This window comes from Mycobacterium sp. 852014-52144_SCH5372336 (genome assembly GCF_001665615.1).
Taxonomy (GTDB): Bacteria; Actinomycetota; Actinomycetes; order Mycobacteriales; family Mycobacteriaceae; genus Mycobacterium; species Mycobacterium neumannii_A.
The window spans coordinates 1-57,245 of the sequence record NZ_LZSW01000062.1 but is presented as its reverse complement, the minus strand read 5'-3'; the positions used below and the strand labels follow the sequence as shown (position 1 = coordinate 57,245).

The following is a 57,245-nucleotide window of genomic DNA, read 5'->3' as shown; positions in this document are numbered from 1 at the left end:
AGCTGAACGCGCCTGGGTTGCCGAAGTACCAGCCGATCGCGCCAGCCCCGTGCCTGCGGTGGATCTCGGTGAGCCGGGCGGCGATGTCGGTCATCGCCTCGTCCCAGCTGACGGGTTCGAAGCCGCCTTCGGATGTGGGAGCACCACCCGCTTGCGGGAGACCGCTTGCGCGAAGACCGTCAGCGCGAGCGCGTCGCCGCAGTGGCGTGGTGACCCGGTCGGGGTCGTTGACCACCTCGGTGAAGGCGATGCCCTTCTGGCAGGCGAATCCCGACGAGACGGGATGATCCTTGTCGGGGCGCAGTTCGATCAGCCGACCGTCCTCGACGGTCGCGATCATGCCGCACAGCGGTTCGCAGATCCGGCAGAACGTCGGATGATGTTCGCGCGTCATCTTTCAGCGCGAGCGCTCATCGACGTCACATCAGGGGCCTACTGCTGTGCGCGCGGGATGGCGCCCGTCGGGGCTTCTTCGTCGACGGTGTTGTGCCGGGCCGTCGTGGCATCCGGGAAGGCGCTGCCCGACTGGGTGTTCGAGCCTTCGAGGTCGGCACGGATGGCTTCCTGCGCCTTGGGCGGCAGGGTGTGCATGATCTCGCGCACCCGGGCCTGCCTGCGGTAGACGGCTTGGCGCTCCGGCATACCGGGCGTCGCCTGGATCTGCGGCGGCACACCCTCGATCTCCTCGACACCGCCGTCGTGGTGACCGGCGTCGATCATGGCCTGCTCTTCGGCCATCGTCGACTCGTCCTTCTCCTCGGACATACCGATCGGGCCGATACGGCGACCGTTGAGGAACTGCCGCACGACGGGCTCGTCGCTGGTCAGCAGCACCTCGCGCGGGCCGAACATCACCAGGTGCTTGCGGAACAGCATGCCCATGTTGTCGGGCACGGTGCGGGCGATGTTGATGTTGTGCGTCACGATGAGGATCGTGCAGTCGATCTGCGCGTTGATGTCGATCAGCAGCTGGGAAAGGTAGGCGGTACGAACAGGGTCCAGACCCGAGTCCGGCTCGTCGCAGAGGATGATCTGCGGATCGAGCACCAGGGAGCGGGCCAGCCCGGCACGCTTGCGCATACCACCGGAGATCTCGCCGGGGAACTTGTTCTCGTCGCCGGCCAGACCGACCAGCTCGAGCTTCTCCATGACGATCTGGCGGATTTCGCTTTCCTTCTTCTTGGTGTGCTCACGCAAGGGGAAAGCGGTGTTGTCGTAGAGGCTCATCGAGCCGAACAGCGCGCCGTCCTGGAACATCACGCCGAACAGGGTGCGGATCTCGTAGAGCTCCTTGGCGGTGCACTGGATCACGTCGGTGCCGTCGACGATGATGCTGCCGCGCTCCGGGCGGAGCAACCCGATCAGCGACTTCAAGAACACGGACTTGCCCGTACCGGAGGGGCCGAGCAGAACGCTCACCTCACCGGGCGGCAAGTCGAATGTGACGTCCTCCCAGATTCGCTGGGGGCCGAAGGACTTGGTCAGTCCCTCAATCTGGATGCCAATGCCCACGCGAGATCCTTCCGCCAATCATCGTCACGCCACAGGCTTCACCGCTTGTGGCTTGAGTCACTGTAGCCTACCGCTTCCGGCCACAACACGAGTCTGGTGTCGATTGTGACCCACCGAAAAAACGACTGTGGGGCCGACCCGTTTGCTGGATCGACCCCACAGTTGTGGTAGTGCCGGCGAGCCGGCGCGGTGTTACTTGACGGTGACCGTCGCGCCCGCGGCCTCGAGCTTGGCCTTGGCGTCGTCGGCGGCGGCCTTGTCGACCTTCTCGAGCAGCGGCTTGGGAGCGCCGTCGACGAGGTCCTTGGCCTCCTTGAGACCCAGGCCGGAGACGATCTCGCGGACGACCTTGATGACGCCGATCTTCTTGTCGCCGGCACCCTCGAGGATGACGTCGAACTCAGACTGCTCCTCGGCGGCCTCAGCGGGGGCGCCACCGGCGGCGGGGCCGGCAGCCGCGACGGCGACCGGGGCAGCGGCGGTGACCTCGAAGGTCTCCTCGAACTTCTTGACGAACTCGGAGAGCTCCAGCAGCGTCAGTTCCTTGAACGCGTCGAGCAGCTCGTCGGTGGACAGCTTGGCCATGAGTGGTCCTTTCTGATTCTTACTTCTGGTTGCGATTTGTGGAGTCCTGGGGCGTCAGCGCCAGGGGCGGCTCCACAAATCGCGGGTTGGGGTGGGTTAAGCGGCTTCTTCGCCGGCCTTCTTCTCTTGCAGAGCGGCGGCCAGCCGGGCGACCTGCGACGCCGGAGCGTTGAACAGGCCGGCGGCCTTGGACAGATTCGCCTTCATCGCGCCGGCCAGCTTGGCCAGCAGCACCTCGCGCGACTCAAGATCGGCGATGCGCTCGACCTCGGACACGCTCAGCGGGCGGCCGTCCATATAGCCGCCCTTGATGACGAGGGCCTTATTGTCCTTGGCGAACTTCTTGATCGCCTTGGCGGCGTCGACGGCCTCGCCCTTGACGAACGCGATCGCGGTGGGACCGACGAACAACTCGTCGAGCCCCTCGATGCCCGCCTCCGCCGCGGCACGCTTGACCAGCGTGTTCTTGGCGACTGTGTAGGTGGCGGAATCACCGAGCGAACGGCGCAGGTCCTTGAGGTTGGCCACCGTCAGCCCGCGGTACTCGGTGACGAGCGTCGCCGAAGCCTCCTTGAACTGCTCGGCGATGTCGGCAACCGCGGTGGCCTTGTCAGCCTTGGCCATGCATGCCTCCTCGTGGATGGGAACCGTGGGCCGAGTGAGGGTTGCGGGGCCGAAAAACGACGAACGCCCCGACGCAGACAGGTCGGGGCGCACAAAGCTGTAGCCTCGTCCTCCTGCGTGGGCCGCCCGGGTGATCCGGGACCTTCAACCGATTGCTCGAGCTATGTGCTCTTCGCGCGAGCGCTCATCGGTGACCGACGGTCTTCGGTGGAACGCCGTTAAGAATAGCCGACCGCCCCCTCATCAGCCAAAACGCACCTCCCCCATCTCCGCGAGCGTGCGCGTTTGCCCACGACACGCCGCGATTTTTCAGCCGCTTGCGCACGTTCACCCGGTCGCCAGCGTGCACAAACCGCCTAAACCCCGGCGACCGCAGCGACCGCCAGCCCGAACACCACCACAAGGAGGCCCACCCGCCGCCAGTGCAGCCGGTCCCACTGGCGCGCCAGCCCGCGGTCGGCGTCGGCGCCGCCAGACCAGCGCCCGATGCGGTTGTTGATCGGCACCATCAGCGCCACGGTCGCCGCCACCGCCAAGGCCATGGTCAGCGCCGCGGTGATGAACAGCCAGTCCACCCGCAACAGCACGGCCGCCACGATCAACACCACCAGCGCCGCTGCGTACCAGAACGGCATCACCTTGCCCAGCACCCGCCCGCTGTCGCTACGGGCCTGCGCGAAGGCCCCGTCGGGCAGCCGCCCCAGGACGGGGTTCAGGAACACCGCGACCGCGAGCTCGACGCCGACCAACGGTCCGACGATCAGCAGGGCCAGCACTCCAATGATTGCTTCCATCCCTCGACCGTGCCCGTTACGCTGCCACAAAACAAGGTACTGCCAAATTTGTCAGCTCAGGAGGAGTCATGGCGGTCTCCAAGAAGGGCGTCAACGAATGCCCGATCGACACCGCGCTGACGGTCATCGACGGGCGGTGGAAGGGCACCATCCTGTGGCGACTTCAGGACGGTCCGATGCGCACCGCGGAATTGCGGCGCAGCATCCCCGACATCACCGAGCGCATGCTCATCCGCCATCTGCACGAGTTGGTCGCCGACGGCATCATCGACCGCCACGATGCCCGCACCGTGCCGCCGTGCGTGCACTACTCGATCTCGGAATATGGCATGACGCTTGCCCCGGTGCTGCAGAGCCTGTGCGACTGGGGCCGAAACCACATGGACCGCAGGCACTCCCGGCAGACACGAAAGCGCACGCAACCGGCTTAGTCAGCCATCTCCCGTCTGCTGCCGCAGCAAGGCCGCCGCCCCGACCAGGCCTGCGTCGCTGCCGAGTTCGGCGGGCACCACCTCGATGCCGCGGATGAAGTCCAGCCCGGCGTAGGAGGCGAGTGCTTCCCGGACGGGGTCGAACAGCAGCGCACCGGCCTTGGCCACGCCACCGCCGATCGCGACCCGGTCCAGGTCGCAGACCGCGCCGACCGACGCGATCATCGCGCCCACCGCGATTGCGCCACGGCGAAACGCGCTCAGCGCCAGGGGGTCTCCTGCGTTTGCGGCGTCGGCCAGTTCCTTGGCGTCGGCATCGGCGGGCGCATCCCACCCCTGCTCCCGTGCCCACTGCGCCATGCGAGGGCCTCCGGCGATGGTCTCGACGCAGCCGCGCCCGCCACACGTGCACGGCGCGCCGTCCGGATCGACGACGATGTGGCCGACGTGGCCCGCGTTTCCGGTCCGGCCGTCGTAGGGAGCGCCGTCGAGCACCAGTCCGCCGCCGACACCGGTCGAAACCACCATGCCGAGCAGGAAGTCGGCGCCGCGACCCGCACCACGCCAGTGCTCCCCCATCGCCATGCACAAACCATCGCCGGCGAGTCGCACCGGCGTGTCGACCGCTGAAGCCACCCGCGAGACGATCGGAAACCGTTGCCACGAGCCGATATTGATCGGGCTGACGGTGCCCGCCGACAAGTCGATCGGTCCCGCCGAGGCGATCCCGACACCGCGGATCCGTCCACCGGCGGTGGCCAACGCTTCGGTGATCAACGAATCCACCGCGGCCCAGATCGTTTCCGCATCATCGTCCGGCGTCGGTGATTCGACCCTGTGCACCAGCGTGCCCGCACCGTCGACGAGACCGACGGCGATCTTTGTGCCGCCGATATCGAGGGCGAGAGCGAGATCGGCCATCAGTGCCGGTGGGTGTTGTCGGGTTGACGGGGATCGCCGGGATGCTCGTAGCCGGGGGCGAGTTCGACGGCCGCCGCACACCGGGCGTCCAGCCACAGCCGGAATGCCCGGCGACGCGCGGCGGCACGCAGATGCGCGGCCGCCTCCGCTGTATTGCTGAAGCGCAACGGGTTTCGCTCCTGGTACGACGCCACCTGGTCATCGGAGATGTCGATGCTCGCCGTCATCTCGGCGAACAACGCGCGGGCCAGCGGGTCGGCCAGCACCGAAGCCGCCACGCTGCCGATCTCCAACCGCACGGTCATGTCCGGCAGCACCTCGCCCTCGGGCGGCGCGTCAACGACGTTCAATCCGCGCGCCGCGCCCTCGGTCGCCACGACGCGCTCGGCTACCAAGAGCTGGGTCAGCCAACGCCGCAGCTGCCGACCTTCGCTGGTGCCGGGACGCGGCAGCGAGGAGGCGATTCGCGAAGCCCGTAGCGAGGCTTCGCGCGCGTCCACCTCGTCGAGAGACACCGGCACGCCGTCCACCGTCGCCGCGACGCCCGCCCATGCCGATTCGCTCACCGCACCGTCACCTTCACCGCGGGTGAATAGACGAGCTGTCCGGCGGCGGCCAATCGGATCAGTGCCCACCATTCGCCCGGTTCGACCCATTCCGGCGGTGCGACGTCGAAGCTGATCTCGGTCGTGCCCCGAGCGGTCAGCTCGACACCGGATGCCGCCGGTCCCAACCATTCCCACGTGCCCCACGGGCTGATCAGGTGTGCTTCGACCGCCACGTCCGCGCATGCATCGGTACCGACCCTGACCCCGATACGGGCCGTCTCACCGGCCACCACCTCGACCGGCCCCGGCCCGGCGACGAGCCGCAGCAGGGTGTCATCCGGCGGCGCGTCGACCGCGACGACGCATACGTCCTCGACCACCTGACGCCACGACGGCGGAATCGAGACATGCGCACCCGTCAACGCGAGTTCGGCGCGTATCGGATACAGCCCGGGTGACACCACATTCGGCGGGGTCACCTGCACGGTGGTGTCGATGTATTCGCCCGGAGGCAGCATGAACGGCAGCACGCCGGGTTCTGCGTTCCAGCCCTCTGGACACAGCAGCCGCACCCGACCGTGCAGAACCTCGTCGTAGCAATCGCTGGCCACGGTGAGACGAAGCTGCACTGAAGAATCCGACGCCATGATGTGCTGCGGGTGCAGGTGCGCGACGGCCGGCAGCCCGCCAAGCGCTGCCGGACCGCGGTTGTGCAGCCAGTACCTGGCATAGAGCGGTTGGGCCTGCTCCGCCTCCGGCGCGAGGACGGCATGGTCGGCATGCAGAACCTGCGGCAGATTGAACCGGGCCAGCACGGTGGCGACCTCGAAACCGTGCAACGACAGCCCGTCCGGCGTCACCTCCTGCACGCGGGGTTGCTCGAGCAGATCCACCCGGACCGCGGCGGACACCCGACGCAGCCCCGAGGTGACCGTGACTTCGTTTGTGCCGCCAGTGGTTTCGACCAGCCGCATCGCGACTCCGTCAGATGGGTGGACCGGCCGCGCGCTACCGCTTGCCAGCGGGTTGCCTGCGGCCTTCAGCGCACCGAGCCGCACCGAGCCCGCCGGCTGAATCTCCAACAACGAACCCGACGGGGGCAGGCCACCCACCGCCCCCCACTTCTCCGTCACCGCGAGAAGCGGGTTCGAGAACTCGGCGCTGCGAGCGAAGACGCCTGCCCGGCGCCAGTCGCCGTCCCCCGAGACCAGCGCGTAGTCGAACGTGTGCGTCCAGTGCTGTAACTGGAAGTTTGACCCGTCCGGCGCCGTGCGGCGCGGCGGATCGATCCACGTGCCCGAGGGCCAACCGGTACACGACCGCATCAGGGAAAGATTCAGTGTGCCATCCGATTCGACGGCAAACCCGGGCACACCGCGGTTCAGCACCGCCACCGTACGGTCCTCGAACGCTTCCATATCGGCAGGCGCCGATTGCTCGACGACGATCTCGAAGTCGGCCAAGTCGTCGACCACACCCGCCACCACATCGTCCAGAGCCGGGCCCGCGAGAACCAGCACCGGTAGTGCCCGCACATCGCGCAGGTCCGCGCTCGGCACCCACGCCTCCGCCAGCCGGACGGCCGCAGGCACCCAGACCCTGGCCGCACCGGTCGCATCGAGCTGTCGCTTCACCTCCTCGCGGTACACCGAATCAACGGCTTCGAGAACGGTTGCAGTGAACGGGTTTTCGCAGGGACCGCCGAGTGCGATCCGCACATCCGGAAGGTTCGAGTCGACGGCGAGATCACCGTAGCGCGGCCTGTCTGAGCCGCTGCACGTCGCGGTGACACCGCCGCGCGCAAGCGCAACCATCAGCGGTCGCGCCGTCGCGGAATCGTTTTCGGTCGGCGTGATCACCTCGGCAACCGAGACCGCCCAACACCCCTCGCCGACCCGGACCCGCACCGTCGACGACAGCCCGAACCAGCCGTATGCCGGGTTGTCCAGCGTCCACGGATGCGTCGCGGCGTCGACCGACATTTCGCGGTCATGTTCGTGCAGCAGCGCGAACCCGCGTCCGATCACCGCGTCACCGACCTCGCTGACCGGCATCGCACCGGGCACCGGGCACGACCAGCGCAGCCGCAACAGCCGGTCGGCGCCGGTGAATTCGTTGATCGTGGTCCGGCAGTCGACGCGCGCCACACCGTGCCACAGCGTGAGAACCTGCGTGTAGCGCAGCACATCGGCGACGGCGCCCTCGATCACCAGCCGCTCCCCGAGCGCTCCGCGATAGGCATGCACCGTCGCAGGCGATGACGACGAGCACACCACCGGGCCCGTGGGCAGGAGGTGCCACGGCCCCTCACCCGCCTCGGGATGCGCCGGGTACTCGTCGTACACCGCCAACTCGTTGCCGACCTCACCGTCAGCGATCACCGACCGGCCCGAACCACATTCGACCAACGACTCGACCGCGCCGCCTCGTGACGGATCGACCCGCAACCGGTAATGGTCGTTGCCGATCTCGTTTCCGCTCACCGGTTCCCACGCCGCTGCCGCGCCATCGCCGTCCAGGAGCCGGTAGGACTGCCACCCCAGTGACGGCACATCGCGGGCGAGCCAGCTGACCGTCCGCCCGCCGTGTTCGACGTGAGCGGGCATCTCCTCACCCGCAGAATCGACGACACGCACAGCTTCGACCGCCTTCGGGATGTGAGCGGTGACGACGTCGGTGCGCCTGTGCGCGAGGGGATTCCATACGACGACCGGTTCGTCGACCGCCCCCGACAGCACAGCCAGCGCATGGTCACGGGCGGCCCTTCCCAGCTCCCATGCGTCTCGCCAGCTCGTCAGCAGGTCGAGGTACACCTGGTCGGATTCCGAGCCGGTGATCGCATCGTGGTGCGCGCCGTATGCCAATTGCACCCACGCCTTGGCCAAGGCCGCCTGAGGGTACGTGGCACCGCCGAGAAGCCCGGCGAACACCGCGAACTTCTCGGCGTCGAGCACGACGTCTTCGGCAGCCCGGTTAGCCTGCTTGGTGTCGATGTAGGAGACGTCTTTGCCGGTGTAGATCGGGTTCATGTCCCGGGTCTGCGGTGACGCCTCGACACCGCGCTCGGCCAGTTCGGCGCGGACCGCGGCGAAGAACTGGCTGGGTATCGCGCAGATGAACCGCGGCCAGGTGTAGCGGGCGTTCCAATCTCGATGAATATCGGTGACCCACTTGTTCGGTGGCGTGTAGTCGGTGCCGACGGGCAGGAGCACGTTGCGAGTCAGCGCCACCTTCTTCAACGACGTGAACAGTTGGTAGGTCTCGGCTTCGGCGTCCGCCAGCGTCGGCGCCGAATCCATCCACCAACCGGCCGCGTAGTGAGCAGGCATGTAATGCGTCAGCAACCCGCGACCGGACGGGGAGAGCCAGTCGAATTCACTGCTGAACTGCATGCGCTGTGGGTCGCCGCCGCCGGCCATCGGGCCCCACTGATGGTGCGGGCCGCGGGCCCATGAACTCGACGTCAGCCCCGCATCGGCGGCCATCCCCGGAAACTGCGGGTCGTGGCCGAACGCGTCGAGTTGCCAGGCCGTCGCCGGGTCGGCTCCGAGTACGTCGCGCTGAAACCCGATGCCGTGCACGAAGTTCCGGATGGTTGTCTCGGGACTGGTGAGGTTGGTGTTCGGCTCGTTGTACGTTCCGCCCATGATCTCGACGCGGCCCTCGGCGATGAAACGGCGCAGATCGTCGCGATCCTCGGGGTGGGTGTCCCAGAACGGTTTGAGGTAGTCGACCTCGGCCAGCACGAACTTGTATTCCGGTTCCCTGCGGGCCATTTCGAGATGAGCGCTGACCAGATCGAAGCCGTTGGTCTGGCGGCACCGGCCCGGCGGGTCCTCGCTCCACACACTGGTGTAGGCGGCCTGCGTGTTCCACCACACCGGGTCGTAATGAAAGTGGCTGATCATGTACATCGTCCAGCCGGGTTCGGCGACGGTGAAGACGAACGGCGTGATGCCGTCGCCCGTGACGACCCGCGCCGGCCGCTGCTCACCGGGGACCGGGTCGGTGACGGTGACCGCCACCTCGACGGTGCCGTCGCCGACCGCCGCTCGCGCGTGGCCCGCCAGCCCGTCGCCGTCGACGCGCACCTCGCCGGCCCCATCGGTGTAGATCACCCGCACGATCTGCGACGGCGCGTCCGCGGGCCCGACGAACAGATCCGTCGACTCCGCCGAAGTGACCCGCACAACCAAACCCTACGGCGGTTTCGGTCGACGGTCGGTGCAGCTGAGAAATCAGGCGCGGGTGATGTCGACGACGAGAGCGCGGTGGTCCGAGATCGGAAGCGAAGGCGCGCAGCACCGCTGCACCCGCAGGCCACTGTCGTCGGTGACGATGTGGTCGAGTTGACGGTCGGGCTCATCGGCCGGGAACGTGACCGCCGAGGCGAGCGGTCGCAGGCGGGTCCAGCGATGAATCGTTTGCGGCACCATGTTCAGATCGCCCATCAGCACTCGCGGCGACGGGAAGCCGCGCATGTCACGCAGAAGATGGCGCAGCTGCATCCGATTCCACCCCGGCACGAACGACAGATGGGTGTTGGCGACGGTCAGCGGCCCCAGCGGAGTGTTCAACTGGCCGACGACCGCCGCGCGCGGCTCCTCGTTGACGACCTTCACCCGGTTCGGTCCCGGCAGATACATCGGAAACGGCACCGGAATCCGCGGCAGCCGCAGCACCTGCCACGACTCGGCGGGAAACCGCGACAGCAGCGCGATGCCGTAGGCGGCGGTCCCCGGTTGTTCGTCGCCGGTGGCCGCCATCCACGTGGCACCGGGTGTGCCGGAGATCGCCGCCACGAACCGGTGGCTCACCGCACCCATCGCTTCGGCGGCGACCGCGGTCAGGTCGGCCATCCCCGAGCGCGGCTGGTCGAGGTCGACCTCCTGCAGGGCCAGAATGTCGGCGTCGAGTTCCCGGACGGCCTCCACGAGGCGGTCTCGGTGAACGAGCCCGTCGTGCACACTGCGCCCGTGCAAGATGTTGAAGGTGGCCATCCGCATCTGCATGGGTACTAGCTACCCACAATGGCTGCTAGCCCATCAGTCGGCCCCAGGAGAGTAGTGCCCCAGAGAAACGATGATCTGCGCGACGCGCTCAAACGCGCGGCGTCGGCGTTGCGCGCCCAGGGTCCCGATTTCGCTCTCGGCGGCAGCTACGCGCTGTGGGTGTTCGGTGGTCCAGAACCCGTGCACGACGTGGATTTCGTGGTCGCCGAGCCCGACACCGAGAAGGCCGCGGCGACGCTGGAGGAGGCGGGTTTCCGGGTCGAGCGCACTCCTGAGGACTGGTTGTTCAAGGCGTGCGTCGAGGACGACTTCGTCATCGACGTGCTGCACCGGCTCAACGGCGTTCCGGTCGACAAGGAAACGATCCTGGCGGCCGAGGAGTACGACGTGCTCGCGATCCGGATGCGCGTGCTGGCGCCCACCGAGGTCATGCGCGAGAAGCTGAACTCCCTCAACGAACACCATTGCGACTTCGCCGCACTGCTTCCGGCGGTGCGTGCGGTCCGCGAACAACTGGACTGGGAGCAACTTCGCGCCGAGACCGCCGACAACCCGTTCGCGTCAGCATTCCTGATGCTGGCCGACCGCCTCGAGCTCACCGGCTGACGCTTCGTCGCAGCCGCTTCGAGACCACCTCCACGGCCTGTATCACCTCCGGCGGTGAGAGCACCCGGAAATCGCATCCGACCGTCGCGAAGTAGAGCACCATACGTTCGGGGTCGTCGGCACCGGCCGTGACGACGCATGCGTGCGGACCGTCGGGTTCGATCGTCGCCGATGACGGTGAGAAATGCTGGGCGACAACATCTTCCGGGGCGTCGAAGTGGACGCGCGCGACGTAACGGTACGGTGAGCTGCTGATCGACCGCCGCACGTACGTCGCCGCGTCGGGCGCCTCGCGGGGCACGAAGGTGCCGCCTTGGGCGCGCACGTCGTTCATCCGGTCCAGGCGCAGACTGCGCCAGTCCTGCTTGTCGCGGTCGAAGGCCAGCAGGTACCAGCGCCGGCCGGTGGTGACCAGCTGATAGGGCTCGAGCCGGCGCTGGGTCGCGTTGCCGCGGATGTCGACGTAGCCGGCGGCCACGTGCTCGTGGTCGCGGCAGGCCCGCGCGAGGGTCATCAGAACGTCGGGTTCGACCGGTGTATCGGAGGTCGGGGCCATCAGCGTGACGGTCGATTCGTGCACCGCGGCCACCTGCGACCGCAGCTTGGACGGCATCACCTGATCGAGCTTGCTCAGTGCCCGCAGCGCCGATTCGCCGACGCCCGCCACCGTTCCACCCGCGGCCAGGCGAAGGCATACGGCCATCGCGACGGCCTCGTCGGGGTCGAGCAGCAACGGCGGCAACGCCGCACCGGCGCCGAGTTGATAGCCGCCGCCGTGGCCCTTGCTGGCGTGGACGGGGTACCCGAGGTCGCGTAACCGTTCGATGTCGCGACGCACACTGCGAGTGGTGACCCCCAACCGCTCAGCGAGGCCCTCACCAGTCCACACCCGCCGCGACTGCAGCAGGCCCAGCAGCTGCAGTATCCGGCTCGTCGTCTCCGACACAGCCGAAGAGTGTCACAGATTGAGGACTGTTTCTGTCCGCTGATCGCAACGGCTTGCAAATTCCGTGCCCCGCGCCGGTAGCACACGAATCGCTGGAGATTTAGGACCGGAACTGTCCTATAGTTCTGCCACGCTATCGACATGAGTACGACAGCGAGGATCACCGACGAGTTGGCCGAGCAGACCGACTTCCACTGGACCAACTTCCTGCGCCCCCGGTTCCAGGGGCTCACCGACGACGAGTACTTCTGGCAACCGGTTCCGGACTGCTGGACCGTCCACCCGGACGGATCGATCGACTTCGACTATCCCGAACCGGCCCCGGCACCGTTCACGACGATCGCCTGGCGCCTCGCGCACGTCATCGTCGGCGTGTTCGCGATGCGCAATCACAGCCACTTCGGCGCCCCGTACGCCGACTACCAGTCCTGGCGGTACGCCACCGACGCCGCGACGGCGCTGCGACAGCTCGACGAGCAGTACCAAACCTGGATCGGCGGGGTGCGCGGGTTGTCCGACGAGGAGCTGAACCGACCGTGCGGGCCCGCAGAGGGCCCCTACGCCGACCATCCGCTCATTGCGCTCGTCCTACACATCAATCGCGAGTTCATCCACCACGGCGCCGAAATCGCTTGCCTCCGAGACCTGTACGCCCACACCAACCCGAAGGGAAACTGAAGATGCCCGCTATGCCCCCACCTGTCGCCGACGAGCGTCAGGGTCTGCGCGAGTACGTGGCCGCCCAGCAGTACGCCTTCCGCGCCGTGGCGTTCGGCTTGACCGACGAACAAGCGCGGTCGACACCGTCGGTCAGCGCGCTGTCGATCGGCGGCTTGATCAAACACGTCACCAACTGCCAACGCGGCTGGATGCAGCGGGTCGCGGCCGCTCCCGAGCTGACCGAGAGCGACCGACGGCCGATGGAGGACCAGCAGGCCGACTACCAGAGCGAGTTCATCATGGGCGAGGACGAAACCCTCGCCGGCATCCTGACCAGGTTCGACGAGCAGAACGCCGAGACACTCCGGTTGATCGAGACCGCCGACCTGAACGCAGCGGTGCCGATCCCGCCGCATGTGCCCTGGTTTCCCAAGGACGTGTCGGCATGGTCGGTGCGCTGGGTGATCTTGCACATGATCGAGGAGCTGGCCAGGCACGCCGGTCAGGCCGACATCATCCGCGAAACCATCGACGGTGCAACGCTTTACGAGCTGCTCGCCGGCCTTGAAGACTGGGAACCGACGCCGTGGCTGACGCCGTGGGGCAAGGAACCGGTCGCCGGGTAGGTGTAGAAAGCTGAGCATGCAGGTTCGTAGCGGCACCGCGGTATGCGGGGACGTCGGCATCTTCTACGAGGATCTCGGCGACCCCGCGGATCCGCCGGTGCTGCTGATCATGGGTGTCGGGGCGCAGTTGCCGATGTGGCCGGACGGGTTCTGCGCGCGGTTGATCGACCAGGGCTACCGGGTGATTCGCTTCGACCACCGCGACACCGGCTTGTCGACGAAGCTGGACGGACAACGCGCCGACGGGTCGGTGTATCCGCGGGTGCTGCGGTATCTGCTGGGCCGCGCCAGTCCGGTGCCGTACACGCTGGTCGACCTGGCCGACGACGCGCGCGGGCTGCTCGACCATCTCGGCATCGACTGCGCGCACGTCGTCGGGGCGTCCATGGGCGGGATGATCGCGCAGGTGCTGGCGGGCCGCCATCCCGAGCGGGTGGCATCGCTGGGACTGGTGATGACGAGCGCGGGGACGCCGTTCTCGTCGCTACCCGCTCTGCGGGTGATCCGGCTGGCGTTCGGCGCGCCCGCCCGCGACGCACCACTCGAGCAGCGCCTGGCCCACGAGGTCCGCAACGTATCAATCATCAACGGGCCCAACTTCTTACCGCCCGCCGAGCAGCTACACCGCCGGGTGCGGGAGCTGCGCGAGCGCAGCGACTACCCGCAGGGCATGCTGCGTCAGTTCGATGCAATCCTCGGCACCGGCAGCCTGCTGCGCTACACCCGTCGCATCACCGCACCGACCGTCGTCATCCACGGCACGAAGGACCCGCTGGTGCGACCGCGCAACGGCCGCACCGTCGCACGGGCCGTCGACGGCGCGCGTTACGTCGTCGTCGATGGAATGGGGCACGACCTACCCGAACCGGTGTGGGGTCCCGTCGTGGGAGCGCTGAGGGAGAACTTCGCCGGACCTACCGCAGCACCTGACTGACGGCGTGCTCGACGACCGCGTCCAGATCGGTCCCCAGCCTGCCCGCCAGCCACTGTTGCGCCAGCTCGGCCATCGCACCGGTGTACATCGCCGCGCCGACCTGGGCGGCGACCGAGTCGGTATCGGGCTGTAACCGCCAGCCCTCGGTGAGCACGCCTTCGCGCAACAAGTCCTGTGTCGCCGCACGCCGGGCCGCCAGCACCGGATTCGACCGCGCATCGGTGAACAGCACCCGGCCGCGGCGCGGGTCCTGGGAGCTGAAGCCGAGTACCGCGGCGATCCCGGCCCGGGTCCTGGCCCGCAGCGATTCGCCTGCCTGCGACATGGCCCCTTCGATCGCTTCGGCCAGTTGGGCGCTCACCTGGTCGTAGACAGCGCCGAGCAGGTCGTCGGTATCGGCGAAGCTCTCGTAGAAATACCGTGTGTTCAGCCCACATTCGCGGCACACCGACCGCACCGACACGGCAGCCTCGCCGCCATCGCCGAACAGCCGGAAGGCGGCGTCGATCAGCTGCGCTCGGCGCTCGGCGCGGCGGTCCGTCAGCGGCACGCCCGCCCATCGGGTCGGACTGGACACGACCCCAGCGTAGGCGGCATCACGTCCACTCTGGTCACATACGTGACCAAAATGTATTCTGGCTACAGCCGTGACCAGAGTTTTGGAACCGAGGAGCCGACGTGATTCTGCTGCCGCACCAGTTCATCGGAGAAGCGCTCAACCAGCGCTTCGACAAGGACATCCGGCGCAATTACTTCCGCGGTATGGAGTTCGCCGCGCCGGTGGGCGATCCGGGCTGGTTCGGCCCCGGCAGCGCGGTCTGGCACGTGCACTCGCACATGCAGGCGCTGATCTTCGGCCTGCAGTGCGCGGCGTTCATGGAGCGGCTGGATCCCTCGATCTACTGGATGGGCATGCACCACTCACGGCTGGTCAAGCGCGACCCGAAAACGGGGGTCGCCGTTCCCGAGATCGACCCCAAGGGCGCGGTGGTACGTCTCGGCCACTCGATCGCATTCTTCATCGGCACCGCCTACGGGTCGACCGAGACCGCCGAACGTCTGGCGAAGGCCGTCCGTTCGATGCACCACACCATCAAGGGCACCCGCCCCGACGGCGCCCGCTACGACGCCGACGACCCGGACTGGTTGCGCTGGAACTACGCCACCGTGGTGTGGGGCCTGGCCACCGCGCATGAGCTTTACCATCCGAACCCGTTGCGCGGCAAGAAGATCGACCGTTACTACCGCGAGTTCGTGCGGGTCGGCCATGCGTTGGGCGGTACCAACCTGCCCGAGACGAAGGCCGAGGTCGCCGACTGTCTCGAGTCCTATTTACCGCGGTTGGCCGTCACGCACGGCACGGCGCTCGCCACGGGGCCGGGCTTGCCGCTGGCGCAGAGCGCGATCAACTGGGCCATCCGCGACACGATGCCGCGCTGGGCCAAGCAGTTGATCCAGCACAAGGATCCGCACATCCTCGAGCGCACCGCGCGCCGGGCGACCGTTTGGTCGGTGATCAACGGGCTGCATATCGCGCAGGGCCCGATACCGGAGTTCCGCCAGGCGCAGGCCAGGGTGGCCTCGGGCACCGATGTGCCGCACACGCTGCCGACATACCGGCTGGGCGACGACGAGATCCGCACGCGCGACGAGGTCGAGCGCAGTTTCGCCGAGGCATGAATCAGCCGCGAAATGGCATTTCAGCAGGAAAAGTGCGAGTAGCGGCCTGCTGGAATGCAATTTCGGCGCAACAGGGACCCCGCAACAGGGGCCCGTAGAAGGCCGACTGTGAGCCGGTGCACAGGTTTTTACGGGCCACCGCGGATTTTGAGACACTGGCCGTTATGAGTGCCACGCGAAAGACGCAGCACCGCGACGTAGCCAAGCTCGACAGGGTCCCCCTGCCGATCGAGGCGGCCCGCGTCGGTGCCACGGGTTGGCAGATCACCCGTACCGGCGCGCGGGTCGTTTCGAAGATCGCCGGCCGCGGTTCGCTGCAACAGAAGATCATCAAGCAGGTCCCGCAGGCGTTCGCCGACCTGGGGCCCACCTACGTCAAGTTCGGCCAGATCATCGCGTCGAGTCCCGGCGCGTTCGGCGAGCCGCTGTCCAAGGAGTTCCGCAGCCTGCTCGACCGGGTTCCGCCCGCGGACCCCGAAGAGGTGCACAAGCTGTTCGTCGAGGACCTCGGCGACGAACCCGCGAACCTGTTCAAGAGCTTCGACGAGAAGCCGTTCGCGTCCGCGTCGATCGCCCAGGTGCACTACGCGACGCTGCACAGCGGTGAAGAGGTCGTCGTCAAGATCCAGCGCCCCGGCATCCGCAGGCGGGTCGCCGCGGATCTGCAGATCCTCAAGCGCGGCGCTCGGCTGGTCGAGTTCGCCAAACTGGGTCAGCGCCTGAGCGCTCAAGACGTCGTCGCAGACTTCGCCGACAACCTGGCCGAGGAACTCGACTTCCGGCTGGAGGCGCAGTCGATGGACGCGTGGGTCGCGCATATGCACGCCTCCCCACTGGGCCGCAACATCCGTGTGCCACAGGTCTATTGGGATCTCACCAGTGAGCGCGTGCTGACGATGGAGCGCATCCAGGGCACCCGTATCGACGATGTGAAGACCATCCGGCAGAAGGGCTTCGACGGCACCGAACTGGTCAAGGCGCTGCTGTTCAGCGTCTTCGAAGGCGGCCTGCGCCACGGGCTGTTCCACGGCGACCTGCATGCGGGCAACCTCTACGTCGACGACGACGGCAAGATCGTGTTCTTCGACTTCGGGATCATGGGCCGGGTCGACCCGCGCACCCGCTGGCTGCTGCGCGAACTCGTGTACGCGCTGCTGGTGAAGAAGGACCACGCCGCAGCGGGCAAGATCGTCGTGTTGATGGGCGCAGTCGGCACCATGAAGCCGGAGGCCGAGGCGGCCAAGGACCTCGAGAAGTTCGCGACACCGTTGACCATGTCGACGTTGGCCGACATGAGCTACGCCGAGATCGGCAAGCAACTGTCGACCCTCGCCGAGGCATATGACGTCAAGCTGCCGCGCGAACTGGTGCTGATCGGCAAGCAGTTCCTCTACGTCGAGCGCTACATGAAGCTGCTCGCACCGAAGTGGCAGATGATGTCGGATCCCCAGCTGACCGGCTACTTCGCCAACTTCATGGTCGAGGTCAGCAGGGAGCACGACACGGAACTCGACAGCGAGGTCCGCGGCTGAATGCAGGTCCGAACCGGATTCGCCAAGTCCGGCGATCTCGACATCTACTACGAGGACATGGGCGATCCGAACGACCCGGCGGTCCTGCTCATCATGGGACTCGGCGCGCAGCTTCTGATGTGGCGCAAGGATTTCTGTGAGCGGCTCATCAACCAGGGCCTGCGGGTCATCCGGTTCGACAATCGAGATGTCGGCCTCTCCACGAAACTCCGGGGGCTGCGCACCGACACCCCGCTGGTGCCGCGGATGCTGCGCTCGCTGCTCGGGATGAAAAGCCCGGCCGCATACACACTCGAAGACATGGCCGATGACGCGGCCGCCCTGCTGGACCATCTCGAGATCGAGCGCGCCCACATCGTCGGCGCGTCGATGGGCGGGATGATCGCCCAGGTGTTCGCCGCCCGGCACAAACCGCGCACCCGGTCGTTGGCGATCATCTTCTCGAGCAACAACCAAACGCTGCTGCCGCCACCGGGTCCGCGGCAGCTGATCGCGATCTTGCAGCGGCCCAAGGCCAACACCCGCGAGGCGATCATCGAGAACGCCGTCAGGGTCACCAAGATCATCGGCAGCCCGGGCTTCCCCGCCTCCGAGGAGCGGCTGCGCGCCGACGCGATCGCGGACTACAACCGCTGCTATCACCCCGCCGGGATCGGCCGGCAGTTCTCGGCGATCCTGGGCAGCGGCAGCCTGTTGCGCTACGACCGCGAGATCACGGCTCCCACGGTGGTGCTGCACGGCAAGGCCGACAAGCTGATGCGCCCGTCAGGAGGACGCGCGATCGCCAAAGCCATCGCAAACGCCCGGCTGGTGCTGTTCGACGGTATGGGTCACGAACTGCCCGAGCCGCTGTGGGACGACATCATCGGCGAGCTCAAAACCGTTTTCGCCGCGAATATTTGACGTCGGCGCAAGCGTTCCTCGGGTGGCCAGCAGGCAGGGCTGCGCGTACATTCGTCCCGAGTGCTTCCGGGCTTGAACTGTCACAGGCGACGCGAGCTCTGATTCCGCCCAGAAAGGCACACCAGTGGCTGCAACACGCAACTTGACGCCGCACTTCGCCGACGTGCAGGCGCACTACGACCTCTCCGACGAGTTCTTCCGGCTCTGGCTGGATCCATCCCAGACCTACAGCTGCGCCTACTTCGAGCGCGACGACATGACGCTCGAGGAGGCTCAGCGCGCCAAGGTCGATCTCGCGTTGGGCAAATTGCGCCTCGAACCGGGGATGACGCTGCTCGACGTCGGCTGCGGTTGGGGTTCGACGATGATGAGGGCCGTCGAGAAGTACGACGTCAACGTCGTCGGCCTCACCTTGAGCGAGAACCAGCACGCCCACGTCGAGAAGGTCTTCGCCGGATCCGACAGCCCCAGGTCCAAGCGGGTGTTGCTTCAGGGCTGGGAACAGTTCGACGAGCCCGTGGACCGAATCGTGTCGATCGGCGCGTTCGAGCACTTCGGCAGGGACCGCTGGAACGACTTCTTCACCATGGCCCACCGCGTGCTGCCCGACGACGGGGCGATGCTGCTGCACACCATCACCGCGCTCACGCTTCCGCAGATGGCAGAGCAAGGTATGCCGCTGACGTTCTCGGTGGCCCGGTTCGTGAAGTTCATCCTCACCGAGATCTTCCCGGGCGGATACCTGCCGACGATCGAGCTGGTCGCCGAGCACGCCGAGAAGGCGGGATTCGAGTTGACCCGGCGACAGAGCCTGCAGCCGCACTACGCGCGCACGCTCGACTGCTGGTCAGCGGCGCTGGAGACGCACAGGGACGAGGCGATCGCCATCCAGTCCCAAGAGGTCTACGACCGTTACATCCACTACCTGACCGGCTGTGCACACGGCTTCCGCGTCGGATACATCGACGTCAACCAGTTCACGCTCCAGAAATAGCCACCGCCTCCCACAAATTGCCGCCGAAGTGGCGGCACGCCGAATTAGGGTTCGGCAACGGCCGACGATAGGGTGTCGACCAGATCATCACGTGACGACGTGCAGGTCCGCGTCACGTCATTGGGAAAGGCCAAGCAGGGGAAATATGTCTGACAACTCAACCGGCACGAAGGATATGCGGCCTCATTTCGAGGACATCCAGGCGCATTACGACCTGTCGGACGACTTCTTCGGCGTGTTCCAGGACCCGACGCGCAAATACAGCTGCGCATACTTCACCGGCCCGAACGTCACGCTGTCGGAGGCGCAGATCGCCAACGTCGACCAGCACCTCGACAAGCTCGACCTCAAGCCGGGGATGACCCTGCTCGAGGTGGGCTGCGGGTGGGGCCTGACGTTGCAGCGTGCGATGGAGAAGTACGACGTCAACGTGATCGGGCTGACCCTGTCGAAGAACCAGCAGGCCTACTGCAACCAGCTGCTGAGCAAGCTGGACACCGAGCGCACCTACGACGTCCGTCTCGAGGGCTGGGAGCAGTTCCACTCTCCCGTCGACCGCATCGTCTCCATCGAGGCGTTCGAGCACTTCGGCTTCGAGCGCTACGACGACTTCTTCAAGACGTGTTTCGACATCCTGCCCGACGACGGCCGGATGACCATCCAGAGCAGCGTCGGCTATCACCCGTACGACCTGGCCGCACGCGGTAAGAAGCTGACCTTCGAGATGGCCCGCTTCATCAAGTTCATGATCACCGAGATCTTTCCCGGCGGCCGCCTGCCGACGACGCAGATGATGGTGGAGCACGGCGAAAAGGCGGGCTTCCAGGTGCCCGAGCCGCTGTCGTTGCGTAACCACTACATCAAGACGCTGGGCATCTGGGCCGACCGCCTCGAGCGCAACAAGGACACCGCGATCGCGGCCGCCGGCGAGGAGAACTACGACCGGTACATGCGCTATCTCAAGGGCTGCCAGTGGTACTTCATCGACGAGGGCATCGACGTCAGCCTGGTCACGTACCTGAAGCCCGGCGCTGCCGCGTAGGGACAGAACGTAGGGAAAACCCGGATTCGCTCGGCGTGACGAATCGCTACTGTTCGACGCATGATGGGGAGCGGAGAGTCCGCGTGCTACCTGGCGGAGTGGTACCTGCCCGAGATCACTGAGCAATCCGTCGAGGACCTCGTGACGCGCCTCGATGCCGCGGCGGCCGTCGCAACGGGCGAGGGCGCTCCAGTCGAACTGCTGATCACGCTCGCCGTTCCCAGCGACGAGGTGCTCTACGGCGTCTTCGGCGCCGCCTCCCGAGAGATCGTCTCCCGGACCTGCCTGGCGGCGGGTGCACCGCATCAACGGCTTTCCGCTCAGGTCGGCACACGCATACGCCACCACTGCCGGTGACGTTGCCGACGCGTCCTTCCCGTTCTAAGCCGACGATTAAGCACACGTCTTAGCTGCATGTTTCTGGGCCTTCCCACCTACGGCCACGCGTCCGGGGGCTATTCTCGATTTGCTGTCGATGAGGGGTGTGGTCATTGGTGTCCGGCGTGATCGAGCGTCCGGCGGAATTTCGGGCGGTGCGCGATTTCTTGCGGTCCGTCGAGAGTGGTCCCTGCGCGCTGGTCATCGAGGGTGATGCGGGAGCCGGCAAGACCACCCTGTGGCTGGCGGGTATCTCGGCGGCACGCGAATGCGCCTTCCGGGTGCTGACGGCGCGAGCCGGCCAAGCCGAGACTGCTCTCGCGTACGCGGTCGTCGCCGACCTGCTCGGTGACATACCGACTGAGGTCTTCGCCGACTTGCCCGACGTGCAGCGCCTTGCCATCGATCGAGTGCTGCTGCGGGCCGACGATGATGGTCCGCCGACGGACCAGGGTGCTGTCGCGGCCGCCTTCACCACGGTCATCGAGCGACTCTGCGTCGATGGGCCAGTGCTGGTGGCACTCGACGACGTGCAATGGCTCGACCCGTCCAGTCAGGCGGTGGTGGATTTCGCCGCGAGGCGGTCCAGCGGATGCGTGGGTATGCTGCTCACCGGCCGCACCGAGCATGCGGGCCCCGGCGCGGCGAGTTGGTTGCAGCTACATCCATCCGACATCCGCCGGGTTCACGTTGGCCCCCTTAGCCTCGGCGGATTACACGCGCTCATCTCGACCCGCCTGGGTCGATCCTTCCCTCGCCCGACCATGGTCCGGATCGCCGAGATCTCCGGCGGCAACCCGTTCTACGCTCTCGAGTTGGCGCGCGCAATCGACGCTGGCGGTTCCCAGTCGGTGTTGCCCGCGACGCTTGCGGAATTGATGCGCAGGCGAATCGGTCGACTACGGCCCGAAGCCCAGGCCCTGCTGCTGGCCGCCGCTTGTGAAGCCGCCCCGACTGTTGGCCTGCTGGCGCGTGTCACGAACAGCACAGTCGATCGCACCGCCGAACTTCTCGCCGAAGCCAGGGACAAGGGCATCCTGACCATCAGCGGTGACGCCGTGGCGTTCTCGCACCCGCTGTTGGCGCGCAGCGTCTACACGGACGCCAAACCCAATGAGCGTCGGGCCATGCACCGGTCGCTGGCCGAGGCGGTGCTCCTCGACGAGTCGAGAGCCAGACATATGGCACTGGCCGCCGCCAGCGCCGACCCGGCCACCTTGGAGGCGCTCGACATCGCCGCCGATACTGCGGTTGCACGCGGTGCGCCCGCCGCGGCCGGCGAATTACTCGAGTTGGCAATCGGTCTCGGCGGCGATACACCAACGCGGCGGATTCGCGCGGCCGACCACTACCTGCACGCCGGTGATCTGGAGCGCACCCGTGGGCTGCTGGAAGGATTGACCGAGCGCATTCCGCGTGGCGTGCACCGGGCGATGGCGCTGAACTTGTTGGCCAGCATGCGGATTCAACACAACAACTTCACCGACGCCGTTGTCCACTTGGAACAGGCGCTCAACCATGACGAGGGTGACCGCGAGGTCCGCGTCCGCACCTTGTTGCTCCTGGCATATGCGCGGCTGAATGCCGGTGAGTTCGGGGCCGCCCTGCAGAGCGCTGAACGCGCGGCCGCCTACGCGGAAGACGTTGGGATTGCAGATCTCACGAGCCAGGTTCTGGCCGTGAGAAACAACATTGCGTGCATGTGCGGTCGCGGCGTCGACTGGGCTGGCATGCGTCGGGCATTGGCACTTCAGGACCCCAACAGCGAGGCGCCGATCGCCTTCCGGGCCAGAGCCAACTACGCCTTGCTGCTGGCGTTCGTCGGGCAGCTGGACGAGGCGGCCGAACAGATGGACTTGGTGCGACAGCGTTGTGTCGAGCGAGGGTCCGAAACCGATCTGGTCTTCGTCGCGGTATTCAGCGCGCTGATCGAAATCTGGCGCGGACGCTATGCCGACGCAACACGCATCGCCGAGGAGACCGTCGAGCGGGAACAACAACTCGGCGGCGAGCACATGCGAGTGGTCGCCAAGACCATCCAGTCCGCAGTTGCGGCCTACGCGGGCAGGCAGGACGAAACCCGCGATGTGGCAACCGCGGCGATCCGCCTCGCCGAGCGCGGTTCACCCCGATTGGCCGACTGGGCGTCGGTCAACCTGGCGTTCCTCGAGGTGTCGTTGGGCAACTACGAACAGGCGCTGCAGATCTTGCAGCCGCTGGTCGACCGGTTTCCGTTCCTGCCAGGCACGGAGATCATCACCGCAGGATTCGTCCCCGACGCGGTCGAAGCCATGGTCGCGCTCGGCCGCGCAGCCGATACCGAGCCGATGATCGCGACGCTGGAGGCCAATGGGCGACTGTTGGACAGGCCGTGGATGCTGGCCACGGCCGCACGGTGCCGCAGCCTTTGGCTGGCCGCGCAAGGCGAGATCGACGAGGCGGCCGACATGGCGAGACACGCGCTGGCCCATCATGAGCGGCTACCAATGCCCTTCGAGCATGCCCGTACCCTGTTGCTGCTCGGCCAGTTACAGCGACGTCAGCGGCAGAAGGAGGCGTCGCGCGCGACGATGACCGAGGCCTTGCATGTGTTCGAGAGCTTGGGCACTCCGCTGTGGGCGCAGCGGGCGCGCGCCGAGCTCGCGCGGGCCGGCGCGTCGGGCAACGGACATCTGGGTTTGACACCGTCAGAGCACCGCGTCGCCGAACTCGCGGCGTCGGGAATGACGACCAAGGACGTGGCCACCGCGCTGTTTATCAGCCCCAAGACGGTCGAGACCAACCTCTCTCGCATCTACCGAAAACTCGGAATCAGATCACGGGCCGAACTCGGGCGTGTCTTTGGCGAGAACCTCTGATACTCAGGGTATTTCGACGGATTCGTGCCGAAGGTAGTTCACCAAGGAAGCATCCGCGTCGGCGGGCTCGAAACCGACCGACTGGATCTTGCCGAGATCGAGGACGCTGTTAGCCGGTCGAGGCGCGACGAGCTTCGTTGCGCCGGCAAAGTACTGCTCGGTCGTGACATCGGTGATCCGGCCCGGGTCGTGACCGGCGAGTTCGAACGTCCGCCGCGCGATGTCTGCCCACGTGGTCGTCGTCCCAGAACCGGTGAGGTTGTAGACGCCGTACGGGGCGTGCGTGTCGGTCAGATGCCGAATCGCCCTTGCGATTTCGGATGTGAACGTCAGGCGGCCGTGTTGATCGTTCACCACGGACGGGTTCACCCCACGGTTGGCGAGGGAGAGCATCGTGCGCACGAAGTTGTTCCCGTCGCCGATCACCCATGAGGTCCGAATGATGTAGTGCCGGTCCACCGTTGCCACGACGAGGTCACCGGCGGCCTTGGTCTGGCCGTATACGCCGAGTGGCGACACTGGATCGTCCTCGCGGTAGGGCTCGGAGGCGTCGCCGTCGAAGACATAGTCACTGGAGATGTGCACCAGCGTGATGTTGTTGTCGGCGGCGGTACGTGCCAGCGCGGCGACACCGGCGACGTTGGTGGACCACGCCGCCGCACGGCCTTCCGGCGTTTCGGCTGCGTCCACACTCGTGAAGGCGGCGGCGTTGATGATCGTTTCGTATTCGCGCCAGCGGCGCGCGGTCTCGATGCCGGCGGCGGTGAGGTCGACGTCGGAGCGTTCGGCGAATTCGACACCGGGGGTACCGGCGTACGCCTCGCGCAGCGCCCGGCCCAGTTGACCACCGGCACCGAGAACCAGGGTCTTCCGTGGCGGGATGGGCTTGACGTCCGCCAGAGGCGGGTTCTCGCGATCCTTCGCTGACAGCTCCGCGCGGTCCAGCGGGATCGGCCAGTCGATGGCGACGGTCTCGTCGGCGAGGTTGACCGAGGTGTACTGGGCATCGGGCGAGTAGTGATCGTTCACCAGGTAGATATAGGCGGTGTTGTGCTCCAGATTCTGGAATGCGTTACCGACCCCGCGAGGGACGAAAACCGCTCGCGATGGGTTGATTTCGGCCGTGAAGGTGGCACCGAACGTGGGGCCGTCACGCAGGTCGACCCACGCGCCGAAGATCCGGCCGGTCGCGACGGAGATGAACTTGTCCCACGGCTCGGCGTGGATTCCGCGTGTGGTGCCCGCACTCTCGTTGAGCGACACGTTGTTCTGCACCGGCTTGAAATCGGGCAAGCCGAGCGCGAGCATCTTCTCGCGCTGCCAGTTCTCCTTGAACCATCCCCGGTTGTCTCCATGCACGGGCAGCTCCCACACGACCAGCCCTGGGATGGGAGTCGTCAAAGCGCGCAGAGGCTTACCGAAATCAGTCACAACTGGGCCTTCTTCACTGACCCATCCGGGCGTAAAAGCTCTCGGTGGCGTCTTTGACGGGGGCCCACCAGTCTTCGTGGTCGCGGTACCACTGGATCGTTGCGGTCAGACCTTTTTCGAAGTCTTGATACTGCGGTTGCCAACCGAGTTCCTCGCGCAGCTTGGTCGAGTCGATGGCGTACCGCAGGTCGTGGCCCGCTCGATCGGTGACGTGATCGTAGGCGTCGGCGGGCTGACCCATGAGGGTGAGGATCAACTCGATGACGGTCTTGTTGTCCTTCTCGCCGTCCGCACCGATCAGGTAGGTCTCGCCGATCCTGCCCTTGTCGAGGACGGTCAGCACGGCCGAGGAGTGGTCGTCGGCGTGGATCCAGTCCCGCACGTTGCGGCCCTGGCCGTAGAGCTTGGGGCGGATTCCCCGCAGAACATTGGTGATCTGTCGCGGGATGAACTTCTCGACGTGTTGATAGGGCCCATAGTTGTTGGAGCAGTTCGAGATCGTCGCGGCCACACCGAACGATCGAACCCAGGCCCGTACCAGCAGATCGCTGCCGGCCTTGGTCGACGAGTACGGAGACGACGGGTTGTACGGTGTCTGCTCGGTGAACCGGCTCGGGTCGTCGAGCTCCAGGTCCCCGTACACCTCGTCGGTCGAGATGTGATGGAACCGCGTGCCGTGCTTACGCACGGCCTCGAGCAACGTGAAGGTGCCCGCGAGGTTGGTGTGCAAAAACGGCTCGGGGTTGTCCAGCGAATTGTCGTTGTGCGATTCGGCGGCGTAGTGCACGATCGCGTCGGCCGACGCGACCAGCTCGTCGACCAACGGGGCATCCGCGATGTCGCCGTGCACGAACGTCATTCGGTCGTCAGCCAGTCCCGCGAGCGATGCGCGGTTGCCCGCGTACGTCAGCTTGTCGAGCACGGTGACGTGATGATCGGTGTGGTCGATGACGTACCGCACGAAATTCGAGCCGATGAAGCCCGCTCCACCGGTGACCAGGAGACGCGACATCACCGTCCCCTGTTCAGAAGGTCCAGTAGGTAGCCGCCGTAACCGGACTTCACCAAAAGCGCGGCACGTTCCCGTAATTCATCGTCGCTGATCCAGCCCTGCAGCCAGGCGATCTCTTCGGGAGCCCCGATCTTCAGCCCGGTGCGTCGTTCCATGGTGCGCACGTACTCGGCGGCGTCCGTCATTTGATCGAAGGTGCCGGTGTCCAGCCAGGCGGTTCCGCGGGGCAACACGTGCACCTGCAGCCGCTCCTGCTCGAGATAGCAGCGGTTGACATCGGTGATCTCGTACTCACCACGGGCGCTCGGCTTCAGGCCCTTGGATATCTCGACGACGTCGTTGTCGTAGAAGTAGAGACCCGGTACGACGTAGTTGCTCTTGGGCCGGTCTGGCTTCTCCTCGAGGGAGATGGCGAGACCGTTGTCGTCGAACTCGATCACGCCGTAGGCGGACGGCTCCGCCACCCAATAGGCGAAGATGGCGCCGCCGTCGATCGTGGTGAAGCGTCTGAGCTGGCTGCCCAGCCCGGGGCCGTACAACAGGTTGTCGCCGAGCACGAGGGACACGTTGTCGGTGCCGATGAACGTCTCACCGATTGTGAAAGCTTGTGCCAGGCCGTCCGGAGACGGCTGCTTGGCGTAGGTGATCGACACGCCGAAGCGTGACCCGTCGCCGAGCAGGCGTTCGAAACCGTCCGCATCGTGGGGCGTGGTGATCACCAGGATGTCGCGTATGCCCGCCAGCATCAGCGTCGAGAGCGGGTAGTACACCATCGGCTTGTCGTAGACGGGTACCAGTTGCTTCGACACACCCAGGGTGATCGGGTGCAGGCGCGTGCCGCTCCCGCCCGCCAAGATGATGCCCCTCACGCGCCCAATCGTGACACACAGCGAATTCGCGCTCGCAGAGAGACGCTGGTCCGCACGGCTGAGCCTGTGCGGTCAGGCTGCGGCCGGTTCGGAGTCCTTCGAGTCTTGCGCGTCGTTGGCGCCTTGCGGGTCTTTCGTAGTCCCGCCCGGGTCGGGCTTCGTCGTAAGGCCCTCAGATGGTGCGGGGCTCGCCGGGGTGATCTTCTGCACGCTGCCGTTACCGGCGTCCGCAGGCCCTGCGGCCGGCTTGTTCGGCGAGGCGTCCAGCGACACGCTGCGACCGTTGGCATCGATCCGGTTCTGCGCGGGATTTGTTCTGACCTCGGAATCCTTCTTGACGTCGGGATCCTGATTGACTTCGGGCTCCTTGACTGCAATCACGGCATTGCCGCCGGTCGTCTTCTCGCCCACGACTTCCGGGTTTCCGATCGGGGTGGTCTCGAGCACGGCCCCTGGCAGTTTTTCGGTTTCGGTGACGCCGTCGATGTCAGCAGTCTCGTTGCCGTCCACGACTGGCATCTCGATGCCGTCGACCACCGGCGTCGCACTACCGTCGATGCCAGACGTCTCGACGCCTGGTGCCAGGGTGAGGTCATCATCGACCCGTATCTCGGCGATGAGGCCATTCTTTTGGTAGACCCCGGTGATCTCCTGATCGACGTCCCCGTAGCGGTGGACCATCGCCAGCCTGGCGCCGGATGACTCCTCCGGTTCGCTACCTGCCAACGCCGTCAAGTCAACGTCGTCTTCTTGCTCGTCGTCTGTCACCGGGACTGGAGTGGTCGGTGAAAGCGGTATTTCCTTTGCCAATCCGAAGTTGGCCAGGAAATTGTTGATCCCCGTGAAGATCGCCGGGACTAGTTTTAAGAAGAGAGTGATCGGATTGAAGAACGGGATGAGTCCGATCGGGGAGTACTGACCGTATGGGATGTTGCGGTTGTAACCGGTTTCCTCGATGATCACGCGCAATGCGGGCTCGATGAGGTCCGCGATCGGCTTGCCGACGAATGGGATTGCGTGCAGCGGCCGCACCAACGGCAACACCTTCGGCGTCACTGTGTAATACGTCGTGTCCCCGTATTCCTGGATCTCCACAATCCCCGGGTATGCCTTTGGGTTCGAGGTGATCTTCTCCCACGTCTCGATGTCGTATCCGGCGGGAAGTTCACCGGGGTCGCTGCCCCCGTTTTTCGCCAGATAGGTGCCGTGGTCGTAATAGAAACCGAGAAGCGAGTTGGCTATCGCCAGCGGATTGAACAGATACTGCGGGAAATCGGCGATTCCCTCCCACCGGATTGCCCAGTCTTCGGTGAGAAAGCCCGGCAGGGGACCAGTGGGGGTGGGCTGGCCGGTCGTGACGTCAAGAATCGGGATGTGTCGCAGGATGCCCAACCGCGACAGGATTCCACCGTTAGGACGGTTTGGGTTACCGATGAAGACGAATTCGACGGATTCAAGCCCATCTATCAAATCCGCCCAATCGCCGTTGGCGATATTCGTCTTTGCAATGCTGACGACGCGGGCGCCTTGTGAGTAGCCGGCGATCACGAGGGCACCGTCGTAGGCGGGGTCCAGTTCCTGTAAGGCCTGAAGCGCCTCTTTCAGACTCTGCACACCGTCGTCGACGGAGTCGTCGAACTTCTCGCAACGGCCGGGGTCACACCAACCGGGCAACGGGATCGGCCAGAATGAGGCGAAGTAGTCGACACCTTCCAAGTCGTCGTCTGCGCAACCGTTATTCCCACACGCCGTGCCTTGCATGTAGTAGTCGCGGAAGTTCTCCATGTAGTCTGTGACGTCGTTTGCGTCCGGTGTTCCGGTGCCTGGCACGATCAACGCGGTCGCGGCCAGACTGACCGCTGCCAACAGTGCGGTTGCGGCGCTGAGGACGGCGGCGCTCAGCAGGCCCAGCAAAGAGAGAAAGACGACCCGGATGCACTTACGCATGGGTCAACTTTCACATAGGTGTGGCGGTAGCGACGACAAAACCCGCGAAGTTCCCGGGTCAATTTCTGTCGACCGGAGATCTACCGGCCCAATGCAGCCGTCGCATCCCCGAGGTCGCTGACAGCAACGCCTACACCCCGCTTCCGGGTCGAAAAACAGAGAACACGCTCCGGCGTTCTTTGCTCAGCGCCGGCCCCCCGCGGTGCAAACCCACCCGCGAACGGGCGGCCGTTACGCCCCGGCTTCGGTGAAGTTGCGCGTCACCGACGGGTCGACCGGAATGCCCGGGCCGGTCGTGGTCGAGATGACGACCTTCTTGAGGTAGCGGCCCTTCGACGACGACGGCTTGGCCCGCAGGATCTCGTCGATCGCGGCGCCGTAGTTCTCCGCAAGCGCCTTCTCGTCGAACGACGCCTTGCCGATCACGAAGTGCAGGTTGGCCTGCTTGTCGACGCGGAAGTTGATCTTGCCGCCCTTGATGTCAGACACGGCCTTGGCGACGTCGGGCGTCACGGTGCCGGTCTTCGGGTTCGGCATCAGACCACGCGGACCGAGAATGCGGGCGATGCGGCCGACCTTGGCCATCTGGTCGGGTGTCGCGATCGCTGCGTCGAAGTCCAGCCAGCCGCCCTGGATCCGCTCGATCAGGTCGTCGCTACCGACGGCGTCGGCACCGGCGGCCTCGGCAGCCTCGGCCTTGTCGCCGACCGCGAACACCACAACGCGGGCGGTCTTACCGGTGCCGTTCGGGAGGTTGACGGTGCCGCGCACCATCTGATCGGCCTTACGCGGGTCGACACCCAGCCGGATCGCCACCTCGACGGTCGCGTCCTGCTTCTTCGATCCCGTTTCCTTGGCCAGCTTCGCTGCCTCCAGCGGCGTGTACAGCCGGCTGCGGTCCACCTTCTCGGCGGCTTCGCGGTATACCTTGCTCGTCTTGCTCATTTGTTTCTCCTAGTTGCTGAGTTGTGGTCTGTGATGATTGCTCTTCGCGCGAGCGCTCATCGCCGGGCCGAAGCTGGCCCTCCCACGAAGTTCCGGTCGAACTACTCGACCGTGATGCCCATCGACCGGGCGGTGCCGGCGATGATCTTGGCGGCCTGATCGATGTCGTTGGCGTTCAGGTCTTCCTTCTTGGTCTCGGCGATCTCGCGCACCTGATCCCAGGACACCTTGGCAACCTTGGTCTTGTGCGGCTCGCCCGAACCCTTCTGCACACCAGCGGCCTTCAGCAGCAGCTTGGCCGCGGGCGGTGTCTTGAGGTTGAACGTGAAGCTGCGGTCCTCGTAGACGGTGATCTCCACGGGGATGACGTTGCCGCGCTGGTTCTCCGTCGCGGCGTTGTACGCCTTGCAGAATTCCATGATGTTGACGCCGTGCTGGCCGAGCGCCGGACCGACGGGCGGGGCGGGGTTGGCCTGCCCGGCCTGGATCTGCAGCTTGATCAGCCCGACGACCTTCTTCTTCGGGGCCATGGTGTTGGTTGTTCCTCTCTCGGTTCTCTGCGACTTGTGCACACGTTGTTGCGCCGAGCGCTCCTAGGTGTGCACAAATCGCTGGCTTAGATCTTGGCGACCTGGTTGAAGGTCAGTTCGACAGGTGTTTCGCGGCCGAAGATGGACACCAGCACCTTGAGCTTCTGCTGCTCGGCGTTGACCTCGCTGATCGAGGCGGGCAGCGTCGCGAACGGGCCGTCCATGACGGTGACCGACTCGCCGACCTCGAAGTCCACCTCGATCGGCGCGCGCTCGATGCCCCCGGCCTCGGTGGCGGCTGCACCGGCCGCAGCGGCGGCCTTGCCCGGCTTCTTCGCCGCAGCGGGCGGCAGCAGGAACTTGACAACGTCGTCCAGCGACAGCGGAGACGGCCGTGACGTCGCACCGACGAAGCCCGTCACACCCGGCGTGTTGCGCACCGCGCCCCACGACTCGTCGTTGAGTTCCATGCGCACCAGGATGTAGCCGGGCAGCACCTTGCGGTTGACCTGCTTGCGCTGGCCGTTCTTGATCTCGGTGACCTCTTCGGTCGGCACCTCGACCTGGAAGATGTAGTCGCCGACGTCCAGGTTCTGCACGCGGGTCTCGAGGTTGGCCTTCACCTTGTTCTCGTAACCGGCGTAGGAGTGGATGACGTACCAGTCGCCCGGCTTGGTCCGCAGTTCCTTCTTCAGCGCGACCGCCGGATCCTCTTCCTCGGGCTCGGCTTCAGCGGGGGCCGCCTCACCGGCCGCGTCGTCCGCGGTGGCCGCCTCGTCGCTCACGGCGTCACCGGCGACGTCGGCATCCTCGGTCGCCGGGTCGGTGGTCGCGTCGGTCGTCGCCCCAGTCGTTTCGTCGATCAGGTCAACGCTCTCGGCCGAAGGCGTATCGCCCTCGAAGCTAGTCACTTTTCAGTCCTCTCGAAATTCTCATCCGTCGCGCGTACTCGTCAGCCGAACACCAGCGAGACCAGCTTGGCAAGGCCGAAGTCGACGCCGCCGATCATGGCCAACATGAAGGCCAGGAACAGCAGCACCACGCCGGTGTAGGTGACCATCTGCTTGCGGTTCGGCCAGATCACCTTGCGCAGCTCGGCGACAACCTGCTTCAGGTAGTTCCAGACGAACAGGAAAGGATTCCGCGACGGCCCGTCGGCACGCTTCTTGGCGGCCTTCTTCGCGGAGCCCGACCCGTTCTTCGTGGGTGACGCCGCGGTGCCGGTGGACAGGTCGACCGCTTCGCTGGCGTCTTCGCCGGCGGCTGCCCGACGGGTCCGCTTGCCCGACGGGCGGGTCGGTCGGGTCACGACGGCGCCGCGGCCGTTCTCGGTGTCGGAGCCGGCATCGTCGTGCTCGTCGCTCACCGCATGCTCCCTTGTCTGGTCATCTGGTTTGTGGGTCACCTTCCAGTGTCCACACTTGTCGAGTATTCAGTTGAGCAGGGGCGACAGGACTTGAACCTGCAACCTGCGGTTTTGGAGACCGCTGCTCTGCCAGTTGAGCTACGCCCCTTCAGAGTGGCGCTACTCAGGCCACCCGTTCGGGGCTCACACAATTCGCGCGCTCCCCGATCGGCCGATCTTCAAACCGACGGACAGCGCGCTGGACTGGGAAAACCCCGAGGACCGAGTGTAGCGCGCCACCCGTGGTAGTTACTAATCCGCCGGCGAGCCGGTCCTGATGCGATCGACGAGCCGGTGATCACGCTCCGACCGGCAGCCGGTCATCAAACAGACGCCTCGCCGTTCACGTCATCGCCGCCATCGGGATCTTCGGCGGGATCATGGACGACGGGCTTGCGCACAACCTGTCCCGTCTCCGGATCCCAGCCGGCCGAGATCGAGTTGTCGCCCTCGTGGCCCATCAGCGTGGTGAACGATTCCATCACGAGCTCGCCGTGTTGGTCCACCAGCTTGTTGCGGGTGGTGACGATGTCGGCGCCGAACCGTTCGTCGACGGTCAGGATTTCCATCGTGCCGGTCAGTTCGTCACCGACCTTGATCGGTCGATGGAACTTGAACTTCTGGTCGACCTGCACGATCTGCATCGTCTCGAAGCCGATGTCGTTGTGCTGAAAAAAGTGCCGCTGGATCATCACCGCGAAGATCGACATGAACGTCGGCGGCGCGATCAGGGCGTCGTGGCCCGAGGCCCGGGCCGCCTCGAGACTATGGCTCTGCGGGTCATGCGCCTTGACGGCGTTGGCGTACTGGCGGATCTGCTCATGTCCCACGACATAGGGCTCGGGGTACTTCCAGACCATGCCCTTGATATCGATCTTGAGGGCCACGGCTACGCCAACTTCGCAACGGCCACCGCGCGACCGAAGATCTTCTTGCCCCCGGTGGTTGCCGAAAGCGCGATGGTCACCGACTTCGTTTCGGGCTCAACGGATTTCACCCGTCCGCTGAAGACGATCTCCGCCCCGATGCCGTCGTTGGGCACCGGCACGACAGCCGTGAAGCGCACGTTGTACTCGGTGACCGCCGCCGGATCGCCGACCCACTCGGTGACGTATCCGCCACCCAGACCCATGGTCAGCATGCCGTGGGCGATCGCGGTGTCCAGTCCGACCTGCTTGGCGATGTCGTCGTCCCAGTGGATCGGGTTGAGGTCACCCGACACCCCCGCGTAGTTGACGAGGTCCTGCCGCGTCAGCGGAATCACCTTCTCGGGAAGCTCGTCGCCCTTCTTCACCGAGGCGAACTCACGCAGTGGCATCTGAAAAACCCTCTTCTCCGTCACCCGCCCGACCCGCCAGGGTCGTGAGTGTCTCCTGCACGACGTCACCGGCTTCGTTGGTGACGATGTTCTTCAATACGACGAGGTCGGTGCCGTGGGCCTGCCGCACGGAGTCCACCTGCACCTCGCAATAGAGTTTGTCGCCCGCGAAGATCGGCTTGCTGAACTTGATCACCTGATCGACCTGGACGATCTTCGCGTCCTTGATCCCGACGTTGGCGTGCTCGAAAAACGATATCTGCGCCATGTACCCCAGGACGCTCATGAATGTCAGCGGTGCGGGCAACGCCTTATGGCCGAGTTCGGCCGCGGCGTCCTCGTCGAAGAACGCGCGATCGTCGTTTTTCACCGCAACCGCGTACTCGCGAATCTTCTCGCGACCGACGACGTAGTAGTCGGGGTAGCGGTATTGCATCCCGACGATCCGCTCGGACAACGACACAGTTAGTGAACCTACCTACCACCCCGGCGACGCCTGCGGGCTGACTCGTCTTAGCGCGATTCCTTATGCGGCTGGTGCTTGCCGCAGTTCGGGCAGAACTTCTTGATCTCGAGCCGGTCCGGGTCGTTACGGCGGTTCTTCTTGGTGATGTAGTTGCGGTGCTTGCACACCTCGCACGCCAAAGTGATCTTCGGCCGTACGTCGGTACTGGAGGCCACGGTTCTTCGTCCTTCGTTTACGCGTTCGATGCTGCCTGTAGCGGTGGGGGGGCTCGATCCCCCGACCTCACGATTATGAGTCGTGCGCTCTAACCAGCTGAGCTACACCGCCCCGGGATCCGGGCGGATGTCCGCCCGCTCACCGAGCCCCCTAACGGAATCGAACCGTTGACCTTTTCCTTACCATGGAAACGCTCTGCCGACTGAGCTAAGGGGGCCTGCCTACTTCGAGGTTCGCGCACCGCGGCGCGAGCCTTAAAGAGGGTACATTCTCGCCGATTGCCGCGCCAAACCGCTGATCACCGCAACCGTTACTGTCCGACTCTAGTCGGACAGTGATAGGACGGAACAGTGACCGAACCCGGCGCGACCCGTGTAGCGGTGTACCTCGACTTCGACAACATCGTGATCTCGCGGTACGACCAGATCCACGGGCGCAACTCGTTTCAGCGCGACAAGGCTGCAGGCTTTCACAAGAATCCGGGTCGGCTGACGCAAGCGACCGTGGACGTCGGCGCAATCATCGACTACGCGTCGTCGTTCGGCACGCTGGTGCTGACCAAGGCCTACGCCGACTGGTCGACCGACGTCAACGCCGACTACCGCGACCAGCTCGTCGGGCGCGCGGTCGACCTGGTGCAGCTGTTCCCGGCCGCCGCGTACAGCAAGAACGGCGCCGACATCCGGCTCGCCGTCGACACCGTCGAGGACATGTTCCGGCTGCCCGACCTGACCCACGTCGTCATCGTCGCCGGCGACTCCGACTACATCCCGCTCGCACAGCGGTGCAAACGCCTCGGGCGCTACGTCGTCGGCATCGGCATAACCGGATCGATCAGCCGGTCGCTGACCGCGGCCTGCGACGAGTACGTCTCCTACGACGCGCTGCCCGGCGTTCCGGCGGTCAAGACGGAAGCCCCGAAGCGGCGACGCACCAAGGCCGACGCCGAGCAGGACGCAGAACAGCCCGATCCGCAGGCCGCCGGGACCGCGCTGCTCGAGCGGGCGCTGCGTATCGCGCACGGCAAGGACGACTCTGATTGGCTGCACAATTCGGCGGTCAAGGCTCAGATGAGGCGCATGGACCCGTCGTTCTCGGAGAAGTCCCTCGGGTTCAAGTCGTTCAGCGACTTCCTGCGCTCGCACACCGACCTGGTCGAACTCGACGAGAGCAGCACCATCCGCATGGTGCGGCTGCGCAGCCAGGACTGAGCCCCGAAATTTGGGCCCAGATACGCTGACGGTCATGGCTTCGGATCGGCTCTACTTCCGTCAGTTGTTGTCCGGTCGCGACTTCGCCACCGGTGACATGATCGCCCAGCAGATGCGCAACTTCGCCTACCTGATCGGCGACCGCGAGACCGGCGACACGGTGATCGTCGACCCCGCCTACGCCGCAGGCGATCTCGTCGACGCGCTGGAGGCCGACGGCATGCGGCTGTCCGGCGTGTTGGTCACCCACCACCACCCCGACCATGTCGGCGGTTCGATGATGGGTTTCGAACTCAAGGGGCTCGCCGAACTGCTCGAGCGCACGAGCGTGCCGGTGCACGTCAACCAGCTTGAGGCCGACTGGGTTTCGAAGATCACCGGCATCGCGCGCAGTGAACTCACCGAGCACCAGCACGGCGACGTCGTCAAGGTCGGCGACATCGACATCGAACTGCTGCACACGCCCGGCCACACTCCGGGCAGCCAGTGCTTCCTGCTCGATGGGCGGCTCGTCGCCGGCGACACCCTGTTCCTAGAGGGGTGCGGGCGCACCGACTTTCCCGGTGGCAACGCTGACGATATGTTCCGCAGCCTGCAGGCGCTGGCGAAACTCTCCGGCGACCCGACGGTGTTCCCCGGCCACTGGTACTCCGCCGAGCCCAGCGCCTCTCTGTCGGAGGTACGCCAGACCAACTACGTCTACCGGGCGAGCAACCTCGACCAGTGGCGCATGCTGATGGGCGGCTGACCTTCGCCCATACGTGGTGCGGTGGGCGAAAAAGCGTCGCTGTCAGTGCTGCTGCGCTAATCTCCGTTTGCTCGGCGCCTATCGGGAGGACCGCTTGCGATGACGACACCCCCCACGCCGGCAGGCTGGTATCCCGACCCCGATGGCGCTGGCGCCCAACGGTATTGGGACGGTTCGACGTGGACCGAGCACCGTTCGCCGGGCCCGACGTCGCAGCCCGCAGAGCCGCCGTCGGCCATCGAACCGCCGATGCACTCGCAACCGCCCGCCGAACCGCGCTCCAACGACAACCGCACACTGCTCACCCGCTACCTCGCCGTGTGCGGCGCCCTGCTGCTCGTGCTGATCCTCGCCCTTGTCTACGGGTTGTTCCGCGATGACAACGACGACGGTCCCAGGTCATCCACGACGACGTCACCGCCTGAGATCGCCGACCAGCCCACCACGATGGCCGAGGAACAGGCCGGCACTCCCACGCCAGATGCGCTGCCGCCGCTCGCCGGAGCGACCGTCGACGGAGTGCTGTCGTTCACGGTCGTCGACGTCGAGACCGGTTCGACGGTTTCGTCGACCGAGGCCCCGGTGGAGAAGACCGCGACCGGTGAATACGTCGTCGTACGCCTGTCGGTGGTCAACGACGGCGACGCCACCGCGCAGTTCCTCGGCACCCTGCAGAAGCTGCACGCCGGAAACACCGTCTACTCCATCGACGACGAGGCGACGTTCTACGTGGGCGGCGGATTCGTCGAGATCCAACCGGGTGCCGAGGCGCTGGTCGGCCTCGCCTACGACGTGCCGACGGGCACGGTACCGGGCTTCATCGAGGTGCATGCCGATCCGTTGAGCCCGGGTGCGCGGATCCCGTTGACGTAGCGTTCCGACAGACTGGCGGACATGGCGGACTCGCTCTTTGCCGATGTCTCGGAATGGCAGGTCGGAGTCGACGACAGCTATCCGTACCCGGTGTTGTGCATCCGTTCCAACGACGGGACGTACCGAGATCGTCGGTGGCGCAACAACTATGACTGGTGCCGCCGCAGTGCCGACGACGGGCGTCTGACATTTTTCCTCGTGTACTTCGTGTGGCGGCCGAACTGGCGCGAGACGGTGGCCACGTTCCGCGACCAGGTGGGCACTCCGCACCCGAGGATGGCGGTCATGCTCGATGTCGAGTCGTGGGGCGGCCAGATCCGCGGCGACTGCTCGGCGGAGATCAACGCCACCCGCCGCGAGGTCGGCGCTTTCGTCGGCAGCACGGCGAAGGTGATCGGCTACGGCAACGTCGGCGACTTGAACAGCCTGTGGCCGCACAAGCCGCCGGGGCTTCAGGTCGTGGTCGCCGCCTACGGACGCAACCCTCCGTATCACGGGAAGGTGGCGCATCAGTACACCGACGCAACCGGATATGGCGGCGGTCTACCGGAGGGCGCGCCACCGTTCGGCAACTGTGACATGAACTCCGCCGACGGTTTGGCGCCCGACATTTTCGCAGGTGTCTGCGGCATATCGGGTCGAGAAACACAATTTTCTGGACAAGATGCCCGCACGGGGGCAAACTTGTAGACCCTAGCGTCAATTACGGGCCGGGGGGCCAAGATGAAGAAGCTAGTGCTGTGCTTCGACCGCACTCGCGGCTATCCCGACCCTGTAACCGCGACGAACGCGCATCGACTCATTCGTCTGCTCGACGACGTCCCCGACCAGCTCACCTGGTATCACCCTGGAGTCGGGGCGAACTCCGCGATGACGCTGCGGCCGTTCAGAACCGCGGCCGACGACGCTCGCGGTGCCATCGCCGAGGCTTATCGATTCCTGGTCGACAGCTGGGAACCCGGCGACCCGATCTATCTGTTCGGCGTCGGTCGCGGCGGTTACTGCGCCCAGAGCCTGACCCGCTTACTGGCCACCGTCGGGGTGCTTCCGGAGCTGACGGATTTCGTGCTCGGCGCGTATGCCCTGCCCCGGACCGGCCGCGACCAGCAGGACTGGACACGCGTCACGCAGATCGCCTCCCAGTTGGAGCAGCAGCGAGAAATCCCCGTCGCGGTCCGATTCCTGGGCATCTGGGACGCGGTGAGCATCCCGGGCTTGACGCGCCGGTCGATGCCGGCCCGAATGCCCAACGTCGAATCCGGCAGGCACGCGGTTGCGATCGACGGCCGCCCCGGCGAACGGTTGACGACCTCGGCGTCGGAGCGCATCGAGGAGGTCTGGTTCCGCGGCGCCCATTGCGACGTCGCCGGAGGGCCGGGGGCATGCAGATCGCTGGCCGACATCACCTTCGACTGGATGCTCGACGGCGCGCTGAGCGCTGGGCTCGGGATTTCCGAGGAGCGCATGGACACGCTGCCCGCACCCGATCAGTACGACGCGCTCGCCGAAACCGCCCACACGATCTCGCTGCGCAAGCTCGCCGAGGATGCGGCCGTGCACTCCAGTGTCGAGTTGTACCTGCGAGAGCATCCGCAGTATTGGAAGCGCTTACCGGCCCGCGTGACGTGGTCGGACCGCGACTGGGCGGCACGCGGTGAGCGACTGGTCCGTCCGAGGGGCGCGACGGCCGAGAAAGCGATGGCCGACATCGGGTTCGCGGCGTCGTTCGGCGACCTGGTCAGCAATACCGCGCAGCTGAGGCCGGCAAGCCTATTGTGACGAATTCCGCCGGTCACGATCGTCGGTGACGGGTGCTCTTATCGACGCGCACGCCAAAATAGCAAAGGGTGTGTGATCCGCGGCTGCGTGATATACAGCGGTGCGTGGATGCGGATGGGGTTCTCGGCCTCTCGGCCGGCATGTGGACGGCGCTGGCCGCCTGGCTCGCCGTCGTGGTGGGAATCGCCGCCCTGGTTTACGCCTGGCGGCAGTATCAGCGGGGACGGCGGCAGAGCGAAGAGCTCATGGCGCCCAACGTGGCGATGTTCATGGAACCGGCGGCCAACGACTGGCATCTGATCGAGCTCGTGGTCAAGAACTTCGGCCGGACACCGGCCTACAACATCCGGTTCGACTTCGCGCATCCGCCGACGGTGGCCAAGTACGAGAACGTCTACGACGACCGCTATGTCGACATCGCGCCGCTGAACCTGCCCGCCGAGATCCCGTATCTGGCGCCCGGACAGGAATGGCGCATCGTCTGGGATTCGGCACTGGACCGTCGCGAACTCGGCGAGGCCATCGCATCCCGGTTCGACGGCGCCGTCACCTACTACGACCAGAAGGGGCACGCCAAGAAGAAGGGGTCGCGCCACCGGTACCGGTCCACGGCGGTGCTGGACTGGTCGACGCTGCATCCGGTCGAGCGGCTGGAGCTGTTGACCACGCACGACCTGGCCCGCCAGGAGAAGCAGAAGCTCGAACTGCTGCGTCATCTGCTGACCTACTACCACTACGCGGCGAGCGAGAGCCGCGAAGACGTCCTGCGCCAGGAGATCAACCGGGTGCGGTCCTCGGTCGATGAACTCCGCGATCGGTACCGCACGGAAACCGAAGGGCCGCAGCGCACACGGCGCAACGGGACGGTCCCCGGTCGGCCGGTCGACATCGACGCCGAATTCGAGGAAGCGCACACCCAGATCCTCAAGACCAACACGGCGCGGCACCGTATTGCGTGATGACGCCAAGGTGACGGCCCTTGGCAATCGTATCGATGTTTCGTAACATCGATACGATTGCCCGTCCGCTTCATAAGGAGAATCGATGAGCAGCCTCGTTGGCTATGAACTGAACGAGTCGGTCGCCACGATCACGCTGGACGACGGCAAGGTCAATGTCCTCGGCCCGGCCATGCAGACCGCGATCAACGAGGCGCTCGACCGGGCGGAGAAGGACGCCGCCAAGACCGTCGTGCTGGCGGGCAACGGGCGCGTGTTCAGCGGCGGTTTCGACCTGAGCGTATTTCAGTCCGGCGACGCGCAGGCCGCGCTGGGGATGCTCGCCGGCGGGTTCGAGCTCGCGGTGCGGTGCCTTACCTTCCCGGTGCCGGTGGTCATGGCCGCGACGGGTCCGGCCATCGCGATGGGGTCGTTCCTGCTGCTGTCCGGGGACCACCGAGTCGGTCAGCCGAAGACCCGCTGCCAGGCGATCGAGGTGGCGATCGGCATGACGATCCCGGTCGCCGCGCTGGAGATCATGCGATTCCGTCTGACCCCGGCGGTCTATCAGAGGGGCGCGGCGCTGGCGTCGACGTTCGCCGGTGACGAAGCCGTCTACGGCGGGTGGCTCGACGAGATCGTCGAGGCCGATCGCGTCTCGGCGCGGGCGCAGGAGGTGGCCACGGAACTGGTGAACACCGTGCACACCGGCGCGCACGTCGCGACCAAGCTGAAGGCCCGCGAGTCCGCGCTTAACGCCATTCGGGCCGGAATCGACGGGCTGGCAACCGAATTCAGCCTCGGGTAGGCCAGCCCGATGCCGAGGGCGAAGCAGCGCACGCCCGAGCTGAAGGACCACCTGCTCGAGGTGGCGATCGCGACGCTGTCCGAGGACGGCATCTCGGGGTTCACCACGCGCCGAGTCGCCGAGCGGGCGAGCACGTCGGTGCCCGCGGTGTACGAGCTGTTCTCCGACAAGGCGGGACTGCTGCGGGCGATGGTCTTCGAGGGCTTCCGGCTGCTGGGCGCCGAACTGGAGACGGTTCCGCTCAGCGAGGATCCACTCGCCGATCTCGAACGGCTGGTGCCGGTCTTCCGGTCGTTCTGCCGGTCGTATCCCCGGCTCGCCCAGCTGATGTTCGCACGGCCGTTCGCCGAATTGGAGCCTGGGCCCGACGAAGCGGCGGCAGGCGCCTCGGTGCGCGCGGTATTCACCGGCCGGATACAGCGCTGCGTCGACGCGGGGCTGCTGACAGGCGACGTCGCCGACATCGCTCACGTGCTGCTGGCGCTCGCGCAGGGGCTGGCGGTCCAGGAGCTCGGGCGGTGGCTGGGGTCGTCCACGCCGTCGATCGAGCAGCGGTGGCGACTCGGCGTGCGCTCGCTGCTCGTGGGGCTGCGGCCCGCCCCCTAGGCCCCATTTTTGGGGCGTTCGCCTCATGTCGGCGGCCCGCCCGGCGGCGCACGATCACGGCATGACCACAACACCTCAGGCCTTCGCCGCCGCCACCAAGACCATGCCGCTGCCCGATGGAGACGAGGAGCGGGTCGTCGGCTTCGGCGTCATGGGCCTGCCGTTCGCCAACGGCCACTACCTCGCCTACCGGGATTTCCCCGAGACGTCGTTCTCCCCCGCCTACAAATCGGTGTGGCATCGCACGCCGGACGGGGTGTGGACGTTCTACGCCACCACACCGGGACCGCAGAGCTGTTCGCGGTACTTCAGCTCGGCGACACCGGTCGACCCCGTTGTCTGCGCCATCGACGCCGAGTGGCTCACACCGTGGTCATTGTCGATTTCCATTGCCGGAGTGCTGGATTGGCGTGTCGACATCACAAGCACCGCGGCCACCCGTCTGATGAGCGCCGTCGGATCACGCATTCCCGCCGCCGCGGCACGCAACCGCCGAACGCTGATGGCGATGAGCCGCATCGTCGGCCCGGTGTTGGGCATCGGCAAGGTTCGGCTGACCGGCAACCTGCCCAACGGTCAGGAGTTCCGCATCGCACCCCGGCGGGTGTGGGCGGTCGCCGACTCGTCGGCCGTCGTGCAGGGCGTCAATCTCGGTCCCGTCGGGCCGCATCCGGTGCAAGGCAACTTGGCCGACTTCCAGCTGCCGCAGCGGGGTATCTGCGTGGTCGCCCAGGGCCGGTTCGAGGCGTTCGACGTCACTCGTCACCGCGATGCGGCCCGTCTTGACCTATCGCACTGATCCGGCGATGCAAACGGTGCAGAATCGGGCTGTGGCCGGCGCTCGCACCCCGCAGGAGCCTCCGACCCGGGCGGAAGTGCTCGCGGCGCTTTCGGTCGCGGTCGACCTCGGGCTGGGTCAGCCCGCCGAGCACATGCTGCGGTCCGCGCTCATCGCCACACGCCTGGCCGACCAACTGAAACTGCCTGCGAAGCAGCGTGATTGCATCTACTACGCGACGCTGATCATGTGGATCGGTTGTCACGCCGACTCGCATGAGTACGCCCGGTGGTTCGGCGACGACATCGCGGTGCGGCGAAGCTCGTACCTCGTCGACTGGTCGGGCCTGCCGTATCAACGCTTCCTGCTGACCAACGTCGGCCGCGGGGAGTCTTTGCTGACCCGGCTGAGGACGGCGGCGACACTGTATGCCAATGCGCGAGGGCATATCTCGCAGCTGATCCACTCGCACTGCACGTCGGCCGGCCTGCTTGCCGAACGTATCGGCCTGCACGCCGACGTACAGCACGCGCTGCGGTACACCTTCGAACGCTACGACGGCGGCGGGCTGCCGACCGGCGCGTCCGGCGACGCGATACCAATCGGGATGCGGGTCGCTCAGGTCGCCGACATGGTCGAGGTGCACCAGCGCGAGTACGGCATCGACGGCGCGGTCGCGATGGCGCGCAGCAGGCGCGGCGGTCAGTTCGACCCGGCGGTTGTCGACGCGTTCGTCGCCGATCCGGCCGACGTGCTCGCGGTCCCGTCGACCGGAGACGTATGGGCGACGGCGCTGCGGCAGGCGCCCGATCGCGGAACGCGCCTGGACTCCGGGTCGCTCGACACGCTGCTGATGGCCCTCGGCGAGTTCGTCGACCTCAAATGTCCGTTCACACTGGGGCATTCACGCGCGGTGGCCGATCTCGCCGCATCCGCCGCCGAGGCGCTCGGGCTCGACGACGAGGCCGTCGCGACGACACGACGCGCCGGCTATGTGCACGATCTCGGCCGCATCGGTGTGTCGAACCAGGTCTGGTCGAAACCCACCGCGCTGACCATGGCGGAGTTCGAGCGCATGCGGCTGCATCCATACCTGACCGAGCGGATCCTTTCTCAGGTGCCGGCTCTCAAGGACATCGCGTCGGTGGCGGCCAACCACCACGAATGTCTCGACGGCTCCGGGTATCCGCGGGGGCTGGCCGCACGGCAGCTCTCGATGCCCGATCGGCTGCTGGCGTGCGCGGTCAGCTACCAGAGCGCGCTCGAACCGCGGCCGTACCGGGAGGCGCTCGGCCCCGCGGGCGCGGCGAGGCGACTGCGCGAACGGGTGTCGAAGGGGCAATTGGACTCCGCGGCCGCCGATGCGGTCCTGCACGCGTCCGGGCACGCTTCGCGCAGGCGCCAGCCCCGCCCGGACGGTCTCACGAGCCGAGAGGTCGAGGTGCTGCGACTGGTCGCACAGGGCGCGAGCAACAAGGCCATCGCCGCCACGCTGGTGCTCAGCGAGAAGACGGTGCGCAATCACGTCGAGCACGTGTACGCCAAGATCGGCGTCTCGAACCGAATCGGGGCCAGCATGTACGCACTCGAGCACGGGCTCGTGTCGGGCTGAAGACGTCCGTCAACGCGGGCCGAGCAGCTCGCCGGCGCGGCGGTGGTCGTCGTCGGCGTTGAGGGTCAGCACACCGACGACGTCGCCGCCCGCCTCGTACCAGACGGTGAACCCGGTGTGGTGGTCGACGAACCGGGCCCCGTCGAAGTCGACACCCCAGCCGCGGTACTTGAGCACGGAAGTGCCGATGGTGCAGGAGAACCCGGGCACGGTGTCCCAAACTGCGCGGTAGCCGGCCGCGGTCAGGCCGGCGACATGGCCTTGATGCGCGGCATCGCGCCAGTGTTCGGCGGCGATCGGCCTGCCGGCGGTGACGTTGTGCGCCAGCGCCGCATCGCCCGCGGCGTACACGTTGCGTGCCGAGGTGTGCATGTGCGCGTCGACGACGATGCGCCCGTCGCGGGTCTGCAGTCCGGCGGTTTCGGCGAGGCGGATGTCGGGGCGCACACCCGTCGCGCACACGACGAGGTCGGCGTCGACGGCCTCACCGCTGTCCAACACCACACGGGTGTCCTCGATCGCGGCGACGGTCGTCTCACCGGCGAACCGGACCCCGTTGTCCGACAGCAGTTTCGCGACGCGCTCACCGGCCTCGACCCCGAACCGGCGCTGCAGCGGGACGTGTTCGGCGGCCACGACCATCGTCGCGACCCCGCGCTCGGCCAGACAGGATGCGGCCTCGCAGCCGATCAGGCCGCCGCCGATGACCACGGCGCAGTCGGAATAGCGGGCGGCCATCTTGAGCGCGACAGCGTCGGCAAACGACCGCAGCGTCAGCGCCGCCTCGATACCCGGGATGGGCGGTCGCACCGGGATGGACCCGGAGGCGACCACGAGATGCCAGTAGGGATAGCGCTGACCACCCGCTGTCACGACCTCCTGGCGGTCCACGTCGATGCGCTCGACGGTGATGCCGCGGACGAGGTCGACGGCATTGCGTTCGAACCAGTGCTCGCTGTGCAGCGCGAGCCTGGCGTCGCGGCCGCACAGGAAGTCCTTGCTCAGCGGCGGCTTCGCGTACGGCAGCGCCGGGTCGGTGGTCAGGATGCGCACGGGGATGTCGGGGTGCTTGCTGCGGAACGTCTCCGCAGCGCTCACCCCGGCAGCACCGCTGCCGACGGCAACGAACCCTGGAGCCACCACGGAGTGTGAGTACCAACTTCGGCGCCGCGATAACCGTGGGTCAGCAAATCGCCTTCGCCGCTAGTCGGCGATGCCCCAGACCAGACAGAACGTGTGTCCGGCGGGGTCGCGGAACACGCGGAACTTCGCGTCCTCCTCGGCGTCGGACACCCGGGTGGCGCCGAGGTCGAGCACTTGATGTTCGGCGGCGTCGGGGTCGTCCACCGCGATGTCGAGGTGGAACTGTTGCGACCCGCGCGGATCAGGGAAGCGGGGCGGCTCGTGCTCGGGCGAGAACTGGAACGCCAGCCGTCGGCCCTGCGGATCGGTGAGCACCACCCAGGTGTCGTCCTGCTTCTCGATCTGCCCGCCCAGGACGTCCGCATAGAAGGTGGCCAGCCGCATCGGGTCACGGCAGTCGACGACGATGGATCGCAGCTTCCCAATCATGATCGTCGGGTTGCCGGTATTCAGGCGGCACAAACTACGGTGTGGCACCATCTGCGCATGAAACCCGAGGACGACCCGGAGGCGCGTATCCGGCAGCTGGAGCAACCGCTGGCCGACTACGGCGCGGTCGAATTGGGCACCTCACAGCCGCCCGGCACCGACTACCAGACGTCGGCCCTGCCCCCGCCGGTCTACGGTCCGCCGCACCAGCAGCCCTATCCCGCGCAGTCTCCCTACAGCGCAACGCCGTTCGGAGTCTCGTTCCCCCCGGGGCCGACGAAGAGCGGCGCGCCGTTCGGACTGATCTTCGGATTGGTCGGGGCCGTCGTGGTGGTCATCGTCGCAGGCATCGGCGCGCTCGTGTGGACACTGTCGTCGGCGACGGAGGAGATCGCGGGCCGCCCCGGCATTTCCATCCCCACCGGGGATGATCCCCGCGGCGGCAGCGTGACGATCGGGCCGTCGCGCGAGGCGCCGACCTGGCTTCCGGACGACGAGCCGCCCAAGGTCGCGGTCGCGCCCGCGGGCGGGCAGTACAGCGTGTCCGGGGTCGACGAGAACGAGACGATCGAGTGCAATGGCGCCAACATCTCCGTCAGCGGCGTCAACAACACGGTGACCCTGCTCGGTCACTGCCTGAGCGTGTCGGTGTCGGGCGTCGAGAATCAGGTCACCATCGACAGCGTCGACCAGATCGGCGCGTCGGGCTTCGACAACCAGGTGATCTACCACTCCGGCGATCCCGAGGTAAACGTCACGTCGAGGAACACCGTCACCCGGGGTTAGGTGTGCCAGCCCAGGATTCGCTCGGCCAACTCGGGTCCGCAGTCCTCCTGCACGAAATGGCTTCCGTGGACGCGGGCATGGGGTTGGCCGGCCGCGCCGGGAACGTGGTCGATCAACGGGCGATCGGCACGGCCGAGGATGGGATCCTTGGCGCCGAACACGCACAGAAACGGTTTCTCCCAGCGCCCCAACGCTTCCCACGCCGCGCGGTTGGCCGGTAGTGCCGGATCGCCCGGCTCGGTCGGTACCAGCGCCGGGAACGCGCGCGCCCCGGCCTGAAATCGCTTGGCGGGAAACGGCGCATCGTATCCGGCCCGGATGCGCGCGGGTACGTCGGTGACCGTGCCGAAGGCGACGATGCGTCCGGCAGGCAGTATCGGTGAGTGACGCGCGAACGCCCGCCAGATGCGAAACGGTAGATTGGCCGGGGTCTGACCGGCAGGCAGAAAGCCGTTCGCAACGACGATGCGCGCGACGCGGTCGTCTTGTTCGGCAGCGATGCGCAACCCGATCAACGAACCCCAGTCCTGCACGAACATCGTCGTGTCGCGCAGGTCGAGCGCCGAGAACCACGACGTCACCCATTCGACGTGGCGCAGATACGTGTAATCCTCGATGCGACTGGGCTTGTCGGAGCGCCCGAACCCGATCAGGTCGGGTGCCAGTACCCGGTAGCCGCCGGCGGCCAGCGGCGGAATCATGGTGCGGTACAGGTAACTCCACGTCGGTTCGCCGTGCAATATGACGATGACCGGGCCGTCGGGTGGGCCTTCGTCGACGTAGTGCATGCGCAGCGCCTCGGTGTCGGACGCGGTGACGTCGACGTAGTGCGGCGCGAAGGGATAGCCCGCGAGGTTGGTGAAGCGGTCGTCGGGCGTGCGCAGAACGTCCATGAGGTGCTCCTATCCGCCTCCTGCAGCTTAGGACCTGTCCCCCGATCGGTGGACACGGAATTCGTCCGGTTCACCCGCCGGTCGGTCGACAGACATCGGCGCCGCGGTGCAGCACTGTTGAGTCATCGCCGGAACACCGGCGCACAACCGGACTCGACGAGGAGATCCCGACATGAACGCCAACACCACCCGCCGCACCGCCCAGTTCTTCGCCCTGCCGATCGTGGCAGCCGCAATCCTGGCCGGTGCCCTCGCCTTCGCCGGAGCCGCCAACGCCGAAACCAACTCCCCCGCGCCGCGGCCGCCCAGCATCGTCGCAACGCCGACGGTCACCGCGCACCCGGCCCCCGGCGCCCCCCACACTCACGGCATCCCTCATCTGCAGCAGGTTCAGCCCGGCTACCAACGCTGACCCCACAGCCACTCATCACAGAGGCCCTCCAGGTCGCTCTATCTCTGGAGGGCCTCAGTCATGGTCGGGAGCCGCGCGCCACGGGACGCGACGGGTCCGAACTCCACTGCGACCATGAGCCGGGAAACAGCGCGGCGTCCACTCCCACCGCCGCGAGGCCCGCGATCGTCACCGCCGCAGTGACACCCGACCCGCAGTAAACCGCCGCCTCGCCGCCGCCCACATGCCCGAACGTCCGGGCCAACTGGTCGTCGGCCAGCAGTGTTCCGTCGTCGGCCAGCAGGCTGGTGCTCGGCACGTTGAGCGCACCGGGAATGTGGCCGGCGACCGGATCAACCGGTTCGACCTCGCCGCGGAACCGTTCGGGGGCCCGCGCGTCAAGGACCAACCGGCCCGGCTCGAGCAGCGCGTCGGCGGTGACTGTCCGGCGAGCCCCGGCGTACAGGTCGTCGTGGGCGACGGTCACGTCGCCGGGCGAGGGTTCGACGACGCCGGATTCCAGACGGCCGCCCGCCGCAGTCCACCCCGCGAGGCCGCCGTCGAGGATGCGGACGTCGTGGATGCCGGCCGCGGTCAGGACCCACCAGGCGCGTGCGGACCCGGCGCGGTTCCAGTCGTCGTAGACGACGACCGGCCTCCCGGTCCGCACGCCCCACCGGCGGGCGGCGGCCTCGATCGCGGACCCGGACGGCAACGGGTGCCGCCCAAGGCCTTCGACGGTGTGATCGCTCAGCTCGTCGTCGAGCGAGACGTACACCGCCCCGGGCAGGTGTCCCTGTTCGTAAGCGGCGCGGCCGTCGGGTGCCGCGAGGCTCCACCGCACGTCCAGCAGCGTCAGCGGTGCACCCGCATCCAGCCGCCGCGCCACCTCTGCGGCCGAGATCCACACCGTGTCGCGTGCGCTCATAACTCAGACGGTAGCGGCGACCGGCGGGCCGATCTCCTCGGCCAATGTCTCGACGACGCGGGACAGTTCGTCGACCAACCAACTGTCGCTGCGGCGCTGATACACCTCGAGCAGCGAGCGGTAGTACCACAGATGCTCGTGCGGGTCGTCGGTGTTGAAGCGCTGCCACACCTTCGGGCCGAAGCGGCGCAGGTCGCGCAGGATCGCCCTGGCGTTGTCGAGCTTGTCGGCCATCGACACGCGAATCGTGCTGTCGGAGGCCGTGTTCAGGTGTTCGATGTAAGCCTGCTTGCGCTCGCGCCACGGCGGTTTCGGTGTCACCATGGTGTCGCTGCACTCCTCGACGATGGCCGCGACGTCGGGGCCGAACCGCTCCTCGATGCGCACCAGTGTCGCGTCACCGCCCTGGTCCTCGGCGGCGTCGTGCAGCAGCGCCGCGATCGCCTCGGTCTCGGTGCCGTCGGCCTCGATCACCAGCCCGGCAACCGACAGCAGGTGCCCGACATACGGGACCTCGCTGGCCTTGCGGGTCTGGGTGCGGTGCAGTTCGGCGGCGAACCCCAGCGCCTCGTGGAACTTCGGGCCAAGGCGCGGTGACGTCGTGTCGCTCACCTCGCGCTCCTTCCTCAGACCGTCGGTGGCAGCGGATCGAGCATCACGGCGCGATCACCGTTCCAGCGGTACCGCGCGCTGTGGATGGCGGCGGGTTCGCAGGCATTGCACTCACCCGGCACCTTGTAGGTCAGCACCACCATGTCGTCGCTGCTGGCGGCGGCATCCAGTGACGTGAAGCCGTACGCCTTGGAAGTGCCCGTTCCCAGATATTCGCCGCGATGGAACAGCAGCGCCTGCACGGGCGAGCTACCGGTGCCGCCCTCGGTGGTCACCAGGATCGTGGACAGCTTTGCGCACGGGTCGTAGTTGCTGTCGACGGGCGTGGTGTCCCACCTGGCGCCGGTGAGCGGCTCGAACGGCAGCTGCGCGAACGCCAGGCGCAGCGCGTCGGCCTGGTCGGGACCGCACGATGGCTGGGCGTTCGCGACCGGCGTCGCGACCAACGGGATACAGGCGGCCATGGTCATCATCGCGGCCATCGAACGAAACATCGAAATGTTGGCTTCCCTGGCTTCCTCGCTTGCAAACGTGCACCGCCACCGTAAACCCCTCGCCGCGTCGTACCGACCTCCTATCGTGGGCTGTGATGGCGCTTCACATCCATCGGGCAGAACGCACCGATCTTCTCGCCGACGGGCTCGGCGCACTGCTTTCCCATCCCCTACCTGACCCGTTCGCCGAAGAATTGGTGATCGTTCCGGCCAAGGGTGTCGAGCGCTGGCTGAGCCAGCGACTGAGCCACGCGCTCGGGCGTGGCGCCGGCACCGACGGCGTCTGCGCGGGCATCGCGTTTCGCAATCCCCGCTCGCTGATCGCCGAGCTGACGGGAACAGAGCGCTCTTGCCGAATTGTCGGCACCGCCGACGTCGATCCGTGGTCGCCCGACGCCATGGTGTGGCCACTGATGGAGGTCATCGACGCCACCTGCACCGAGGACTGGTGCACACCGCTGGCCACCCACCTCGGCCATTTCGAATCCGGCGAGGAGAGGGAGCTGAGGCAGGGCCGGCGTTACGCCGTCGCCCGCAGGCTGGCCGGGCTGTTCGCCTCCTACGCCCGCCAGCGCCCGCAACTGCTGATCGACTGGGAGAACGGCGCCGACGGCGACATCCCGGCCGACCTCGCCTGGCAGCCGCCGCTGTGGCGTGCGCTCATCGAGCGCATCGACGCCGACACGCCGCATATCCGGCACGCCAAAACGGTTGTGAGGCTGAGGGAGTCGCCGACCGATCTGCCCGAGAGGCTGTCGCTGTTCGGGCACACCCGGCTGCCCAGCACCGAGATCGAACTGCTCGACGCGCTTTCCACCCACCATGACCTGCATCTGTGGCTGCCGCATCCCAGCGACGACCTCTGGCAGCAACTCAAGGGAACACACGGCCAGATCCCTCGTCGCGAGGACACCAGCCATCGCAGTGTCGGTCACCCTCTGCTCGCCACGCTCGGCCGCGACCTTCGTGAACTGCAGCGTGCGCTGCCCGACGATGCTCGCACCGACGAATATCTCGGCGGCCGGGCCCACCCGAACACGCTCCTCGGGTGGCTGCAATCCGACATCGGTGACAACACGATCCGTCGAGAAGGCCGGAGGCACACCGCCATCGACCGCTCGGTGCAGGTGCACAGCTGCCACGGGCCGGCCCGCCAGATCGACGTGCTCCGCGAAGTCCTGCTCGGACTGCTCGCCGACGACCCGACACTCGAACCACGCGACATCCTCGTCATGTGTCCGGACATCGAGACCTACGCGCCGCTGATCGTGGCCGGTTTCGGGCTGGGTGACATGATCAAGGGCGTTCATCCCGCACATCAGTTGCGCGTGCGGCTCGCCGACCGGTCCCTCGTCCAGACCAATCCGCTGCTCGGAGTCGCGTCCCAGTTACTGGCTTTGGCCGGGGGGCGGGCCACATCCAGTGAGGTGCTCAACCTCGCGCAGGCCGCGCCAGTGCGGGCCCGCTTCGGCTTCAGCGACGACAACCTCGAGGACATCACCCGCTGGGTGCGCCAGGCCAACATTCGCTGGGGCTTCGACACCGAGCACCGCAAACCGTATGGCGTCGACTTCGTCCAGAACACATGGCGTTTCGGCATCGACCGGGTGCTCGCGGGGGTGGCCATGTCCGACGACTCCCAGGCCTGGCTCGACACCACGCTGCCCCTCGACGACGTGAGCAGCAACCGGGTCGACCTGGCCGGCCAGCTCGCCGAGTGCATCGACCGCCTGCGACATGCCGTGCAATCCCTCACCGGGACGCGACCACTAGAGCGGTGGCTGCAGGCGCTGACCGACAGCATCGCCTTGCTGACCCGAGTGAGCGACGACGATTCCTGGCAGACAGCGCAACTCGAGCGCGAGTTCGCCGACGTGCTGGCCACCGCGGGCACCCGCGCAGACACTCTGATGCGGCTTTCCGACGTCCGCGCCCTCCTCGACCGCCACCTCGCCGGCCGGCCGACCCGCGCGAACTTCCGCACCGGCACCCTGACGGTGTGCACGATGGTGCCGATGCGGTCCGTGCCCCACCGGGTCGTGTGCCTCGTCGGTCTCGACGACGGCCTGTTCCCCCGGCTGGAAGTGGTCGACGGCGACGACGCGCTCGCTCGCGAGCCGATGACCGGGGAGCGCGACATCCGTTCCGAGGACCGGCAATTGCTGCTCGACGCCATCGGCGCGGCCACCGAGACGCTGGTGATCACCTACACCGGCGCCAACGAGTACTCCGGTCAGGACCGACCGCCCGCCGTTCCGCTCGCCGAACTGCTCGACACCCTCGACCGCACCACCGAGCACCCGGTCCGCGACACGATCCTGGTGAGTCATCCACTGCAGCCGTTCGACACCCGCAACGTCATCCCCGGCGCGCTGATCCCGAAAGAGCCGTTCACGTTCGACTCCACGGTGCAACGCGCGGCGCTCACCCGCGCGGCCGAACGCGCACACCGGCCGGCATTCGTCTCGGGACCGCTGCCCCCGCCCCCACCCGACGATGTCGTGCTCGCCGATCTCGCCGGGTTCTTCCGCGATCCCGTCAAGGGGTTCTTCCGCGCCATGGAGTACACGTTGCCGTGGGAGGTCGACGGGGTCGAGGACGCGATGCCCGTCGACATAGATGCGCTCGAGGAGTGGATGGTCGGCGATCGCGTGCTGCGGGACATGTTGAGCGGCATGAAACCCGACCAGGCACGCCAGGCCGAGTGGCGGCGGGGCACACTGCCTCCCGGCCACCTCGGATGGCGTCGCGCTAATGAGATCTGTGAGCAGGCCTCGCTCATCTCCGACGTCGCGCGACCGTACCGGGGCGCCGATGCGACGGCGATCGACATCGACGTCGAGATCGGCGGTGGCCGGCGGGTCACCGGAACCGTCACGCCGGTGTACGGTGAGCGGCTGGTCTCGGTCACCTACTCCAAGCTCGACGGCCGTCATCTGCTGCAACCGTGGATCCTGTTGCTGGCGTTGCTGGCTCACGAACCCGGTCGCGAGTTCAAGGCGGTCAGCATCGGGCGGGCCCGACGCGGCACCACGCCGCGGGTCGAGTCGATGGGCAGGCCGGCCGAGCACGCCCGCGATCTGCTCGCCGATCTCGTGGCGATGTACGACCAGGGCCGCCGCGAACCGCTCCCGCTGCCGGTGAAGACGTCCTACGCGTGGGCAGAGGCCGTGCACGGCCACGGCGACCCCGAGCAGCGGGCCGGCTACAAATGGCGCTCCGGTATGTATCCCGGCGAGGAGGCCGAACCCGCCTACCAACTGGCGTTCGGCAAGAACACGTGGTTGGCGCAAGTGGTCGAACGCGGTCTCGACACATACGCCGGTCGGCTGTGGTTGCCGATGCTGCGGGCATTGGAGACCTAATGGGACCCTTCGATCTTCTGGGTGAGCTGCCCGCCGAACGCTCCACCACCGTGCTGGAGGCCAGCGCAGGAACCGGTAAGACCTTCGCGTTGGCCGGGCTGGTCACGCGCTACCTCGCCGAGGGTGTCGCGACGCTCGACGAAATGCTGCTGATCACGTTCAGCCGCGCGGCCAGCCAGGAACTGCGAGACCGGGTCAGGCGTCACATCGTCGACGCCGTACAGGCTTTCATCGACCCGTCGAGCGTCGACACCAACGAGATCATCGACCATCTACTCAAGGGCACCCCCGAGCAACTCGCCGACCGCGAACGCAATCTGCGCGACGCGCTGGCCGCGTTCGACGCCGCGACGATCGCCACCACACACCAGTTCTGCCAGCTGGTGCTCAAATCGTTGGGCGTCGCGGGCGACAGCGACTCGCGCGTCACTCTGGTCGAGAGCCTCGAAGAACTCGTGACCGAGATCGTCGACGACCTCTACCTGCACCACTTCGGTCGCGAACGCGACAACCCGCTGCTGACCTATCCCGATGCGCTACGGCTGGCCAAACAAGTCGTCGAGCACCCGGCGACTGAGCTGCGGCCGAAGGACCCCGCACCGGACTCACGCGCCGAGGTCTGCATCCGGTTCGCCAGAGACGTCCTCGACGAGCTGGAGGTCCGCAAGCGGCGCAAGGGGATTCTCGGTTACGACGATCTGCTGAGCCGGTTGGCCGATGCGCTGGAGGCCGACGACTCCCCCGCGCAGCTGCGCATGCACCAGCGTTGGCCGATCGTGATGGTCGACGAGTTCCAGGACACCGATCCGGTGCAGTGGCGGGTGATCGACCGCGCGTTCAACGGACGATCGACGCTCATCCTCATCGGCGACCCCAAGCAGGCGATCTACGCCTTCCGCGGCGGCGATATCGTCACCTATCTGAGCGCCGCCTCCAAGGCCGACGTCCAGAAGACTTTGGCCACCAACTGGCGCAGCGACGAGGCGCTGGTGAACCGGCTGCAGGCGGTGCTGCGCGGCGCGCAACTGGGCCACGAAAAGATCGTCGTGCACGACGTCGCCGCCAAGCACACAGGTTCGCGGCTGGTCGGCGCTCCGTGCGACGATCCGTTCCGATTGCGGGTTGTGCGCCGAAACACGTTCGGCCGCAGCGGGACCAGTGTCCTGCCGATCGATCAGCTGCGCGCCCACATCCCCAAGGATCTGGCGGGCGACATCGGTGCGCTGATCGACGCCGGCGCCACGTTCGACGGCCGTCCCCTCGGGGCGGGTGACATCGCGGTCATCGTCGAGAACCACCGCGATGCGCGGGTCTGCTACCGGGCGCTGTGCGACGCGGGCATTCCGGCGGTGTACACCGGCGACTCCGACATCTTCAGCTCCGACGCCGCCGAGGACTGGTTGGCGCTGCTCGAAGCGTTCGACCAGCCGCACCGGCCCGGTGTGGTGCGTGCGGCGGCCGCGACCATGTTCTTCGGCGAGACGGCAGAGTCACTCGTCACGGGCGGCGACCGGCTGACCGACCGCATCGCAGAGACGCTGCGGGAGTGGGCGGGTCACGCCCGGGAGCGTGGGGTGGCGGCGATCTTCGAGGCCGCGCAACTGGCCGGCATGGGCGATCGCGTGTTGTCGTGGCGCAACGGTGAACGGCAGATGACCGATCTCGCGCACATCACCCAGTTGCTGCAGGAGGCCGCTCACCGAGAACACTTCACGCTGCCCGCGCTGCGGGACTGGCTGCGGGCCCAGCGCGACGAACGCAGCGGCGCCGCTGAGCGATTCCGCCGCCTCGACAACGACGCAGCGGCTGTTCAGGTGATGACGGTGTTCGTCGCCAAAGGCCTGCAGTTCCCTGTCGTCTACCTGCCGTTCGCGTTCAACCGTCACGTGTTCGAACCCGAGCTGGTGCTCTACCACGAAGGCGACACGCGGTGCCTGCACATCGGCGGCAACGACAGCCCCGACTTCCACGCGGTGTCGAAGGCGGGCCGCGAGGAGGACGCCAGCGACGACAGCCGCCTCATGTACGTCGCGATGACGCGGGCCCAGTCGCAACTGGTCGCCTGGTGGGCGCCCTCCCGCGACGAGCCGAACGGTGGACTGTCACGGCTGCTGCGCGGTCGGCGGCCCGGCGAGCCGGTGGTCCCGGATGTCGTTGTCCCCGGCAAGGTTTCCGACGACGACGCGATGGTTCGCTTCAGCGAGTGGGAGGCCGTCGGCGGACCGGTGATCGAGGAGTCGGTGCCGCGTCCGAGGCCCGCGCGCCCCGAGTCGCCCGGCCCCGAACAAGTCAAGGCCCGCCATTTCCACCGTCTCATCGACACGGCGTGGCGCCGAACGTCCTACAGCGGGTTGATCCGCGCGGTCGAAGCGACACCGGTCAGCAGTGAGCCCGAAGTGGTCGAGCTCGACGATGAGGTCGCCGAAATCCCGTTGACGACAGAGGCGGTCGGGGCCGACGTGCCGTCGCCGATGGCCGAGCTGCCGACCGGCGCGAAGTTCGGCTCGTTGGTGCACGCGGTGCTCGAAACCGCGGATCCGTTCGCCAGCGACCTCGCCGCGGAACTTCAGGCTCGGATCCGTGAGCACTCCGTGTGGTGGCCGGTCGAGGTCGACGCCGGTGAGCTGGCGGCGGCGATGGTGCCGATGCACGACACGCCGCTCGGACCACTGGCCGGCGGCGTCACGCTCCGGCAGATCGGGCTGCGGGACCGGATGCTGGAGATGGACTTCGAATTCCCGTTGGCGGGGGGCGATTTGCGCGGGTCTGCGCCCGACATCCGGCTTGCTCACGTCGGCGAGCTTCTACATGCACACCTACCCGCGGACGACCCGCTGGCTTCGTATGCGGAGCGGTTGACCGGAGCGGGCCTGGGACCGCAACCGCTGAAAGGCTACCTGTCGGGCTCTGTGGACGCGGTGCTGCGAATCGGCGGCCGCTACCTCGTCGTCGACTACAAGACGAACTGGCTCGGCGACCCCAACCGAGCCCTCACCGCGGCGGACTACTCCCGCCCGCGGCTGGCCGAGGCGATGCTGCACTCGGACTATCCGCTGCAGGCGTTGTTGTACAGCGTTGTGCTGCACCGCTTTCTGCGGTGGCGGCTGGCCGGGTACACGCCCGAGCGGCATCTGGGCGGCGTGCTGTATCTGTTCCTGCGCGGGATGTGCGGGCCGAACACCCCGATCGAGGACGGTCATCCCGCCGGTGTGTTCAGCTGGCAACCGCCGATGGCGTTGATCACCGGGCTGTCGGATCTGCTCGACGCTGGCAGGGCCGCGGCGTGACCGGCGTGGAGTGGCGGCGGGCGATCAGCGCCACCGGGCTGCTGCGCACCTTCACCGACGCCGAACTTCTCGATGCGTCGGATGTACATGTTGCACAACGGCTCTGCGATCTCGTCAAGGCGCCCGACGAGCGGGTGTCCCTTGCGATCGCGCTCGTGGTGCGCGCACTGCGCAACGGGTCGGTATGCCTGAACCTGCGCACCGTCGAGCAGCAGGTCGGCATCGACGGGCTGCCGTGGCCCGCCGTCGACGATTGGTTCGGCGCCATCGCCGCGCACCCGCTGACCGGCCAGCCACCGGCGCTGCACATCGACGGAGACCTGCTGTACCTCGACCGGTACTGGCTCGAGGAGCAGCAGGTGTGCGGCGACATCCTGTCGATGACCGCCGGCAGGCCCACCCCGCCGTTGCCGGATCTGGACAGGCTCTTTCCGCCGGGTTTCGAGGAGCAGCGCGCCGCCGCGAAACTGGCGCTGTCGCAGGGTCTGACGGTGCTCACGGGCGGGCCGGGCACAGGGAAAACCACGACGGTCGCGCGCCTGCTCGCGCTCCTCACGAGTGGGACACGGCTGCGGATCGCGCTGGCGGCACCGACGGGGAAGGCGGCGGCGCGTCTGCAGGAGGCCGTGCAACTGGAGGTGGACAAACTCGACTCCACCGACCGCCAAGCGTTGTCCGGGCTGCACGCGACGACGTTGCACCGCCTGCTCGGGAGCCGCCCGGACACGTCGGCGCGGTTCCGGCACAACCGCCACAACAGGTTGCCGCACGACGTGATCGTCGTCGACGAGACGTCGATGGTGTCGCTGACGATGATGGCGCGACTGCTGGAGGCGGTGCGGCCGGAGGCCCGGCTCATCCTGGTCGGCGACCCGGACCAGTTGGCGTCGGTAGAGGCGGGTGCGGTCCTCGCCGACCTGGTCGACGGTCTCGGCCAGGACCGGATCGCGGAGTTGAAGACGTCGCACCGATTCGGCGAGTCGATCGGGCGGCTGGCCACCGCGATCCGCACCGGCGACGCGGACACGGTCATCGACGTGTTGCGCTCGGGCGGAGACCACATCGAATGGGTTGACACCGAGGAACCGTCCGAGCAGCTCCGTAAGGTTCTGGTGCCCAACGCGATTGCGTTGCGAACGGCGGCGGTTCTCGGTGATGGCGACGCGGCGTTGGGCATCTTGGCCGAACACCGGTTGCTGTGCGCGCATCGCCGCGGCCCGTTCGGGGTGCGGTACTGGAACCATCAGGTGGAGCGGTGGCTGTCGGAGTTGACCGGCGAGCCGATCTGGTCGACGTGGTACGCCGGGCGGCCGGTGTTGGTAACCGCGAACGACTACGGGCTCAACCTCTACAACGGCGACACGGGTGTGACGGTGCTGCGCGACGGGGTGCTGCGCGCGGTCATCGCCGGCACGGAACGGTTGGAGTTCGCGACCAGCCGGCTCGCCGAGGTCGACACCATGCATGCGATGACGATTCACAAGTCACAGGGCAGCCAGGCCGACGAGGTCACGGTGCTGCTGCCGCCCGAGGATTCGCGGCTGCTCAGCCGCGAGTTGTTCTACACCGCGGTGACCAGGGCGAAAGAGAAGATCCGGGTCGTCGGCCCGGAGGCCTCGGTGCGGGCCGCCGTGCAGCGCCGGGCCGTGCGCGCATCGGGCCTGGCCCGCCGCCTGCGCCCCTGACTTCTCCCGCGCCGCCCGCGCCCCGACCCTCGCCCGCCGCCTGACTTCTGGCGCGAACGTGGGTTACCCGCACACTAATCGCGCTTCGAAGTCAAGTGGTTGGTGCAACATTCGGGGTTCATGCTGCTGCTTGGGTGATGAGTGCGTTGAGTCG

56 protein-coding genes and 3 tRNA genes (1 of these 59 running past the window's edge) are annotated in these 57,245 nt (G+C 66.8%); 27 read left to right on the top strand and 32 right to left on the bottom strand.

The features are described 5' to 3' along the window. The 5 genes from A5759_RS22515 to A5759_RS22495 all read right to left on the bottom strand — a co-directional run. Positions 1–394 carry the beginning of a molybdopterin-dependent oxidoreductase gene (locus A5759_RS22515; protein ID WP_068201385.1) on the bottom strand. 1,907 nt of this gene lie to the left of the window's left edge, so only the first 394 of its 2,301 coding nucleotides appear in the window; the start codon lies at positions 392–394; its stop codon lies beyond the left edge, outside the window. Between the two features lie 38 nt (positions 395–432). Further along, on the bottom strand, positions 433–1,512 hold the full coding sequence (locus tag A5759_RS22510) for an ABC transporter ATP-binding protein (protein WP_068201383.1): 1,080 nt from the start codon (positions 1,510–1,512) through the stop codon (positions 433–435). A 192-nt stretch (positions 1,513–1,704) separates the two neighbouring features. Then, on the bottom strand, positions 1,705–2,097 hold the full coding sequence (gene rplL, locus A5759_RS22505) for a 50S ribosomal protein L7/L12 (protein ID WP_064345556.1): 393 nt from the start codon (positions 2,095–2,097) through the stop codon (positions 1,705–1,707). Between the two features lie 96 nt (positions 2,098–2,193). Beyond that, the gene (gene rplJ / locus A5759_RS22500; protein ID WP_068201382.1) at positions 2,194–2,721 is read right to left on the bottom strand and encodes a 50S ribosomal protein L10; all 528 of its coding nucleotides are present in this window, start codon (positions 2,719–2,721) and stop codon (positions 2,194–2,196) included. Between the two features lie 356 nt (positions 2,722–3,077). After that, positions 3,078–3,515 carry a DUF1772 domain-containing protein gene (locus tag A5759_RS22495; RefSeq protein WP_068201379.1) on the bottom strand — a complete coding sequence of 146 codons (438 nt, stop codon included), beginning with the start codon at positions 3,513–3,515 and terminating at the stop codon, positions 3,078–3,080. Positions 3,516–3,583: 68 nt separating this feature from the next. On the opposite strand from A5759_RS22495, the gene A5759_RS22490 reads away from it, so the two are divergent. After that, the gene (locus tag A5759_RS22490) at positions 3,584–3,946 is read left to right on the top strand and encodes a helix-turn-helix domain-containing protein (RefSeq protein WP_068201377.1); all 363 of its coding nucleotides are present in this window, start codon (positions 3,584–3,586) and stop codon (positions 3,944–3,946) included. Here A5759_RS22490 and A5759_RS22485 read toward each other — a convergent pair whose 3' ends face one another. The 4 genes from A5759_RS22485 to A5759_RS22470 are packed head-to-tail and all read right to left on the bottom strand — an operon-like array spanning position 3,947 to position 10,421. Further along, positions 3,947–4,867, bottom strand: a complete 921-nt coding sequence (locus tag A5759_RS22485) for an ROK family protein (RefSeq protein WP_068201375.1) — start codon at positions 4,865–4,867, stop codon at positions 3,947–3,949. After that, positions 4,867–5,505 carry a malonyl CoA-ACP transacylase gene (locus A5759_RS22480; protein ID WP_369816257.1) on the bottom strand — a complete coding sequence of 213 codons (639 nt, stop codon included), beginning with the start codon at positions 5,503–5,505 and terminating at the stop codon, positions 4,867–4,869. The genes A5759_RS22485 and A5759_RS22480 overlap by 1 nt, the downstream gene beginning before the upstream one ends. Next, positions 5,430–9,605 carry an NEW3 domain-containing protein gene (locus tag A5759_RS22475; protein WP_068201372.1) on the bottom strand — a complete coding sequence of 1,392 codons (4,176 nt, stop codon included), beginning with the start codon at positions 9,603–9,605 and terminating at the stop codon, positions 5,430–5,432. Before A5759_RS22475 ends, A5759_RS22480 begins: the two co-directional genes overlap by 76 nt. A gap of 48 nt (positions 9,606–9,653) precedes the next feature. After that, entirely contained in the window at positions 9,654–10,421 is a 768-nt protein-coding gene (locus tag A5759_RS22470) for an endonuclease/exonuclease/phosphatase family protein (RefSeq protein WP_068201404.1), read from the bottom strand. A 60-nt stretch (positions 10,422–10,481) separates the two neighbouring features. Here A5759_RS22470 and A5759_RS22465 point away from each other — a divergent pair, with 60 nt between their 5' ends. Then, positions 10,482–11,033 (top strand): nucleotidyltransferase, encoded by a 552-nt coding sequence (locus A5759_RS22465; protein WP_094293340.1) that lies wholly within the window; start codon positions 10,482–10,484, stop codon positions 11,031–11,033. Here A5759_RS22465 and A5759_RS22460 read toward each other — a convergent pair. Next, entirely contained in the window at positions 11,023–11,979 is a 957-nt protein-coding gene (locus tag A5759_RS22460) for a YafY family protein (protein ID WP_068201368.1), read from the bottom strand. The two genes, A5759_RS22465 and A5759_RS22460, sit on opposite strands and share 11 nt — an antisense overlap. 141 nt (positions 11,980–12,120) lie before the next feature. Between A5759_RS22460 and A5759_RS22455 the strand changes: the two genes are divergently transcribed. The 3 genes from A5759_RS22455 to A5759_RS22445 are packed head-to-tail and all read left to right on the top strand — an operon-like array spanning position 12,121 to position 14,199. After that, the gene (locus A5759_RS22455; protein WP_068201366.1) at positions 12,121–12,657 is read left to right on the top strand and encodes a DinB family protein; all 537 of its coding nucleotides are present in this window, start codon (positions 12,121–12,123) and stop codon (positions 12,655–12,657) included. Positions 12,658–12,659: 2 nt separating this feature from the next. Next, on the top strand, positions 12,660–13,265 hold the full coding sequence (locus tag A5759_RS22450; protein ID WP_068201364.1) for a DinB family protein: 606 nt from the start codon (positions 12,660–12,662) through the stop codon (positions 13,263–13,265). Positions 13,266–13,281: 16 nt separating this feature from the next. Continuing rightward, entirely contained in the window at positions 13,282–14,199 is a 918-nt protein-coding gene (locus A5759_RS22445; protein ID WP_068201363.1) for an alpha/beta fold hydrolase, read from the top strand. Here A5759_RS22445 and A5759_RS22440 read toward each other — a convergent pair. Continuing rightward, a complete protein-coding gene (locus A5759_RS22440; protein WP_064400169.1) occupies positions 14,180–14,776 on the bottom strand; it encodes a TetR/AcrR family transcriptional regulator in 597 nt (198 codons plus the stop codon). The two genes, A5759_RS22445 and A5759_RS22440, sit on opposite strands and share 20 nt — an antisense overlap. A 104-nt stretch (positions 14,777–14,880) precedes the next feature. Here A5759_RS22440 and A5759_RS22435 point away from each other — a divergent pair, with 104 nt between their 5' ends. The 7 genes from A5759_RS22435 (at position 14,881) to A5759_RS22405 (ending at position 23,586) form a co-directional block, all read left to right on the top strand. Then, positions 14,881–15,879, top strand: a complete 999-nt coding sequence (locus tag A5759_RS22435) for an oxygenase MpaB family protein (protein ID WP_068201403.1) — start codon at positions 14,881–14,883, stop codon at positions 15,877–15,879. A 164-nt stretch (positions 15,880–16,043) separates the two neighbouring features. Next, positions 16,044–17,411 carry an AarF/ABC1/UbiB kinase family protein gene (locus tag A5759_RS22430; protein WP_068201360.1) on the top strand — a complete coding sequence of 456 codons (1,368 nt, stop codon included), beginning with the start codon at positions 16,044–16,046 and terminating at the stop codon, positions 17,409–17,411. Continuing rightward, positions 17,412–18,314, top strand: a complete 903-nt coding sequence (locus A5759_RS22425) for an alpha/beta fold hydrolase (protein ID WP_068201359.1) — start codon at positions 17,412–17,414, stop codon at positions 18,312–18,314. A gap of 124 nt (positions 18,315–18,438) precedes the next feature. Beyond that, on the top strand, positions 18,439–19,308 hold the full coding sequence (locus A5759_RS22420; RefSeq protein WP_068201356.1) for a cyclopropane mycolic acid synthase family methyltransferase: 870 nt from the start codon (positions 18,439–18,441) through the stop codon (positions 19,306–19,308). A gap of 145 nt (positions 19,309–19,453) precedes the next feature. Next, entirely contained in the window at positions 19,454–20,350 is an 897-nt protein-coding gene (locus A5759_RS22415) for a cyclopropane mycolic acid synthase family methyltransferase (RefSeq protein WP_064400173.1), read from the top strand. Positions 20,351–20,413: 63 nt separating this feature from the next. Further along, positions 20,414–20,707 (top strand): hypothetical protein, encoded by a 294-nt coding sequence (locus A5759_RS22410; protein WP_068201402.1) that lies wholly within the window; start codon positions 20,414–20,416, stop codon positions 20,705–20,707. 146 nt (positions 20,708–20,853) lie between these two features. Beyond that, entirely contained in the window at positions 20,854–23,586 is a 2,733-nt protein-coding gene (locus A5759_RS22405) for an AAA family ATPase (protein ID WP_369816256.1), read from the top strand. Positions 23,587–23,589: 3 nt separating this feature from the next. On the opposite strand, the gene A5759_RS22400 is transcribed toward A5759_RS22405, so the two are convergent. The 15 genes from A5759_RS22400 to A5759_RS22330 form a co-directional block, all read right to left on the bottom strand. Continuing rightward, on the bottom strand, positions 23,590–25,017 hold the full coding sequence (locus A5759_RS22400; RefSeq protein WP_068201352.1) for a bifunctional dTDP-4-dehydrorhamnose 3,5-epimerase family protein/NAD(P)-dependent oxidoreductase: 1,428 nt from the start codon (positions 25,015–25,017) through the stop codon (positions 23,590–23,592). Positions 25,018–25,030: 13 nt separating this feature from the next. Further along, positions 25,031–26,029: a dTDP-glucose 4,6-dehydratase gene (rfbB, locus tag A5759_RS22395; protein ID WP_068201350.1), complete on the bottom strand. Its 999-nt coding sequence runs from the start codon at positions 26,027–26,029 to the stop codon at positions 25,031–25,033. Beyond that, on the bottom strand, positions 26,029–26,898 hold the full coding sequence (rfbA, locus tag A5759_RS22390) for a glucose-1-phosphate thymidylyltransferase RfbA (protein WP_068201348.1): 870 nt from the start codon (positions 26,896–26,898) through the stop codon (positions 26,029–26,031). The genes rfbB and rfbA overlap by 1 nt, the downstream gene beginning before the upstream one ends. Positions 26,899–26,970: 72 nt before the next feature. Further along, a complete protein-coding gene (locus A5759_RS22385) occupies positions 26,971–28,683 on the bottom strand; it encodes a PE-PPE domain-containing protein (RefSeq protein WP_231984723.1) in 1,713 nt (570 codons plus the stop codon). Positions 28,684–29,076: 393 nt separating this feature from the next. Beyond that, the gene (gene rplA / locus A5759_RS22380; RefSeq protein WP_068201343.1) at positions 29,077–29,790 is read right to left on the bottom strand and encodes a 50S ribosomal protein L1; all 714 of its coding nucleotides are present in this window, start codon (positions 29,788–29,790) and stop codon (positions 29,077–29,079) included. A 101-nt stretch (positions 29,791–29,891) separates the two neighbouring features. After that, positions 29,892–30,320 (bottom strand): 50S ribosomal protein L11, encoded by a 429-nt coding sequence (gene rplK, locus A5759_RS22375; protein WP_059101294.1) that lies wholly within the window; start codon positions 30,318–30,320, stop codon positions 29,892–29,894. A gap of 86 nt (positions 30,321–30,406) precedes the next feature. Further along, entirely contained in the window at positions 30,407–31,231 is an 825-nt protein-coding gene (gene nusG / locus A5759_RS22370; protein ID WP_068201341.1) for a transcription termination/antitermination protein NusG, read from the bottom strand. A gap of 41 nt (positions 31,232–31,272) precedes the next feature. Beyond that, positions 31,273–31,686 carry a preprotein translocase subunit SecE gene (gene secE / locus A5759_RS22365; protein WP_068201339.1) on the bottom strand — a complete coding sequence of 138 codons (414 nt, stop codon included), beginning with the start codon at positions 31,684–31,686 and terminating at the stop codon, positions 31,273–31,275. A gap of 75 nt (positions 31,687–31,761) precedes the next feature. Then, a tRNA-Trp gene (locus tag A5759_RS22360) sits at positions 31,762–31,834 on the bottom strand. Positions 31,835–32,048: 214 nt separating this feature from the next. Beyond that, the gene (gene hadC, locus A5759_RS22355) at positions 32,049–32,612 is read right to left on the bottom strand and encodes a (3R)-hydroxyacyl-ACP dehydratase subunit HadC (protein WP_068201337.1); all 564 of its coding nucleotides are present in this window, start codon (positions 32,610–32,612) and stop codon (positions 32,049–32,051) included. 2 nt (positions 32,613–32,614) lie between these two features. Then, positions 32,615–33,043: a (3R)-hydroxyacyl-ACP dehydratase subunit HadB gene (gene hadB / locus A5759_RS22350; protein WP_068201336.1), complete on the bottom strand. Its 429-nt coding sequence runs from the start codon at positions 33,041–33,043 to the stop codon at positions 32,615–32,617. After that, on the bottom strand, positions 33,030–33,506 hold the full coding sequence (gene hadA, locus A5759_RS22345; protein WP_068201334.1) for a (3R)-hydroxyacyl-ACP dehydratase subunit HadA: 477 nt from the start codon (positions 33,504–33,506) through the stop codon (positions 33,030–33,032). Before hadA ends, hadB begins: the two co-directional genes overlap by 14 nt. A gap of 50 nt (positions 33,507–33,556) precedes the next feature. Then, positions 33,557–33,724, bottom strand: coding sequence for a 50S ribosomal protein L33 (rpmG, locus tag A5759_RS22340; RefSeq protein ID WP_059101288.1), 168 nt, complete (start codon positions 33,722–33,724; stop codon positions 33,557–33,559). A gap of 38 nt (positions 33,725–33,762) precedes the next feature. Continuing rightward, positions 33,763–33,836, bottom strand: a tRNA-Met gene (locus tag A5759_RS22335). A 33-nt stretch (positions 33,837–33,869) separates the two neighbouring features. Then, positions 33,870–33,942: transfer RNA gene (locus A5759_RS22330), tRNA-Thr, on the bottom strand. A gap of 133 nt (positions 33,943–34,075) precedes the next feature. On the opposite strand from A5759_RS22330, the gene A5759_RS22325 reads away from it, so the two are divergent. The 10 genes from A5759_RS22325 (at position 34,076) to A5759_RS22280 (ending at position 43,078) form a co-directional block, all read left to right on the top strand. Beyond that, on the top strand, positions 34,076–34,936 hold the full coding sequence (locus A5759_RS22325; protein WP_064400185.1) for an NYN domain-containing protein: 861 nt from the start codon (positions 34,076–34,078) through the stop codon (positions 34,934–34,936). A gap of 34 nt (positions 34,937–34,970) precedes the next feature. Continuing rightward, positions 34,971–35,684: an MBL fold metallo-hydrolase gene (locus A5759_RS22320; protein WP_068201333.1), complete on the top strand. Its 714-nt coding sequence runs from the start codon at positions 34,971–34,973 to the stop codon at positions 35,682–35,684. Positions 35,685–35,783: 99 nt separating this feature from the next. Further along, positions 35,784–36,557, top strand: coding sequence for a DUF2510 domain-containing protein (locus tag A5759_RS22315; RefSeq protein WP_068201331.1), 774 nt, complete (start codon positions 35,784–35,786; stop codon positions 36,555–36,557). 21 nt (positions 36,558–36,578) lie between these two features. Next, positions 36,579–37,247: a hypothetical protein gene (locus A5759_RS22310; RefSeq protein WP_068201328.1), complete on the top strand. Its 669-nt coding sequence runs from the start codon at positions 36,579–36,581 to the stop codon at positions 37,245–37,247. A gap of 33 nt (positions 37,248–37,280) precedes the next feature. Further along, on the top strand, positions 37,281–38,336 hold the full coding sequence (locus tag A5759_RS22305) for a DUF2235 domain-containing protein (RefSeq protein WP_068201327.1): 1,056 nt from the start codon (positions 37,281–37,283) through the stop codon (positions 38,334–38,336). A gap of 140 nt (positions 38,337–38,476) precedes the next feature. After that, positions 38,477–39,295: a hypothetical protein gene (locus A5759_RS22300; RefSeq protein WP_156617005.1), complete on the top strand. Its 819-nt coding sequence runs from the start codon at positions 38,477–38,479 to the stop codon at positions 39,293–39,295. A gap of 85 nt (positions 39,296–39,380) precedes the next feature. After that, positions 39,381–40,082: a crotonase/enoyl-CoA hydratase family protein gene (locus A5759_RS22295; RefSeq protein WP_068201324.1), complete on the top strand. Its 702-nt coding sequence runs from the start codon at positions 39,381–39,383 to the stop codon at positions 40,080–40,082. 9 nt (positions 40,083–40,091) lie between these two features. Then, positions 40,092–40,688 (top strand): TetR/AcrR family transcriptional regulator, encoded by a 597-nt coding sequence (locus A5759_RS22290; RefSeq protein ID WP_068201322.1) that lies wholly within the window; start codon positions 40,092–40,094, stop codon positions 40,686–40,688. Between the two features lie 61 nt (positions 40,689–40,749). Next, positions 40,750–41,487 carry a hypothetical protein gene (locus tag A5759_RS22285; protein WP_068201398.1) on the top strand — a complete coding sequence of 246 codons (738 nt, stop codon included), beginning with the start codon at positions 40,750–40,752 and terminating at the stop codon, positions 41,485–41,487. Between the two features lie 7 nt (positions 41,488–41,494). Beyond that, positions 41,495–43,078 carry an HD domain-containing phosphohydrolase gene (locus tag A5759_RS22280; protein WP_068201400.1) on the top strand — a complete coding sequence of 528 codons (1,584 nt, stop codon included), beginning with the start codon at positions 41,495–41,497 and terminating at the stop codon, positions 43,076–43,078. Positions 43,079–43,087: 9 nt separating this feature from the next. Here the strand turns inward: A5759_RS22280 and A5759_RS22275 are convergent, their stop codons facing one another. Next, complete coding sequence (locus A5759_RS22275) at positions 43,088–44,221, bottom strand: NAD(P)/FAD-dependent oxidoreductase (RefSeq protein ID WP_068201320.1); 1,134 nt, start codon at positions 44,219–44,221, stop codon at positions 43,088–43,090. Between the two features lie 60 nt (positions 44,222–44,281). Beyond that, complete coding sequence (locus A5759_RS22270) at positions 44,282–44,650, bottom strand: VOC family protein (RefSeq protein WP_068201318.1); 369 nt, start codon at positions 44,648–44,650, stop codon at positions 44,282–44,284. A gap of 57 nt (positions 44,651–44,707) precedes the next feature. Here A5759_RS22270 and A5759_RS22265 point away from each other — a divergent pair, with 57 nt between their 5' ends. Continuing rightward, the gene (locus A5759_RS22265; protein ID WP_068201397.1) at positions 44,708–45,436 is read left to right on the top strand and encodes a DUF3060 domain-containing protein; all 729 of its coding nucleotides are present in this window, start codon (positions 44,708–44,710) and stop codon (positions 45,434–45,436) included. Here the strand turns inward: A5759_RS22265 and A5759_RS22260 are convergent. Next, positions 45,433–46,329: a haloalkane dehalogenase gene (locus tag A5759_RS22260; protein WP_068201316.1), complete on the bottom strand. Its 897-nt coding sequence runs from the start codon at positions 46,327–46,329 to the stop codon at positions 45,433–45,435. The genes A5759_RS22265 and A5759_RS22260 overlap by 4 nt on opposite strands. 172 nt (positions 46,330–46,501) lie before the next feature. Between A5759_RS22260 and A5759_RS22255 the strand changes: the two genes are divergently transcribed. After that, positions 46,502–46,741, top strand: a complete 240-nt coding sequence (locus A5759_RS22255; RefSeq protein WP_068201314.1) for a hypothetical protein — start codon at positions 46,502–46,504, stop codon at positions 46,739–46,741. A 58-nt stretch (positions 46,742–46,799) separates the two neighbouring features. Here A5759_RS22255 and A5759_RS22250 read toward each other — a convergent pair whose 3' ends face one another. From A5759_RS22250 to A5759_RS22240, 3 genes are read right to left on the bottom strand one after another with little or no spacing between them, the layout of a single operon-like run. Then, complete coding sequence (locus A5759_RS22250) at positions 46,800–47,648, bottom strand: sulfurtransferase (RefSeq protein WP_068201313.1); 849 nt, start codon at positions 47,646–47,648, stop codon at positions 46,800–46,802. Positions 47,649–47,651: 3 nt separating this feature from the next. Next, positions 47,652–48,260, bottom strand: a complete 609-nt coding sequence (locus A5759_RS22245; protein ID WP_068201311.1) for an HD domain-containing protein — start codon at positions 48,258–48,260, stop codon at positions 47,652–47,654. Positions 48,261–48,274: 14 nt separating this feature from the next. Then, positions 48,275–48,742, bottom strand: a complete 468-nt coding sequence (locus A5759_RS22240) for an LppP/LprE family lipoprotein (RefSeq protein ID WP_197506161.1) — start codon at positions 48,740–48,742, stop codon at positions 48,275–48,277. Positions 48,743–48,849: 107 nt separating this feature from the next. Between A5759_RS22240 and recC the strand changes: the two genes are divergently transcribed. From recC to recD, 3 genes are read left to right on the top strand one after another with little or no spacing between them, the layout of a single operon-like run. After that, complete coding sequence (gene recC, locus A5759_RS22235; RefSeq protein WP_068201308.1) at positions 48,850–52,119, top strand: exodeoxyribonuclease V subunit gamma; 3,270 nt, start codon at positions 48,850–48,852, stop codon at positions 52,117–52,119. After that, a complete protein-coding gene (gene recB, locus A5759_RS22230; protein WP_068201306.1) occupies positions 52,119–55,406 on the top strand; it encodes an exodeoxyribonuclease V subunit beta in 3,288 nt (1,095 codons plus the stop codon). The genes recC and recB overlap by 1 nt, the downstream gene beginning before the upstream one ends. A gap of 38 nt (positions 55,407–55,444) precedes the next feature. Continuing rightward, positions 55,445–57,091, top strand: a complete 1,647-nt coding sequence (gene recD / locus A5759_RS22225; RefSeq protein WP_068201395.1) for an exodeoxyribonuclease V subunit alpha — start codon at positions 55,445–55,447, stop codon at positions 57,089–57,091. Positions 57,092–57,245 lie beyond the last annotated feature (154 nt).

What these genes read in the sequence shown, in the direction of transcription:
- A5759_RS22425 (WP_068201359.1), top strand. Translation starts at nt 17,412, where the DNA reads ATGCAGGTCCGAACCGGATTCGCCAAGTCCGGCGATCTCGACATCTAC.
- rfbB (WP_068201350.1), bottom strand. Translation starts at nt 26,029, where the DNA reads ATGTCGCGTCTCCTGGTCACCGGTGGAGCGGGCTTCATCGGCTCGAAT.
- A5759_RS22250 (WP_068201313.1), bottom strand. Translation starts at nt 47,648, where the DNA reads ATGAGCGCACGCGACACGGTGTGGATCTCGGCCGCAGAGGTGGCGCGG.
- A5759_RS22300 (WP_156617005.1), top strand. Translation starts at nt 38,477, where the DNA reads ATGTGGACGGCGCTGGCCGCCTGGCTCGCCGTCGTGGTGGGAATCGCC.
- A5759_RS22315 (WP_068201331.1), top strand. Translation starts at nt 35,784, where the DNA reads ATGACGACACCCCCCACGCCGGCAGGCTGGTATCCCGACCCCGATGGC.
- A5759_RS22280 (WP_068201400.1), top strand. Translation starts at nt 41,495, where the DNA reads ATGCAAACGGTGCAGAATCGGGCTGTGGCCGGCGCTCGCACCCCGCAG.
- A5759_RS22470 (WP_068201404.1), bottom strand. Translation starts at nt 10,421, where the DNA reads ATGCGGATGGCCACCTTCAACATCTTGCACGGGCGCAGTGTGCACGAC.
- A5759_RS22295 (WP_068201324.1), top strand. Translation starts at nt 39,381, where the DNA reads ATGAGCAGCCTCGTTGGCTATGAACTGAACGAGTCGGTCGCCACGATC.
- A5759_RS22285 (WP_068201398.1), top strand. Translation starts at nt 40,750, where the DNA reads ATGACCACAACACCTCAGGCCTTCGCCGCCGCCACCAAGACCATGCCG.
- A5759_RS22265 (WP_068201397.1), top strand. Translation starts at nt 44,708, where the DNA reads ATGAAACCCGAGGACGACCCGGAGGCGCGTATCCGGCAGCTGGAGCAA.
- recB (WP_068201306.1), top strand. Translation starts at nt 52,119, where the DNA reads ATGGGACCCTTCGATCTTCTGGGTGAGCTGCCCGCCGAACGCTCCACC.
- rplK (WP_059101294.1), bottom strand. Translation starts at nt 30,320, where the DNA reads ATGGCCCCGAAGAAGAAGGTCGTCGGGCTGATCAAGCTGCAGATCCAG.
- A5759_RS22415 (WP_064400173.1), top strand. Translation starts at nt 19,454, where the DNA reads ATGTCTGACAACTCAACCGGCACGAAGGATATGCGGCCTCATTTCGAG.
- A5759_RS22445 (WP_068201363.1), top strand. Translation starts at nt 13,282, where the DNA reads ATGCAGGTTCGTAGCGGCACCGCGGTATGCGGGGACGTCGGCATCTTC.
- rplA (WP_068201343.1), bottom strand. Translation starts at nt 29,790, where the DNA reads ATGAGCAAGACGAGCAAGGTATACCGCGAAGCCGCCGAGAAGGTGGAC.
- A5759_RS22305 (WP_068201327.1), top strand. Translation starts at nt 37,281, where the DNA reads ATGAAGAAGCTAGTGCTGTGCTTCGACCGCACTCGCGGCTATCCCGAC.
- recC (WP_068201308.1), top strand. Translation starts at nt 48,850, where the DNA reads ATGGCGCTTCACATCCATCGGGCAGAACGCACCGATCTTCTCGCCGAC.
- A5759_RS22455 (WP_068201366.1), top strand. Translation starts at nt 12,121, where the DNA reads ATGAGTACGACAGCGAGGATCACCGACGAGTTGGCCGAGCAGACCGAC.
- rplJ (WP_068201382.1), bottom strand. Translation starts at nt 2,721, where the DNA reads ATGGCCAAGGCTGACAAGGCCACCGCGGTTGCCGACATCGCCGAGCAG.
- A5759_RS22290 (WP_068201322.1), top strand. Translation starts at nt 40,092, where the DNA reads ATGCCGAGGGCGAAGCAGCGCACGCCCGAGCTGAAGGACCACCTGCTC.
- A5759_RS22495 (WP_068201379.1), bottom strand. Translation starts at nt 3,515, where the DNA reads ATGGAAGCAATCATTGGAGTGCTGGCCCTGCTGATCGTCGGACCGTTG.
- A5759_RS22255 (WP_068201314.1), top strand. Translation starts at nt 46,502, where the DNA reads ATGAACGCCAACACCACCCGCCGCACCGCCCAGTTCTTCGCCCTGCCG.
- A5759_RS22310 (WP_068201328.1), top strand. Translation starts at nt 36,579, where the DNA reads ATGGCGGACTCGCTCTTTGCCGATGTCTCGGAATGGCAGGTCGGAGTC.
- A5759_RS22270 (WP_068201318.1), bottom strand. Translation starts at nt 44,650, where the DNA reads ATGATTGGGAAGCTGCGATCCATCGTCGTCGACTGCCGTGACCCGATG.
- A5759_RS22410 (WP_068201402.1), top strand. Translation starts at nt 20,414, where the DNA reads ATGGGGAGCGGAGAGTCCGCGTGCTACCTGGCGGAGTGGTACCTGCCC.
- rplL (WP_064345556.1), bottom strand. Translation starts at nt 2,097, where the DNA reads ATGGCCAAGCTGTCCACCGACGAGCTGCTCGACGCGTTCAAGGAACTG.
- A5759_RS22480 (WP_369816257.1), bottom strand. Translation starts at nt 5,505, where the DNA reads ATGGTGGGCACTGATCCGATTGGCCGCCGCCGGACAGCTCGTCTATTC.
- A5759_RS22430 (WP_068201360.1), top strand. Translation starts at nt 16,044, where the DNA reads ATGAGTGCCACGCGAAAGACGCAGCACCGCGACGTAGCCAAGCTCGAC.
- hadB (WP_068201336.1), bottom strand. Translation starts at nt 33,043, where the DNA reads ATGCCACTGCGTGAGTTCGCCTCGGTGAAGAAGGGCGACGAGCTTCCC.
- A5759_RS22385 (WP_231984723.1), bottom strand. Translation starts at nt 28,683, where the DNA reads ATGGAGAACTTCCGCGACTACTACATGCAAGGCACGGCGTGTGGGAAT.
- A5759_RS22490 (WP_068201377.1), top strand. Translation starts at nt 3,584, where the DNA reads ATGGCGGTCTCCAAGAAGGGCGTCAACGAATGCCCGATCGACACCGCG.
- A5759_RS22240 (WP_197506161.1), bottom strand. Translation starts at nt 48,742, where the DNA reads ATGGCCGCGATGATGACCATGGCCGCCTGTATCCCGTTGGTCGCGACG.
- A5759_RS22485 (WP_068201375.1), bottom strand. Translation starts at nt 4,867, where the DNA reads ATGGCCGATCTCGCTCTCGCCCTCGATATCGGCGGCACAAAGATCGCC.
- A5759_RS22450 (WP_068201364.1), top strand. Translation starts at nt 12,660, where the DNA reads ATGCCCGCTATGCCCCCACCTGTCGCCGACGAGCGTCAGGGTCTGCGC.
- A5759_RS22260 (WP_068201316.1), bottom strand. Translation starts at nt 46,329, where the DNA reads ATGGACGTTCTGCGCACGCCCGACGACCGCTTCACCAACCTCGCGGGC.
- A5759_RS22320 (WP_068201333.1), top strand. Translation starts at nt 34,971, where the DNA reads ATGGCTTCGGATCGGCTCTACTTCCGTCAGTTGTTGTCCGGTCGCGAC.